Source organism: Shewanella colwelliana ATCC 39565 (assembly GCF_000518705.1).
GTDB classification, from domain to species: domain Bacteria; phylum Pseudomonadota; class Gammaproteobacteria; order Enterobacterales; family Shewanellaceae; genus Shewanella; species Shewanella colwelliana.
The window spans coordinates 267,298-323,923 of the sequence record NZ_JAEC01000004.1 but is presented as its reverse complement, the minus strand read 5'-3'; the positions used below and the strand labels follow the sequence as shown (position 1 = coordinate 323,923).

General features: G+C 45.7%; 64 protein-coding genes and 1 riboswitch (2 of these 65 running past the window's edge). Of the genes, 42 read left to right on the top strand and 22 right to left on the bottom strand.

Going from position 1 to position 56,626, the window contains the following annotated elements; genetic code table 11:
- From L876_RS0101500 to L876_RS0101350, 31 genes are all read left to right on the top strand, one after another.
- Positions 1–768, top strand: partial view of an 8-amino-7-oxononanoate synthase gene (locus L876_RS0101500; RefSeq protein ID WP_028762166.1) — the 3' portion only. 384 nt of this gene lie to the left of the window's left edge; 768 of the gene's 1,152 nt are visible here — the last part of the coding sequence; the start codon falls outside the window, past its left edge; its stop codon occupies positions 766–768.
- Between the two features lie 78 nt (positions 769–846).
- Positions 847–1,644, top strand: coding sequence for a methyltransferase domain-containing protein (locus L876_RS0101495; RefSeq protein ID WP_028762165.1), 798 nt, complete (start codon positions 847–849; stop codon positions 1,642–1,644).
- The gene (gene bioD, locus L876_RS0101490; protein WP_028762164.1) at positions 1,629–2,300 is read left to right on the top strand and encodes a dethiobiotin synthase; all 672 of its coding nucleotides are present in this window, start codon (positions 1,629–1,631) and stop codon (positions 2,298–2,300) included. The genes L876_RS0101495 and bioD overlap by 16 nt, the downstream gene beginning before the upstream one ends.
- 248 nt (positions 2,301–2,548) lie before the next feature.
- Positions 2,549–3,412 (top strand): protease HtpX, encoded by an 864-nt coding sequence (gene htpX, locus L876_RS0101485; protein ID WP_028762163.1) that lies wholly within the window; start codon positions 2,549–2,551, stop codon positions 3,410–3,412.
- 371 nt (positions 3,413–3,783) lie between these two features.
- Complete coding sequence (cctA, locus tag L876_RS0101480) at positions 3,784–4,134, top strand: tetraheme c-type cytochrome CctA (RefSeq protein WP_028762162.1); 351 nt, start codon at positions 3,784–3,786, stop codon at positions 4,132–4,134.
- Between the two features lie 258 nt (positions 4,135–4,392).
- A complete protein-coding gene (locus L876_RS0101475) occupies positions 4,393–4,950 on the top strand; it encodes a hypothetical protein (protein ID WP_051412835.1) in 558 nt (185 codons plus the stop codon).
- A gap of 165 nt (positions 4,951–5,115) precedes the next feature.
- Positions 5,116–5,742, top strand: a complete 627-nt coding sequence (locus L876_RS0101470; protein WP_028762160.1) for a LuxR C-terminal-related transcriptional regulator — start codon at positions 5,116–5,118, stop codon at positions 5,740–5,742.
- Entirely contained in the window at positions 5,739–6,206 is a 468-nt protein-coding gene (locus L876_RS0101465) for a curli production assembly/transport protein CsgE (RefSeq protein ID WP_028762159.1), read from the top strand. Before L876_RS0101470 ends, L876_RS0101465 begins: the two co-directional genes overlap by 4 nt.
- Before the next feature lie 16 nt (positions 6,207–6,222).
- Positions 6,223–6,636 carry a curli assembly protein CsgF gene (locus L876_RS0101460; protein WP_051412846.1) on the top strand — a complete coding sequence of 138 codons (414 nt, stop codon included), beginning with the start codon at positions 6,223–6,225 and terminating at the stop codon, positions 6,634–6,636.
- Positions 6,637–6,638: 2 nt separating this feature from the next.
- Positions 6,639–7,490 carry a CsgG/HfaB family protein gene (locus L876_RS0101455; protein ID WP_028762157.1) on the top strand — a complete coding sequence of 284 codons (852 nt, stop codon included), beginning with the start codon at positions 6,639–6,641 and terminating at the stop codon, positions 7,488–7,490.
- Between the two features lie 172 nt (positions 7,491–7,662).
- Complete coding sequence (locus tag L876_RS0101450; protein ID WP_028762156.1) at positions 7,663–8,235, top strand: hypothetical protein; 573 nt, start codon at positions 7,663–7,665, stop codon at positions 8,233–8,235.
- Positions 8,236–8,440: 205 nt separating this feature from the next.
- Complete coding sequence (hinT, locus tag L876_RS0101445; protein WP_028762155.1) at positions 8,441–8,794, top strand: purine nucleoside phosphoramidase; 354 nt, start codon at positions 8,441–8,443, stop codon at positions 8,792–8,794.
- 31 nt (positions 8,795–8,825) lie between these two features.
- Positions 8,826–9,326, top strand: a complete 501-nt coding sequence (locus L876_RS0101440; RefSeq protein ID WP_028762154.1) for a PaaI family thioesterase — start codon at positions 8,826–8,828, stop codon at positions 9,324–9,326.
- Entirely contained in the window at positions 9,319–9,783 is a 465-nt protein-coding gene (locus tag L876_RS0101435; protein WP_028762153.1) for a PaaI family thioesterase, read from the top strand. The genes L876_RS0101440 and L876_RS0101435 overlap by 8 nt, the downstream gene beginning before the upstream one ends.
- Positions 9,784–9,827: 44 nt before the next feature.
- Entirely contained in the window at positions 9,828–10,217 is a 390-nt protein-coding gene (locus tag L876_RS0101430) for a YcfL family putative periplasmic lipoprotein (RefSeq protein WP_028762152.1), read from the top strand.
- A gap of 117 nt (positions 10,218–10,334) precedes the next feature.
- A riboswitch (TPP riboswitch) is annotated at positions 10,335–10,455 on the top strand.
- A 71-nt stretch (positions 10,456–10,526) separates the two neighbouring features.
- Entirely contained in the window at positions 10,527–12,674 is a 2,148-nt protein-coding gene (locus L876_RS0101425) for a TonB-dependent receptor (RefSeq protein WP_028762151.1), read from the top strand.
- A 57-nt stretch (positions 12,675–12,731) separates the two neighbouring features.
- The gene (locus L876_RS0101420) at positions 12,732–12,992 is read left to right on the top strand and encodes a YkoF family thiamine/hydroxymethylpyrimidine-binding protein (protein WP_028762150.1); all 261 of its coding nucleotides are present in this window, start codon (positions 12,732–12,734) and stop codon (positions 12,990–12,992) included.
- A 37-nt stretch (positions 12,993–13,029) separates the two neighbouring features.
- Positions 13,030–13,686 (top strand): nicotinamide riboside transporter PnuC, encoded by a 657-nt coding sequence (gene pnuC, locus L876_RS0101415; protein WP_028762149.1) that lies wholly within the window; start codon positions 13,030–13,032, stop codon positions 13,684–13,686.
- Positions 13,687–13,698: 12 nt separating this feature from the next.
- The gene (locus tag L876_RS0101410; RefSeq protein WP_028762148.1) at positions 13,699–14,763 is read left to right on the top strand and encodes a phosphotransferase; all 1,065 of its coding nucleotides are present in this window, start codon (positions 13,699–13,701) and stop codon (positions 14,761–14,763) included.
- Between the two features lie 163 nt (positions 14,764–14,926).
- The gene (locus L876_RS0101405) at positions 14,927–15,520 is read left to right on the top strand and encodes an HvfX family Cu-binding RiPP maturation protein (protein ID WP_028762147.1); all 594 of its coding nucleotides are present in this window, start codon (positions 14,927–14,929) and stop codon (positions 15,518–15,520) included.
- A gap of 112 nt (positions 15,521–15,632) precedes the next feature.
- A complete protein-coding gene (locus L876_RS0101400; protein ID WP_028762146.1) occupies positions 15,633–16,181 on the top strand; it encodes an NAD(P)H nitroreductase in 549 nt (182 codons plus the stop codon).
- 323 nt (positions 16,182–16,504) lie between these two features.
- A complete protein-coding gene (locus tag L876_RS0101395) occupies positions 16,505–17,020 on the top strand; it encodes a GNAT family N-acetyltransferase (protein WP_028762145.1) in 516 nt (171 codons plus the stop codon).
- 91 nt (positions 17,021–17,111) lie between these two features.
- Positions 17,112–17,711, top strand: coding sequence for a GNAT family N-acetyltransferase (locus tag L876_RS0101390; RefSeq protein ID WP_028762144.1), 600 nt, complete (start codon positions 17,112–17,114; stop codon positions 17,709–17,711).
- 68 nt (positions 17,712–17,779) lie between these two features.
- Positions 17,780–18,244 (top strand): GNAT family N-acetyltransferase, encoded by a 465-nt coding sequence (locus L876_RS0101385; protein ID WP_028762143.1) that lies wholly within the window; start codon positions 17,780–17,782, stop codon positions 18,242–18,244.
- Between the two features lie 48 nt (positions 18,245–18,292).
- Positions 18,293–18,706 (top strand): hypothetical protein, encoded by a 414-nt coding sequence (locus tag L876_RS0101380; RefSeq protein ID WP_028762142.1) that lies wholly within the window; start codon positions 18,293–18,295, stop codon positions 18,704–18,706.
- 162 nt (positions 18,707–18,868) lie between these two features.
- A complete protein-coding gene (locus tag L876_RS0101375) occupies positions 18,869–19,261 on the top strand; it encodes a hypothetical protein (protein ID WP_028762141.1) in 393 nt (130 codons plus the stop codon).
- Positions 19,262–19,532: 271 nt separating this feature from the next.
- Complete coding sequence (locus L876_RS0101370) at positions 19,533–20,219, top strand: ABC transporter ATP-binding protein (protein WP_028762140.1); 687 nt, start codon at positions 19,533–19,535, stop codon at positions 20,217–20,219.
- Positions 20,185–21,210, top strand: a complete 1,026-nt coding sequence (locus L876_RS0101365; RefSeq protein ID WP_345939957.1) for an HlyD family secretion protein — start codon at positions 20,185–20,187, stop codon at positions 21,208–21,210. Before L876_RS0101370 ends, L876_RS0101365 begins: the two co-directional genes overlap by 35 nt.
- The gene (locus L876_RS0101360) at positions 21,200–22,381 is read left to right on the top strand and encodes an efflux RND transporter periplasmic adaptor subunit (protein WP_028762138.1); all 1,182 of its coding nucleotides are present in this window, start codon (positions 21,200–21,202) and stop codon (positions 22,379–22,381) included. Before L876_RS0101365 ends, L876_RS0101360 begins: the two co-directional genes overlap by 11 nt.
- Positions 22,378–23,595, top strand: a complete 1,218-nt coding sequence (locus tag L876_RS0101355; RefSeq protein WP_081730610.1) for an efflux RND transporter periplasmic adaptor subunit — start codon at positions 22,378–22,380, stop codon at positions 23,593–23,595. The genes L876_RS0101360 and L876_RS0101355 overlap by 4 nt, the downstream gene beginning before the upstream one ends.
- Entirely contained in the window at positions 23,592–24,848 is a 1,257-nt protein-coding gene (locus L876_RS0101350; RefSeq protein ID WP_037427714.1) for an ABC transporter permease, read from the top strand. Before L876_RS0101355 ends, L876_RS0101350 begins: the two co-directional genes overlap by 4 nt.
- A 16-nt stretch (positions 24,849–24,864) precedes the next feature.
- Here L876_RS0101350 and L876_RS0101345 read toward each other — a convergent pair whose 3' ends face one another.
- The 13 genes from L876_RS0101345 to hyaA form a co-directional block, all read right to left on the bottom strand.
- Positions 24,865–25,116 (bottom strand): hypothetical protein, encoded by a 252-nt coding sequence (locus L876_RS0101345; protein ID WP_028762135.1) that lies wholly within the window; start codon positions 25,114–25,116, stop codon positions 24,865–24,867.
- 421 nt (positions 25,117–25,537) lie between these two features.
- Positions 25,538–25,702, bottom strand: coding sequence for a hypothetical protein (locus L876_RS22870; protein ID WP_169731086.1), 165 nt, complete (start codon positions 25,700–25,702; stop codon positions 25,538–25,540).
- Positions 25,703–25,732: 30 nt separating this feature from the next.
- Positions 25,733–26,080 carry a hydrogenase/urease nickel incorporation protein HypA gene (gene hypA, locus L876_RS0101335; protein ID WP_028762134.1) on the bottom strand — a complete coding sequence of 116 codons (348 nt, stop codon included), beginning with the start codon at positions 26,078–26,080 and terminating at the stop codon, positions 25,733–25,735.
- On the bottom strand, positions 26,080–27,105 hold the full coding sequence (gene hypE, locus L876_RS0101330) for a hydrogenase expression/formation protein HypE (protein WP_028762133.1): 1,026 nt from the start codon (positions 27,103–27,105) through the stop codon (positions 26,080–26,082). The genes hypA and hypE overlap by 1 nt, the downstream gene beginning before the upstream one ends.
- 2 nt (positions 27,106–27,107) lie before the next feature.
- On the bottom strand, positions 27,108–28,223 hold the full coding sequence (hypD, locus tag L876_RS0101325; RefSeq protein WP_028762132.1) for a hydrogenase formation protein HypD: 1,116 nt from the start codon (positions 28,221–28,223) through the stop codon (positions 27,108–27,110).
- Between the two features lie 2 nt (positions 28,224–28,225).
- Complete coding sequence (locus L876_RS0101320; RefSeq protein ID WP_028762131.1) at positions 28,226–28,471, bottom strand: HypC/HybG/HupF family hydrogenase formation chaperone; 246 nt, start codon at positions 28,469–28,471, stop codon at positions 28,226–28,228.
- Positions 28,471–29,241: a hydrogenase nickel incorporation protein HypB gene (gene hypB / locus L876_RS0101315; RefSeq protein ID WP_028762130.1), complete on the bottom strand. Its 771-nt coding sequence runs from the start codon at positions 29,239–29,241 to the stop codon at positions 28,471–28,473. Before hypB ends, L876_RS0101320 begins: the two co-directional genes overlap by 1 nt.
- 188 nt (positions 29,242–29,429) lie before the next feature.
- On the bottom strand, positions 29,430–31,745 hold the full coding sequence (gene hypF, locus L876_RS20855; protein ID WP_248674433.1) for a carbamoyltransferase HypF: 2,316 nt from the start codon (positions 31,743–31,745) through the stop codon (positions 29,430–29,432).
- Between the two features lie 2 nt (positions 31,746–31,747).
- Positions 31,748–33,505, bottom strand: a complete 1,758-nt coding sequence (locus L876_RS0101305; protein WP_028762129.1) for a Kae1-like domain-containing protein — start codon at positions 33,503–33,505, stop codon at positions 31,748–31,750.
- Positions 33,486–34,049 (bottom strand): HyaD/HybD family hydrogenase maturation endopeptidase, encoded by a 564-nt coding sequence (locus tag L876_RS0101300; RefSeq protein WP_028762128.1) that lies wholly within the window; start codon positions 34,047–34,049, stop codon positions 33,486–33,488. Before L876_RS0101300 ends, L876_RS0101305 begins: the two co-directional genes overlap by 20 nt.
- A gap of 10 nt (positions 34,050–34,059) precedes the next feature.
- Positions 34,060–34,731, bottom strand: a complete 672-nt coding sequence (cybH, locus tag L876_RS0101295; protein WP_037427712.1) for a Ni/Fe-hydrogenase, b-type cytochrome subunit — start codon at positions 34,729–34,731, stop codon at positions 34,060–34,062.
- 10 nt (positions 34,732–34,741) lie between these two features.
- Positions 34,742–36,448, bottom strand: a complete 1,707-nt coding sequence (hyaB, locus tag L876_RS0101290) for a nickel-dependent hydrogenase large subunit (protein WP_028762126.1) — start codon at positions 36,446–36,448, stop codon at positions 34,742–34,744.
- 4 nt (positions 36,449–36,452) lie between these two features.
- Positions 36,453–37,589 carry a nickel-dependent hydrogenase small subunit gene (gene hyaA, locus L876_RS0101285; protein WP_028762125.1) on the bottom strand — a complete coding sequence of 379 codons (1,137 nt, stop codon included), beginning with the start codon at positions 37,587–37,589 and terminating at the stop codon, positions 36,453–36,455.
- A gap of 342 nt (positions 37,590–37,931) precedes the next feature.
- Between hyaA and L876_RS0101280 the strand changes: the two genes are divergently transcribed.
- From L876_RS0101280 to L876_RS0101250, 7 genes are all read left to right on the top strand, one after another.
- Positions 37,932–38,348: a CBS domain-containing protein gene (locus L876_RS0101280; RefSeq protein WP_028762124.1), complete on the top strand. Its 417-nt coding sequence runs from the start codon at positions 37,932–37,934 to the stop codon at positions 38,346–38,348.
- Between the two features lie 134 nt (positions 38,349–38,482).
- Complete coding sequence (gene hrpA, locus L876_RS0101275) at positions 38,483–42,358, top strand: ATP-dependent RNA helicase HrpA (protein ID WP_028762123.1); 3,876 nt, start codon at positions 38,483–38,485, stop codon at positions 42,356–42,358.
- 416 nt (positions 42,359–42,774) lie between these two features.
- The gene (locus tag L876_RS0101270) at positions 42,775–42,933 is read left to right on the top strand and encodes a periplasmic nitrate reductase, NapE protein (protein WP_028762122.1); all 159 of its coding nucleotides are present in this window, start codon (positions 42,775–42,777) and stop codon (positions 42,931–42,933) included.
- 41 nt (positions 42,934–42,974) lie between these two features.
- A complete protein-coding gene (locus L876_RS0101265) occupies positions 42,975–43,232 on the top strand; it encodes a chaperone NapD (protein WP_028762121.1) in 258 nt (85 codons plus the stop codon).
- 2 nt (positions 43,233–43,234) lie between these two features.
- Entirely contained in the window at positions 43,235–45,724 is a 2,490-nt protein-coding gene (gene napA, locus L876_RS0101260) for a nitrate reductase catalytic subunit NapA (RefSeq protein ID WP_028762120.1), read from the top strand.
- A gap of 11 nt (positions 45,725–45,735) precedes the next feature.
- Complete coding sequence (locus L876_RS0101255) at positions 45,736–46,224, top strand: nitrate reductase cytochrome c-type subunit (RefSeq protein WP_028762119.1); 489 nt, start codon at positions 45,736–45,738, stop codon at positions 46,222–46,224.
- 8 nt (positions 46,225–46,232) lie between these two features.
- Positions 46,233–46,832, top strand: coding sequence for a cytochrome c3 family protein (locus L876_RS0101250; protein ID WP_028762118.1), 600 nt, complete (start codon positions 46,233–46,235; stop codon positions 46,830–46,832).
- 76 nt (positions 46,833–46,908) lie between these two features.
- Here the strand turns inward: L876_RS0101250 and L876_RS0101245 are convergent, their stop codons facing one another.
- The gene (locus L876_RS0101245) at positions 46,909–48,198 is read right to left on the bottom strand and encodes an alpha/beta fold hydrolase (protein ID WP_028762117.1); all 1,290 of its coding nucleotides are present in this window, start codon (positions 48,196–48,198) and stop codon (positions 46,909–46,911) included.
- Between the two features lie 161 nt (positions 48,199–48,359).
- Between L876_RS0101245 and L876_RS0101240 the strand changes: the two genes are divergently transcribed.
- The 3 genes from L876_RS0101240 (at position 48,360) to L876_RS0101230 (ending at position 51,320) form a co-directional block, all read left to right on the top strand.
- Positions 48,360–49,004: an MBL fold metallo-hydrolase gene (locus L876_RS0101240; protein WP_028762116.1), complete on the top strand. Its 645-nt coding sequence runs from the start codon at positions 48,360–48,362 to the stop codon at positions 49,002–49,004.
- A 298-nt stretch (positions 49,005–49,302) separates the two neighbouring features.
- Positions 49,303–49,797, top strand: coding sequence for a DUF1097 domain-containing protein (locus L876_RS0101235; RefSeq protein WP_028762115.1), 495 nt, complete (start codon positions 49,303–49,305; stop codon positions 49,795–49,797).
- Positions 49,798–49,871: 74 nt separating this feature from the next.
- Complete coding sequence (locus tag L876_RS0101230) at positions 49,872–51,320, top strand: methyl-accepting chemotaxis protein (protein ID WP_028762114.1); 1,449 nt, start codon at positions 49,872–49,874, stop codon at positions 51,318–51,320.
- 81 nt (positions 51,321–51,401) lie between these two features.
- Here the strand turns inward: L876_RS0101230 and xthA are convergent, their stop codons facing one another.
- From xthA to L876_RS0101215, 3 genes are read right to left on the bottom strand one after another with little or no spacing between them, the layout of a single operon-like run.
- Positions 51,402–52,208, bottom strand: coding sequence for an exodeoxyribonuclease III (gene xthA / locus L876_RS0101225; protein WP_028762113.1), 807 nt, complete (start codon positions 52,206–52,208; stop codon positions 51,402–51,404).
- A 23-nt stretch (positions 52,209–52,231) separates the two neighbouring features.
- On the bottom strand, positions 52,232–52,531 hold the full coding sequence (locus L876_RS0101220) for a YciI family protein (protein ID WP_028762112.1): 300 nt from the start codon (positions 52,529–52,531) through the stop codon (positions 52,232–52,234).
- On the bottom strand, positions 52,531–53,076 hold the full coding sequence (locus L876_RS0101215) for a septation protein A (protein ID WP_028762111.1): 546 nt from the start codon (positions 53,074–53,076) through the stop codon (positions 52,531–52,533). The genes L876_RS0101220 and L876_RS0101215 overlap by 1 nt, the downstream gene beginning before the upstream one ends.
- 302 nt (positions 53,077–53,378) lie before the next feature.
- Here L876_RS0101215 and L876_RS0101210 point away from each other — a divergent pair, with 302 nt between their 5' ends.
- On the top strand, positions 53,379–54,563 hold the full coding sequence (locus tag L876_RS0101210; protein ID WP_028762110.1) for an HD-GYP domain-containing protein: 1,185 nt from the start codon (positions 53,379–53,381) through the stop codon (positions 54,561–54,563).
- Between the two features lie 35 nt (positions 54,564–54,598).
- Here the strand turns inward: L876_RS0101210 and L876_RS0101205 are convergent, their stop codons facing one another.
- The 5 genes from L876_RS0101205 to L876_RS0101185 form a co-directional block, all read right to left on the bottom strand.
- A complete protein-coding gene (locus L876_RS0101205) occupies positions 54,599–55,114 on the bottom strand; it encodes a CIA30 family protein (RefSeq protein WP_037427706.1) in 516 nt (171 codons plus the stop codon).
- A 62-nt stretch (positions 55,115–55,176) separates the two neighbouring features.
- Positions 55,177–55,782, bottom strand: coding sequence for an HAD family hydrolase (locus L876_RS0101200; protein ID WP_028762108.1), 606 nt, complete (start codon positions 55,780–55,782; stop codon positions 55,177–55,179).
- 20 nt (positions 55,783–55,802) lie between these two features.
- Entirely contained in the window at positions 55,803–56,054 is a 252-nt protein-coding gene (locus tag L876_RS0101195) for a DUF3081 family protein (RefSeq protein WP_028762107.1), read from the bottom strand.
- An 11-nt stretch (positions 56,055–56,065) separates the two neighbouring features.
- Positions 56,066–56,371, bottom strand: coding sequence for a DUF6482 family protein (locus L876_RS20850; RefSeq protein WP_051412834.1), 306 nt, complete (start codon positions 56,369–56,371; stop codon positions 56,066–56,068).
- 52 nt (positions 56,372–56,423) lie between these two features.
- Positions 56,424–56,626 carry the 3' portion of a hypothetical protein gene (locus L876_RS0101185; protein ID WP_028762106.1) on the bottom strand. 154 nt of this gene lie beyond the right edge of the window, so 203 of the gene's 357 nt are visible here — the last part of the coding sequence; its start codon lies off the right edge, out of view; it ends in the stop codon at positions 56,424–56,426.

Here is a 56,626-nt window from a genome sequence, read left to right as displayed (position 1 = left end):
GTAGTTGCGGATAAGCTGATCCATGCGTCGTTAATTGATGGTCTGCGTGAAAGTGGTGCTACCTTAAGGCGATTTTCACACAATGATCTACTAGCTGCGCAGCGGCTAATTAAGGCTCATCAGCCATTGGCGCTGGTCACTGAAAGTGTGTTCAGTATGGATGGTGACGTTGCGCCACTCTCACAGCTCTATAAAACCTGTACGCAGCAGGGGAGCTGGCTGATAGTCGATGATGCGCACGGTTTTGGTGTTTTAAGTGCACAACAGCAAGCCAATGCCCATAATTGCGACATTCAAGTGGTGACTTTCGGTAAAGCCCTTGGTGGCCAGGGTGCGGCGATATTAGGTTCTCGTGCTTGTATCGATTTTCTCGTTGCCAATGCGCGCGATTATATCTATTCGACGGCTTTGTCGCCGAGTGCGGCTTACGCTGTCAATTGTGCGGTGTCATTGGCGATTGAAACTGGTGAGCTGCAGCAGAAGTTAACTGATAATATTGCGTATTTTAAAGCGCTATGTCTGCAATCAGGCGTGGCGATAACTGATTCTAACACGCCGATCCAACCGATTATCGTTGGCAAGCTGGAGTCGTTACAGCGGGTGTTCGAATACCTTAAGCAAGCTGGGATCTGGGTTGGCGCGATTCGTCCGCCCACAGTACCTAAAGGCAGTGCTCGTTTGCGCATCACCCTTAACGTTAACCATAGCCATTCGCAGATCGACATGTTAGTCAGTTGTTTAGCTAGCGCCCTTAGTTCAGAGCGCTGATTCAATTTTGTGCAGCCTCTCCAGGTCTTTGTCCAAAACCTAGTATTGAGAATTACATATTTATAGGAACCTGAAGTAGTGAAAACAGGGTCACAAGCATCGTTTTATGGTAAACAGTCGACTATTGCGCAATGTTTCTCTCTCGCGGCGAGTGACTATCAACGCCATGATGTGGTGCAGCGCAGTACAGCAAAACACTTGTTTAACTCAATTAATGCCAGTGGTCGTTTGCTCGACTTGGGCTGTGGGCCTGGGACTGATTTTTCAGCACTATCGGGTGTCAGTGATGTTGTAGCGGTCGATATTGCACCGGGCATGCTTAATCAGTTAGGAATCACGCAACCAGAGCAAATACCACTATGTGCCGATGCACAGGCGCTGCCTTTAAAAAATGATAGCGTGGCGCTGGTGTATTCAAACTTGGCGTTGCAGTGGTGTGAAGACCTACAAAGTGCCGTGGCTGAAATAGAGAGAGTGCTGCAGCCTAATGGCGAGTGCCATTTAGCTATTGTTGGTCATGGCAGTCTCGATGAGCTAAAACAGTTAGGTTTACGGGTAAATGATTTTAATCATTTAGATAGGATTAATGCCTGCTTTGATGCCCAGCAATGGCAACAGTTAACTATTGTTTGTCAAGAGTTTACGGTTTATTTTGACGAGTTAAAGCCTTTGCTTTATTCGATAAAAGGGGTGGGCGCATCGGTAAGGGCAACGACAGATAATGCATCACAGCAGGCGCGACTTCGAGGTCGGCAAGATTGGCAACAGCTTACTTCGCGCGCTGAAGCGATTCGTCAGCCACAGGGCTTACCATTGACCTATCAGATCATGATTGTACGCGGAAAATTAATAGGTGAACCATGCGCTATTTTGTAACCGGAACCGATACCGATTGTGGCAAAACTTTTGTGAGTTCGGCGCTGCTGCATGCGGCGCAAGCAAGAGGCTCGACGTTGGGATTAAAGCCAATTGCCTCGGGTTGCGAGGTGACGCCAGAGGGGCTGAGAAATACCGATGCTTTATCATTAATAGCTCAGTCCAGCGTGAAGTTGGATTACTCACAAGTAAATCCATTTTCGTTTGAACCCGCTATCGCGCCTCACATTGCGGCTAAACACCTTGGCATAGGTTTGAGTGTCGATGCAATTTGCCAGCATTTAGAGACGTTACCTCTTAGCAGTGCCGATCTGATGCTGGTAGAAGGTGCGGGGGGCTGGCGTCTGCCATTGGGGGGGGGCGAGTTTTTATCTCAGGCGGTTAAGCAATTATCTATGCCAGTGATTTTAGTGGTGGGTGTAAAGTTGGGCTGTTTAAATCATGCGGTGTTAACCCAAGAGGCGATATTGGCCGATGGTTTAACCTTGGCAGGTTGGGTAGCTAATGTTACAGATCCCAACATGGCTTATCTACAAGAAAACCTGACAACATTAACCGAGTTAATGGCATCACCCTGCCTAGGTGTTGTTCCTTATCTGCCGAGTCGAAACGTGGCAACGGCTGCTGGCTATTGTGATATCGATGCGTTGTCTTAGTCGTTCTTCGTCTATTTGTTTGTTAATTAACTAAGTTTAATGGCCTATCTTATTAACTTACGGCTTATTTAAGATTGGCTTAAGCATCGACTTCTAGACTGCGTGACTTGGATTAATTCCGTGATTTGCACTGAAATTAATCAGTGATGGATTTATTTTTACGTTTACCCCTTGAGATTTGAATTTTCGGACATATTATGTCGTTATAGGGTTAAATTGGCACAATAGTGTGTCTTATAGGAGCTTACATGAAGCGTATTTTTTTATTGATTGCGACGAATATGGCGATTTTGCTAGTTGCGTCAATCGTGATGTCAATTTTAGGGGTTAATACCTCAACGATGGGCGGCTTGTTAGTCTTTGCAGCTATCTTTGGTTTCGGTGGTGCATTTATCAGTTTGGCTATCTCTAAGTGGATGGCTAAAAAGACCATGGGATGCGAAGTGATCACCACTCCACGTGATGACACAGAGCGTTGGTTGTTAGAAACAGTTGCACGCCAGGCTGAGCAAGCTGGCATTAAAATGCCAGAAGTTGCTATTTACCAATCGCCAGAGCTTAATGCGTTTGCAACGGGACCGAGTAAAGACAATTCGTTGGTAGCCGTAAGTAGTGGTTTGTTATACGGCATGACTCAAGATGAGATTGAAGGGGTGCTTGCCCACGAAGTGAGTCATGTTGCTAACGGTGACATGGTGACCTTGACCCTAATTCAAGGTGTGGTAAACACTTTTGTTATCTTCGCAGCGCGTGTTGTTGCCGGGATCATCAATAACTTTGTCGCCAGTAACGACGAAGAGGGTGAAGGCCTAGGAATGTTCGCCTATATGGCAGTGGTTTTTGTCCTGGATATGTTGTTTGGTATTTTGGCATCGATGATTGTGGCTTACTTCTCTCGTATTCGTGAATTCAAGGCTGACGAGGGCGGCGCTAAGCTTGCTGGCAAACAAAAAATGATTGCAGCGTTAGATCGTTTACGCCAAGGCCCAGAAACAGGGGCTATGCCTGCGCAAATGGCAGCGTTTGGTATCAATGGCAAGAAGTCGATGGCAGAACTCATGATGAGTCACCCGCCACTTGAAAAACGTATTGCGGCGCTAAAAGCAAAATAATCAATCACAATATTGGTTATCAAACGGGAGCTTCGGCTCCCGTTTGTCGTTTTAAAACACTAAGGTTTTCTGCCTATGGTTAGATTGCTGAATTAATGCAGGGGGGGATGATGACCGCAGACAATAGATGTTCAATTGCATGGTAGGGCTGTGACAAAACTCACGTATAACCTTGGTTTAGTGGTGTAAGTCATAGATATTTGATTAAGCGCACGTTTTGTCGATAACGGAATTGTTACGATTGCGCCGACATAAAAGTTGCCAATCAGCCAATCCTTAGCTATTTTAAGCCTAGTTGTGCAAATTGGATGACGGCTAGATGGGACCATATAAAACTAACCCACAATGCCAAATATAAAGAGGATATTATCGTGAGCAAGAAAATTTTAAGTGCGTTATTTGGTGCTGGTCTAGCGGCGTTAGCCTTGTCTCCAGTAGCGATGGCTGAGCCACAAGAACTTGCTGAAATGCATGCTGAGATGGATGGTTGTGAAGCATGTCATGCTGACGGCGAACCTTCAGCAGACGGTGCTCATGAGTTTGAGCAGTGCCAAAGCTGTCATGGTACGCTAGCTGAAATGGATGCGGTGCATCAGCCACATGATGGCAACCTTATGTGTGCAGATTGCCATGCGCCACATGACTCTAATGTTGGTGATAAACCAGCTTGTGACAGTTGCCATGATGATGGCCGTACTGCAGAGTCAGTATTAAATAAGTAATCTCAATAAGAGATTGAAAATACCAGCCAAGTGGCTGGTATTTTTTTGCCTGCAATAGAAGGATGGGCATCTGTCATCTTGCACACTTTAACTTTCAAACTGTCAGCTCCTTAGTTCATGCAACAGACCTGTAGATCTGCTTTTTTATAGTAGTAAAGTATTAGACCTTTCGGTTGAATAGGCTATTAGTCTAGGGTGACTTAATACTCTTTGGGGACGAAGGATGCTTGTGATGAGGTGATAATCTTTGCAGATTAAATGGAAGAGAAACCGCACATGGGAAGTCTGCGTAAAAATTACGAGCGCTATAGAAGTTTACTAGGGATGCTGGTGCTGGTTTTGATTAGCCTTGTTTCGTTTACGTCACTTGCCAGCGTTGACTTGAGCGAGATTGACGAATTATCGGCATTCAATAATAAAGCCGCCATCAACCAGTCTGGTGATGCACTGGATGCTGATATCCATCAGATAGGTGTGACCAATTTAGCGTTAAATACGCAGAGCGGTACTGACATCTTTGTTGATATTCGCCAACAAGGCGGTGGTAATCGGAGTTTAATGGGGCAAGATGGCATCGCTATTGAGGCGAGTTTGTTGCAGGTAGGATTTAATAATTTAGTCGTCGCTTCTCAGTATGGTACAGCTTTGTCATTAGATGTTGAGCAACAGGGCAATGATAATCGCGCCATTATCTATCAAACGGGTTACGAAAATGCGGTAACGATTAACCAATATGGTTCAGGGCATGGTGTGGTTGTTGCTCAGTGGGGAAATTCGCAGAATACTGTGGTGACTCAAGGGCATGTTAATCAATAGTATTATCAGCATTTTATAGTGAAAAAAGCGATTAAACAGCTAATTTGTTCTAATCTTTTTTATCAGGTCGGATCTTAGGAATGGTTTTTATTTAGATTTTAGTTGTTATGATAGTCGCGAAACTAATGGAAATACGCTACGACGTAGCGACATGGAGTGAGCAGGATGTTCAAAGTAATTAACTGGGTAGTGGTTTCACGATCGCAATTATTAACCGACTTATTGGATACGCGATGGCCTCAAGAGTTTTTAGTTAAGCTAGCCAAAGTGTCTCCAGAGCAAGTTGAAGCGACCATGAATGAGTCAAGTTACTCATTGGTGGTGATTGATCTTTCCAGTGTTGATGTACAACGCGCCTATCAAATTCAAAAGCAGATAGAGAAGAGACACTCAGCCAGAGTCGTCTTGTTACATTATCCCCAACAGATCGATGCTCGATTTCTTATTTCACCCATTACAGCCGCCGTTTTTCTCAGTGATGCTTCGCTTGAAGAGGTGGGTAAATCTTTAAGCAATGTATTACGTGGTCAAACGATTATACCGCAGCAGTTACTGTCGTCAGCTACCGATGATGATTATGCTGACGGTGCTGATAACTTGACCGTAAGAGAGCGAGAGGTGCTGCAGGCGCTATTAAGTGGTAGCACCAATATTGATATTGCTAATCAATTGTTTGTCAGCGAAAGTACTATTAAGACTCATCTCTATCGCGTGTTTAGAAAAATTGGCGTATCCAGTCGCGGACAAGCCATTGCATGGGCACAGACCCATCTGCATGAGGTGCAGCAGTGAACCATCGATTTGGCGGGCTAATTTTTCTGCTGTGCAGTGTCACTGCGCAAGCTGCAGATACTGGTATTAACAAAGCCCACCAAGTCCAACAGCAAAGTATCAGCGATGCGCTCCCTAAACAGGAGAGTGATTTGATTGATGGGCTGATACTCAATCGCGCGATGACCAGGGTGGGTCATCGTTTTTATCGTGAATTTGTAGCGGCTTACAGAGATATTGGCGGTATGACGCAACACTCAGGTTTAAGCGTTGTTGAGCGAGCCACTGCCCGCAGTGGCAGTAAGGTGCTCATCCTACATAATCGTAAGCCGGTCTATATTACTGTGATATCGCCAGCAAGTCGCGATCTTGATAAGCAAGCGGTGGGAGCGGCTAAGCGAGTGAATCAGGTTTTGATGCAAAATCAAAAACAATCCAGTTGGGCTCAATGGTTAGATCCCGATTTGGCTCCGGATGAGTTTTAATAAGGACATTATTCATATGCATTACAAACAACTGAGCTGGTCAGCCGCTGCAATGGCGCTAATCAGCCTAGATTTGGCAGCTACTCAACTTATTTATACGCCAGTTAACCCTAATTTCGGTGGGAGTTATTTAAATGGCTCCTACCTGTTAGCTAACGCGTCAGCTCAGAATGATCATAAAGGGGGCTCAGGCTATACCCCTCCTACAGCGCTCGAACGAATGGCCAGTTCACTAGAATCGCGTTTAATGAGCCAACTATTTAATGATGCGGCTAATGGTGGTGAAGGCTATCTGAAAACCACTGACTTTGAGATCCAAGTGGTTAATGAAGATGGTATGTTGCTGGTGCATATCACCGATTTAGTCACAGGTGAAACAACAGTGATTGAAGTGGGTGGTTTAGTCGATAGTGGTACGGTAGGCGGTTAATGATGAAAAACTTTGTAATTGCGGGTGTTTTACTTTGCCTTACGGCGTGTTCCTCTGTTCCCGAACAATTTGACAATATCGAAGCCTCGAGCAGCTTAATGCCTAAAGGCGAAACCTATTACGATCTTGTCAATTTGCCGTCACCACAAGGTGCTATGGTTGCAGCAGTTTATGATTTTAGGGATCAAACTGGGCAATATAAACCGATTCCATCGAGTAACTTTTCAACCGCAGTGCCGCAAAGTGGTACAGCCTTTTTAGCACAGGCACTCAATGATTCAAGTTGGTTCGTCCCTGTTGAGCGAGAAGGGTTACAAAACCTGCTGACAGAACGAAAAATTGTAAGGGCGGGGCTTAAAGGTGATGCTAACCAACTACCTCAACTTAATTCTGCCCAAATTCTGATGGAAGGCGGTATTGTTGCTTATGATACCAACATCAAAACAGGTGGTGCAGGTGCCCGTTATCTCGGTATTGGTGCTTCAAGCCAGTTTAGGGTGGATACGGTGACGGTTAACTTACGTGCGGTTGATATTAGAACGGGGCGATTGTTAAGTAGTGTGACCACGACAAAATCAATTCTTTCTAAAGAGATCTCTGCAGGCGTGTTTAAGTTTATTGATGCACAAGAGCTATTGGAGTCGGAATTAGGTTATACCTCAAATGAGCCTGTGAGTTTATGTGTTGCCTCCGCTATTGAAAGTGCTGTGGTACATATGATTGCCGATGGTATTTGGAAAGGCGCGTGGAGCCTTGCCGATAGGCATAGTGGTTTGAATAATCCTGTGCTGCAAAAGTATTGGTTGGAGGCTCACTCACCTCTACGTGTAAGTGAAAAAATTAAGCAGGGCTAATCGGCGATGTTAGGTGCAAGATTTCAGTGCGGACTTGGAATTTTGACATGGATTTTAAAGAGGTTGAGATTGGTAGATTTTAGACTAAGCTCATACTTTTAAATAGTTTTGTTGTAATTAAATGTATCCTTTGTTATAAAGTCGCCAATTTATTGACTCTCGAAAACACCTCATGATTAGAAAGATCGCTTTATTCATTCTGGCTATTCCCTTCACGGTTAATGCGTCCGCACCATTTGGTTTAACTTGGGGGGCGCCTTTACAAGGCTATGGTGAGATCGTGGAGAATGCTTCGGAGCAAGTGGTCACCACACACACGCTTCCAAAGGGCCCTTCCATTGCTCGTTATTATGAGTTGTATGGAACGCAAGCTGCAGGCCTTTTGAAGATCATGATGCAAAGTGGCTATTATTCACAGCACAGCAGTCAGTTTGACGACGACTTCAATTTTATCAAAGCCTCTTTAATTAATATCGGTTATCACACGACTGAAAGTAAAAGTAGTGAACTTAGCTCTTATAAATGTGTGTTTCAGGGGCACTGCATAGGTAAACGCTGGTATGGCAGGCTTGATGACAACACGAGTGCATTCGTGGTGCAACAGGCACCCAATCGCAACTTACAAGGCTCTATCCAAGTTATTTTTAAATCACCTGAACAAATCGCGTTGGAGCTGGCGCGTGCAGATGCTTTAGCTGAAAGAGCAGAGAGTCAACGAGCCAATGATGAATTGGCCTTTGACTAAAGAATAGAGTTTGAGTGGCGAGGCCTATATGCAACGTATATGGCCTTACTGTTCATTGCATTTAGGTGTGTGAAACTTCGCTCCTATAGCGATTGATAATTTAAGCGCTTGGTTATTGGTCTGTTATTTACTGATGAATAGATTTATCACAACCACTGATTTGTGAGTATACTGTCAGGAATATTTTCTCTGAGAGGATGCTTCGATGGCCGAAGAAACAATTTTTAGTAAAATCATTCGACGTGAAATCCCTGCTGAAATTCTATATCAAGATGAGCTGGTTACCGCATTTAGGGACATTGACCCTAAGGCACCAACTCATATTCTGATTATTCCAAATCATCTCATCCCCACCATTAATGATGTTAAGTCTTCCGATGAGAAAGCGCTGGGGCGGATGATCACCGTTGCGGCCAAACTCGCAGATGAAGCGGGTATTGCGGAAGATGGTTATCGGTTAGTGATCAACTGTAACAAGCATGGCGGCCAAGAGGTTTTCCATATTCATATGCATCTGCTCGGTGGTGACTTTTTGGGACCATTAGTCACTAAACGTTGAATGCATTTAGGTGAATAAGAGGCCTTAGTTAATGAAAGTAAGTCCAGGTTTTTTCCCGCTGACAGGCTTAGCGACACGCTTTGTTGACCAACTGGTTCAATGTCGCCGTCTGCAGCTTAAAGTGTTAGAAGGCAGTGAGCATCATGTATTGATTGAGCTGCCTTATAGCACTGAATTGATTGGCTATCCTGATACTGGAGTGATCCACGGTGGTGTGATCACTACGCTCATGGACACGGCTAGCGGCAGTGCGGTGGTCTGCAGTATTTTCGATAAGTTTAACTCTCTAGAGCTGTCACCAACGCTTGATTTACGAGTTGATTATATGAAACCAGCACAGCCGCATAAGTCGGTTTTTGGTTTTGCTGAGTGTTACAAGCTGTCATCAAGTATCGCGTTTACCCGCGCTATCGCCTACCAAGACTCTATTGATGATCCAATAGCCCATGCCGTTGGCTCATTTATGCGTATTAGTCCTGATATGGTGGGGGATGAATTTAGACGTGCTTTAATGGGAGATGAGTATGAGTGATATTCAGCACGCATCAAGCGCCGAGTTGAACGTTAAAGAAATAGTAAAAAAAGCCACTGAATTAAATGACTTTAGTCATCTTTTAGCCCATGTTCCTTATGCTAAGTTTATCGGTATGGAGGTGGTGCGCTTTGGTGATGAGTTGGTATTCCAACTACCAGCTAAAGATGAAAATATTGGTAATCCGACTTTGCCAGCGATTCATGGTGGCGTGATAGCAGGTTTTATGGAAATGTCGGCCATTGTGCAGTTAATGGTCTTTATGCAGACCAGTAAAGTACCTAAGATTGTTGATTTCTCAATTGATTACTTGAGAGCTGGCTATCATAGAGATACCTTTGCAGAGTGTAAGATCACCCGTCAAGGTCGCCGTGTGGCCAACGTTAATATTAACTGTTGGCAGACTAATAGAAAGTCGCTTATTGCAACCGCTAGAGCTCACTTTTTAATTGAATAGAAAGTAAAAAATGGCTCATACCTAGGGTATTGAAGGAGAGATAAATGAATAAGATTATTGTCATAGCGCTACTGGCATTCGCTCTTAATGCCTGCGCGCCTCATACTGCTGGGATAATGGCCAGTTCTACGGGTGAACAACGTATCGATAACACTCGTTTTAATAGTGAGGTGTCGGTTGAACGTGTCATGGTGGTTGGTCAAGGCGATCCGTTGAAAGCCGCTGGCACTATTAGTAGTAAGGTCGCGACGGATCTACGCCTGCAGTATAAGTTTACTTGGTACGATATTAACGGCCTTACCATCGAAGATGAGGGGGTTTCTTGGAAGTCGTTAAAGTTGCACGGTAAACAGCAGATGCAGGTTAGTGCGGTAGCGCCTAATAGTAGTGCGGTGCGCTGTGAACTGTATGTGAGAAAGGCCTTTTCAAACTAGTTTATTTATTAGTGTGGCTAAGATTGTTTAAAACGTCAGCAATGCTGGCGTTTTTTTATGATTTATACCTAATTACCCGTTAAAAATGTCAACAATTTGTATGACTCATGTATAATCGCCCGGGCCAAGGGGTGTGAGTCTGTATCTCCAAGAGATACGACTAACTGAGATGTCTAGTGACAAACCCTTAGAACCTGATCCGGCTAATACCGGCGTAGGAATGGGCCACACTTACGGATTAATATAATCTCACTGTGCTTTCTTTCTCGCTTTTTTAAGTGCCGGATCTCAATATAAATTTGAGGTCCTATGTTTACAATCAAATCCTTAACACCGGTCGCACTTGCGGTCACCGCAGCGCTAACATCACAACACGCATGGTCTAATGAACTCAACACTGATAAAAGCAGTGATGAGATGGAAGTGATCGTCGTTACATCCGATTTTCGCCAGTCAAGTCTGGACAAAATGCCCTCGAGTATTACCGTTATCGATCAGCAACAGATTGAAGATGAAGGCGCACAACACTTTGAAGATCTCCTCAATTCGGTGGCCAACTTTAACTGGTCAGGTGGTAGCTCTCGCGCCAAATATTTTCAAATCCGCGGCGTAGGTGAGCAAGAAGAGTATCAAGGAGCGCCTAACTCTTCGGTTGGCTACATCATCGATGATATCGACATGTCCGGGCTTGGAATGATTGCATCGATGTACGACCTGCAGCAAGTGGAAGTGCTTAGAGGTCCTCAGGGAACTCGCTATGGTGCTAATGCCCTGGCAGGTCTTATCTATCTAAAGAGTAATGATCCCACTGATGTATTTGAACATGGCGCTGAAGTGTCGCTGGGCGATGATCAGCTGACTACATTTAGTGGTTTTAGCTCAGGACCATTAACGGACTCTGGCAAGTTACTTTACCGAGTGTCACTGCAACAACATCAACAAAATGGTTATCGCGATAACCTTTATCTAGACCGTGATGATACCAATAGTCGTGACGAGTTTAGTGGTCGGGTTAAGCTACGCTGGTATGCGACCGACGATCTTGCTATTGATTTGTCTGTACTGCACGCCGATTTCAATAATGGTTATGATGCGTGGACATTGGATAACAATGGTTTTGACACCTTAACCGATGCGCCAGGGGTGGATAAGCAGCGCACTACCGGTGGTTCTTTAAAGTTCACCTATTCTGGTGCAGAGGCGTTTGAGTTAGTGTCATTAAGCTCCTTTGCCCAAAGTGATACCCACCATGGCTACGACGGTGATTGGGCTAATCCTGATTACTGGGCGGCTAGAGTCTGTGAGGGGGCTCCTTGCCAATATGATTATACTTGGGACAAGGTTGGTGACAGACAAACTATGTCGCAAGAGTTTCGTTTAAGCTCGACTGAAGCTGGACGACTGTTTAATAACAGTACCGATTGGCTTGTGGGCGTATACGGCATGAAACTTGACGAAGACAATGATACCAATGAGTTCTATAACGGTTGGGGAGATGCGTTAACGGCCGAGTACAGTGCTACGAATCTGGCGCTGTTTGGTCAGTTAGATTCTGATTTAGGCCGAGGATATGCTTTATCAGTTGGTATGCGTGTAGAGCGCCGTGACAGTGAATATAGTGATAGCGACGGAGATGGTTTTGAACCGTCAGAAACTATGTGGGGCGGTCATATTGCATTGAGTAAAGCCTTGTCAGATAACCATGAAAGCTATTTCCGTCTTGCACGAGGCTATAAGGCTGGCGGCTTTAATATGTCACTGCCTGTTGAGTTAAGCGATAAGAAAGAGTTTGAGGCTGAAACCCTATATAACTATGAACTAGGGATTAAGTCGGTGTGGCTTGAGGGCAATGCGAGCACTAACTTTTCGCTGTTTTATATGGATAGACGCGATCAGCAAGTGTCAGCTTCACAGCAAAATCCCCTTGAGCCGCAAAAATTCATTCTTTATACCGAAAATGCCGGTAGCTCACATAACTATGGTGCAGAGCTTGAAGGTAACTGGTATGCCACCGATAATCTGAAGGTTTACGGCACATTAGGCTGGTTAGAAACTGCCTACGGTGATTATGAATATCAAGATAAGTACGGTGGAACGGTCGATCTTACGGGTCGTGAACTCGCTCATTCACCTAACTTTACCTATAGTGCAGGGACAACATATCGCACCGATAGCGGCTGGTTTGCTAATCTAACGGCCAGTGGTAAGAGTGAATTTTATTACTCTGATAGTAATGACTCTAAATCAGACCCCTATACTATTTTTAATGCGCGTATTGGTTATGAAACCGATGTATGGTCGGCATACCTTTGGGGACGTAACCTGTTTGATGAGCAATATGGCGTACGTGGCTTCTACTTTGGTAACGAGCCAGACATCGATTGGGCAGATAAGCAGTACATACGTTTTGGCGACCCACGTCAGCTAGGTGTCACCGTTAACGTGAAATTTATGTAACCCATTTTTGGTTTTTACAGGTTGCCAGCATCGGCTGGCGACCCTTTAGGAGTTGTAATGAAACTAACCGCCGAAATAAGTATGTATCCATTTAAAGAGAACTATATTGAACCAATACAGTGGTTTATTGATAGGGTGGATAGCTATAAGAGCGTTGAGCGTAAAACGAATGCCATGGCGACGCAAATTTGTGGTGAGTATAGCGAGGTGATGGCGATGCTCGCCGTTGAGATGCAAGCGGCTCATGAGAAATGGGGTAAAGCGGTATTTGTCGTCAAGTTTATTGGCGGTGAGTTGGACTTAACCCATACTCAATAATCTCTTATTTTTCCGTTGCTAAAGCAGAGTTTTTAATATGGTAGATTTTTGGTCGGCATTTGTTTCATCCCTGTCCAGCGCGATGGCACAAGCCAATGCGCTGACCTTGTGGGAAGCTATTGCGGTGGTATTAGCGATGGCGTACCTGTTGTTGGCGATGCGTGGCAGTATATGGTGTTGGTCGGCGGCGTTTTTTAGTACTGCTATCTACACGGTATTGTTTTGGGAAGTGTCGTTGTTGATGGAGTCGGTACTTAATATCTACTATATGGCCATGGCCGTATATGGCTATTGGATGTGGAGCCGTGGACGGGGAGATGATAAAGGGGTGGTCGTGGTAAGTTGGTCGTTATCTCGGCATTCATTGTTAATCGGTATCACCACGTTGGCGTCTCTCATGGTTGGCTACTTGATGGCAAACTACACTCAGGCTGCTTTTCCTTATCTCGATGCGGCAACCACCTGTTTTGCAGTAATGACGACCTACTTGGTCGCAAAAAAAGTGTTGGAAAACTGGCTTTATTGGGTCGTTATCGATGTCGTTTCCATCTATCTTTATCTCAATAAAGGACTGATGCTGACGTCACTGCTGTTTATTCTTTATGTGGGTATGGCGATAGGCGGTTATTTCTTGTGGCGAACGACGATGAGAAATGAGCAACAAAGCGCTAATGGACAATACTCTTATGAGTAGTCGAGGGGCAGATTGAGCGATTCATTGTCTGCCCTGCAGTTGTTCGATCAACTGGATGAAGAGGTGCGCCTTGCATTAAAAAATGTGGGGTGCTTACTCGACAACAACACGATGATTACTGCCTTGTCTCGTGGATTAAGTAACCATAACTACTTGATTGCCACTGAAACTGGGAAATGGGTATTGCGGCTAAATAGCGCTGCCAGTAATGGCATCTGCGACAGAAATGCAGAATTAGCGAATTGGCGGCTCGCGCAAAGTGCCGATGTTGCACCTAAGCTGCTGTTTAATAGTACCAATAATCAATGTTACCTCAGCGAATATATCGAACACAGTACTGATTGGAGTGTGTTGATGTGTGCCAATCGTGCACATCCGCTTATCGATTGTTTTGAGCCTTGGCCAGAAGCGGAACAATACCTGCTTAATTTACTTAATACCTTATCAAGTCTGCCACTGCCCATAAATCAGATGTCGCTGCCACAGCAGTGGCATGAGTATCGCCAGGCATTAACTCAACACAGCAGGCAACAGGCATGTCATCTCAATATAGTTCAGAGGCAGTTGTGGCAAACCCGTTTTAAGGTGTTGATGGCGCAGAGTGATAAGATAGAGCAGCTATTAGTTTTGCTCCAAGCTTGTATGCTTGGGCCACAATATAGTCATCGTGATCTGAACCCGCATAACCTGCTATTTAAAAAGAAACTCTGGTGCATCGACTATGAATACGCCTGCAGTTCACATCCGTTAGTGGACCTAGCGAGCGTATTGGCAACCCATAGACTGTCAACGTCCCAAAGACATACACTGATCAGCCGTTATCTTGAGCATAATCCAAACCTCACTTCAGATGCGTTAAAGGCAGTCCCTGCGGCCATTGAGATCTATTGGTATTTTGGTTGTTGTTGGGCATTGCTGATGGCTATCTCGCATCACTCAGATATGGATTCAAACACCTCAAGTGAGAACAATGACGATGATACACTCACGCGCACTGACAATTTCGAGTCATTTACCCACCACTCTTTCGACGCTTACCTCAACTGCTTCGATGATTTTATCGCTCTAATCGATTAACTTCGCCACTCGACGACTTCAGCTAACAATACCTAACATTTTTGTTGCAGCGACTTGTCAGTGCTTTGTTAATTAGCCGAAACAGATTTAATTGCGAGTCATCGAAATATAACATTGCTCTGCATGGTCTATTCTCTCAATAAACAGATTAAGGGAGTATTTCATGCAAATCAGCGCAATATACCGACAGTTTCTGACGGCTGTTAAACACAGTGATGGCCTAGCGGCCTTAGGAATAAGACTCTATCTGGCACCCGTGCTCATGCAGGCAGGTTACAATAAACTGTCGCACTTTAGTGACACCGCAGCGTGGTTTGGTAATCCAGACTGGGGATTGGGGTTGCCCATGCCTGAGGTCATGGTTGCATTGGCTGCTGGGTCTGAGTTTTTTGGGGGCATATTACTAATCCTTGGTTTAGCTACCCGGCTGATCTCTATTCCGCTCATGTTTACTATGCTCGTTGCGGCGTTTGCAGTGCATTGGGAAAATGGCTGGTTGGCGATTGCCGATGCGAGTTCATGGCTGGCTAACGAGCAAGTGTTGGCGTCTGCTGATAAATTAGCGGCGGCCAAATCTCTGTTACAAACACACGGTAACTATGATTGGCTCACTTCATCAGGTAATTTTGTGGTGCTAAACAACGGCATTGAATTTGCTGTGACCTACCTATTAATGCTATTTGCTCTAGTGATTATTGGCGGTGGGCGCTACACCAGTGTCGACTATTTGATTGCTAAGCGTAATCAGTTAACCTAAGTAATATAAGTAGATAGCTTGCTGATGTAAATCCTACTGTTTTAGTAGGATTTTTTTTAGTGATTTGTTATTCTGCTGGCTTAATGATTGATTAACAAAGCAGGAACGCCTTGTGGATGCTATTGAACTTCTTTTAACTCGACAGTCATCGCCGCGTCTAGTGGCGCCAGCCCCAAATGCTGAGCAGTTGAACACCATTTTAAGTGCAGCGATAAGAGTGCCTGATCATGCAGGTCTTAATCCGTGGGAATTCATCGTGGCTTCAGGAGATGGGTTGGCAAAGTTAGGGCAGTTGTTTGTAAACGCCAGTGCTGCTGAAGGCAGCGATGAAAGTACCCAAGCAAAAATGGCTAATATGCCGCAACGTGCCCCTATGGTGATCACTGTGGTGGCTAAAGTTGTTGAGCATGCCAAAGTGCCTGCGTTAGAGCAACACCTTGCGGTTGGCTGTGCCTGTATGGCGATGCAACAGGCAGCCTTTGCTCTTGGGCTGGGAGGCATATGGCGCACCGGAGGCTTGGCTTTTAATCGTGTTTTACATAAAGATCTAGGCTTAAGAGACAACGACCAGATCATCGGCTTTTTATACCTTGGTACGCCAGCGGTCACCGCGCCTATCAAGCCAACGAAACTGGTAACCGATGTGGTGCGCTATCTATAACTATCGGGTGGTTGACCTATCGACTTTGGTCGGGTTTACTCCTGTTGAAAACCTGTCAAAGTAGAGCTGAACCAGCATTGACCCATGCATAGGTTTTCACCCTAAGTGATTTGATTGCCCGCCTAATTAGGTGGGCATTTTTTTGTGATGATTTAGCGCAGAGTGCCGTTTTAATTCCTATTGTATTGTTTTAATTGCTATTGTATTAACAATGCTTCACATGTGTGAGCCACTAGAGGTGGCTATTAGCGCTTTCATCATCATTGGCTTACCCGTATAGTTTTGTGGAGCCCAAGGGGTTATCAAGGGATAAGGAGCTAACTTTGCTTGTTTTTCAAACAGAGCGTCTGACGGTAAGACGGCTCACAGTGGCCGATGCACCATTTATGTTGGCCATATTGAACTCCGAAGGATTTCTCAACAATATTGGCGATCGCGGCATAACCACTGTGCCGCAAGCTGAAGCTTATCTTATTGAAGGATCTCTCGACAGTTATCAGCAGAATGAATTTGGTATGTATGCGGTCACTCTTACGTCAACGGGTGAGGCTATCGGTTTAGCGGGTTTAGTGAAACGAGAACAACTCTCTGATATCGATATTGGTTATGCCTTGTTGCCGCAATATTGGCACCGTGGCTATGCCTTGGAAGCTGCTGCGGGGGTTGTAGAGCACGCTAGAGCGTTAGGGTTTAGCGAGCTGCTTGGTATTGTCAGTCCTGGTAATCAGGCATCGATTCAATTACTGGAGAAATTGGGCTTCAAATTTGACAAAGTGTTGCAGTGGGATCAAGGTGATGACGTATTGCTATATCATAAAGCACTTGAAATTATTGATTAAAATTTGCTAGGTTAATGCTTCGTCCTCGAGGTTGCCCTTTTCATCAAATGATCACATACGATTGTTATAACGTAATTGACGCAGAGGTATTATGAGTAATGCAAAGGTGCCAAACGCGCTGGTTGGTGAACGGGTTATTTTAGAGCCAATGATGCGAGAACACATAGCAGCGTTATCGGTGGCGGTGTGTGATGGTGAACTTTGGCGGCTGTGGTACACCAATGTTCCGCATCCCGATGAGATGAAAACCTATGTTGAGGCCGCGATTGCAGCTGAAGCACGCGGCGAAGCTTTGGCTTATATTGTGCGAGACAAATTTACCGGTGAAGTTGTTGGTGCTACACGTATTATGGCATGGGATCAGCCTAATCGGCGCTTAGAGATTGGTCACACTTGGTATGCTAAAAGCGCGCAGCAAACGGGAATAAATACTGAGGCTAAATATCTTCTGTTGAGTTATGCATTTGAAACCTTAGATGTAATGGCTGTAGAGTTTAGAACCCATTGGCATAATCAACGTTCCCGTGAAGCGATAACGCGTATCGGTGCGAAACAAGATGGCGTATTACGTAATCACCGCCTGCTTAAAGATGGAACGGTTAGGGATACCGTAGTTTATTCAATTATCGATAGTGAGTGGCCTGACGTTAAGCAGCAGTTAAGATCAAGAATCGCGCAATACGCCAGATAAGTATCAGGCACTTAAGTTGTTGCTGCGTGTTGGCAGAGTGAAATAGAGATTTATATCAAGGAGGATAGATGTCGGGTGAAATTAAGAGTGCGACGATAACAGAGCTGGATGCTGTGGCATTATTATTTGATGAGTATCGACAGTTTTACCAGCAAGAAGCTGACTTAGATTTAGCTAGGCAGTTTATTAACGCCCGTATAAAACATAACGATTCGGTGATTTATGTTGCATTAGATACCCAAGGGCATGGTCTTGGTTTTTGTCAGCTTTATCCGACCTTTAGTTCAATCTCTGCATGTTCGATATTAATTCTGAGCGATTTATATGTGACGCAGCATGCCCGATGTGTGGGCCTTGGACGTCGACTGATGAATTGTGTGCTGGAGTATGCTTACGCCAATAGAATTACCTCAATTACCTTAGAAACTCACAAGAATAATCAGCAAGCTCAGGCGCTATACGAGTCGCTAGGCTTTGTTCTGGATAAGGAGTTTTTAAGATATTCACTTGATGTTGAGCGCGTTCTAAAGTAGAAATGGAGCAATAACAACTCAGTTCATACTTGGTCAAGGAATGTCTCAATGCGCGTAAAGTTTTTAATGCCAGCTTTGATATTGGTCTCTTTTGGTAGCATAGCTCAGGAGGTTGAATTAACGCCTTCGCCAGCGGAAATCGAATTTAACAAGGAAGTATTGGCATGTGCAGCCTATTATCAAATTGCTTCAGATGCCATCTCTAACATGAATGCGCCACAGATGCAGGCGGTGGGTGATCGCCTTAAGCAGTCAGGCCTCGATGCGGTGACATTGGCAAAAAAATATCAAAGTGAGTCAGAGGTGAATGCAATATTGGCGCAGCAAGTTGCCGCGCAGCAGGCCAGCTTACCCAGTAATAAAAATTTAGGTGGGTTAATGGGCCGTTATAAAACTCAATGTCAAAGCCTGTTGGCCAATCCACAAAAACGATTAGATTATTGGGTAATGGCTACCATGTAATACCTATCAGTATAAAAAAGTGATTGTTCAGATCGTTATGCTGCGTGGTATCAGTTAATAAAAGCGTGCGTTAAAGCACGCTTTGCTGTTTTTGATGAAACGATTTCCCCCTTAACTTGGTCTATCTCCATGGGCTTCCATTTGCGTATTGCCGGAGAAAAAATGAACATCTATTTTGTCATCGCAGCGACATTTGCACTCTTGACCTGTGTTGGGCATTTTACCATAGGTATTAAATCCTTCTTGACCCCCATGCTCGATGCCAATTTTGACCCGATTGCGCAGAAAATCATGCAGTGTGTGTTTCATTACGTGTCAGTGTTTTTAGTGATGTCGACATTAGTCTTGTATGCGTGTGGCTTAGAGATGGTTTCTATTATGCAAGGCTATGGCCTAGTGTTGTTTATCGCATTAAACTATCTACTGTTTGCGGTTTGGCAGATCTACATTGGTTTCTTTTCTGATATTGAGTCGCCGTTTAAATCTCTGTTTCAATGGATCTTCTTTGCTGCGATAAGTTTTTTTACCCTGCTAGGGGTGTTCCAATCTCTATGATCTTTGGCTGCAATGCAAAGTTATATAAATTCAATTGCATAATGCTATCGCATTAGGGCAAACTATTGACCGTGTTGTGACAAGGATCGTTTATCACCACTACTTAGATACTTTTTTCGCGTGTAATCGTTAACGATCCCTGAAGGGGTAATGCCAACAAAACTCGTCAATTAGACTTGGTCATTAAGGCTGTGAAACAGAAGTTATAAATGTTTGGGATGAACTTAAGTATGAGGGCTAAGGAGTTGCCAATGGTTTCGAGAATAACCTTATGATCACCGTAAAAGCGTTAACTAAATCCTATCAAATGGGTGAATCGCAAGTACTCGCGCTGCGTGGCGTAGAATTTAACATTAAGGCCAATGAATTTGTTGCCATCATGGGGCCACCAGGGTCGGGTAAGTCAACATTGATGAATATCATTGGTTGTTTAGACAAGCCCAGCAGTGGTAGCTATCAACTCAATGAGCAAGAGGTGGCCAGTTTAGATGACGATCAACTCTCGGCTGTACGCAACAAAGAGATTGGCTTTGTATTTCAAAGTTTTCACCTACTTCCCCGTATGAGTGCACTACAAAACGTATTGTTACCATTGCGCTTTAGCGAACATCAGCAAGACAGCGATGCCTATGCTCAATCATTATTAGCCAGAGTCGGTTTAGGCGAGCGCCAAGACCATCGTCCTAACCAGTTGTCGGGTGGCCAACGACAGCGGGTGGCGATTGCTCGGGCATTAGTGAATCGGCCTGCCATATTGTTAGCCGACGAACCCACAGGTGCGCTGGACAGTAAAACCTCGGTGGAGATCATGGCGCTGTTTACTGAACTGCATCAAGCGGGCCAAACCATTATTTTGGTGACCCACGAAGAGGAGGTCGCCGCCTATGCGCAGAGAATCATCCGTATGCGTGATGGTGAGATTATTGAGATTGAAAATCGAGGCCAAGATGCAGCCTAAACATTTTGCCGTTGCGCTGAGTCTGTTGTTGATGTCTTGTCTGAGTCTATTCACTTATAGTGAGCCAGCCTATGCTGAGCCATCGCTGCTACTAACAGGTAAGATTGCTTCCGTCGAGTCACAGACCTTCACTGTTCCCAAAGCGGGTGATGCGTGGCGGTACCAGATCCAATGGCTGTTGCCTGAGGGGACGCTAGCGACGGCGGGCCAAAGCGTGGTGATCTTCGATAAAAGTCAGATCGCTAATCAAATAGAGCAGTTAGAAGCCAGCTTACTCAGGGTGACGGCGCAAGAACAGAGCACCGCCATTGAGCTAAAAGCCGCAGTATTACAAGCGCAGTTCAATCTCAAACAGCGTCGTCTAGAGGTTGAAAAAGCGCAGCTTGATGCCGATGTGCCCGCTGAATATATTGCCGCAAAAGAGTACGCCGAAAACCAATTTAAATTGCTGCAAGCTAAATCAGAGCAAACTAAAGCGCGACAGGCATTAGCCGAAGTGTTGGAAAAGCAGTTGGCGAGCCGACAACAGTTGGCTATCGATAAACAAAAAGCCAAGTTGGAGCTGAGTCAGGCACTTCGAGGGTTAGAGCAACTTGAGCTAAAGGCTCAAATTTCAGGCCCTGTGCTTTATGAGCGAGATCCTTGGTCAGAGAAAAAGTATGGCGTTGGTGACACGGTTCAAATTGGTCGACAGATAGCCACCATTCCAGCACTCGACCGGTTAGAGGTGGCTGCTTGGGTTAATGAAATTGACGTGGACAGGGTAAAGCTTAAACAAGCAGTAACATTACGGTTAGACTCACAGCCGGATATTACTTTTTTAGGCAGTATTAATAGTATTGGCAAGCAAGCTATTACTCAGCCTGCGTGGGGACGGAGTAAATGGTTTAAGGTGGGCATAGATTTTAATCTTGCCAGTACCAATCTTGCATTGGTGCCAGGGATGAGTGTGTTAGTCACAGCGCAGGAGTCGACGCACGATGAAGGTTAAGTTAGTGGTAAATCGTTTCGTGCCCTTATTGTGCAGTGCACTGCTTTTAGCGGGATGCAGTCAAGGTGCGGTAACAGTTGTTGAGCAGGGCGTGTTACTTCAAAAGGTAGAAGTGACTGGTGAGTTAGTGTCAGCCGACACTATCTCAATGATGCCACCCGCCATAAGAAGAGTGTGGCAATACCAAGTCAAACAGCTGGCGCCCGAGGGTAAAGCTGTTGCAAAGGGGGAGGTCGTAGCACGACTTGATACCTCTGAATTAAGTCAGCGACTCTCTGTCAGTGAAGCCAGTCTGGCCGCCACGGAGCAAGATATAGAAACCTCAAAATTGCGTAATGCCAAACGTATGGAGGAGCTACGACTCGATTTAGCCGAAGCGAAAATGAACTTTGAAAAAGCGGAGCGTAAGTTCAAGTTATCTGATGAGACGGTTGCCCTCATTGAAAAAGAGAAATACCAGCGTGATACAGAGATAGCCAAAGACCGGGTCGTGTTAATTGAACAAAAAATTGCGCTTGAGTCTCAAGGTGCAGAGCAGCGTCAAGCCATGCTTCTCGGGGATAAGCAAAAGTTTTCGGCTGAAGTGTCTGCATTGAAAACAGGTATCGCGTCGATGACGCTGAAAGCACCACGTGCTGGCATGGTTGTGTATGGCAACGATCCACAAGGGAATAAAATCAAAGAGGGCCAATCAGTTTTTGCGGGTGACTCAGTATTATCGATTCCTGATTTGTCTCATATGCAGGTCAATATGACTATTCCTGAGGTTGAGGCGAAACGTGTTCAGTTAGGTCAAGTGATCAATATTCGTCTTGATGCCAACCCTGAGCGCGTTTTTAAGGGGAAAATAGTCGAATTGGGCGCTGTGTTTCGCAACAAGAATCAAGATGTTCCTTTGGTGGTCTTTGACGCCGTAGCCAGTATTGATGAACCCGACAGTGAGCTGATGCGGCCGGGCATGGCGGCCAAAATATCTATCGATATTGCTCAAGGTGAAGCTGCGACGTTACTTGCCACTGAAGCGGTGCATTTCGACGCAGGGCAAGCCTATGTATTTCGCCCATCCCTATTTGGCACCCGCAAACAGGTCATAACCTTAGCGGATATTGGCAGTGAGCGGGTGTCGATAAGCCAAGGATTAAGCATCGGTGATGAGGTGTTACTGCCATGAATATGACTGTGAAATACGTTAAAGCTGTGGCGTTACTTATCATGGTGATGACGCTGTTTGGCTGCTCGCCACAACCCAGTGATGGGGTGCTAACCATGGTGGTTGAGCAACGTGATTTTAATGTGCAAATACCGGCCACTGGCGAGTTAGAAGCGAGCCAGTCGACAGCGGTTACAGTTCCATCAGGCTTACGCGGTCCGCAGTCTTTGGCTTGGATACTCGACAATTTTAGTTGGGTTAAAGCAGGCGATGTGGTGGCCAGAATGGACCCCACCAGAGAAAGTTATCGACTGGAAAGAGAGCGTTTTGACTTTAGCAAGTTGGATCTTGATAGCAAGATTCAACAGGAAAAAGACAAAACCGTCAGTCAAGAATTGCAAGCTGGCACAGAAATAACGGGTAAAGAGAAAGCACTGGCGGAACAGTTTTTCAGTGAAGATGAACGTGTTTACACCAAAATCGAGATCATTGAGCAGATGCGTAACCAAGATTACCTAGGTGCTAAGATGGACTATTTTGACTGGGGGTTGGCTCAGCACGATGCGCAGGCACAAGCCGAACAAGATTTGATCACCCTTAAACAACAGGGCCACCAAGCAAAAATTCGACGATTTGAGAATAACTTAAATCAGATGGAGATCACTGCGCCCCATGACGGCTTATTTGTTTACCAAGCTGGCTGGGATGGGGCATCGCCCGTTGTCGGCGATATGATGTGGTCCGGCTTTACCATAGGTACCTTACCCGATACCTCAGTGATGCAAGCCAAATTGTTTGTGCTTGAGTCAGAAGCGGCTGGCTTGACCTTAGGTCAGCCAGCCAGTATTACCTTGGATGCATACCCCAACAAAAGCTTTAATGGCAAAGTGGTGCAGTTGGATGCGCTAGCTAAGCCAAAAGAGAAAGATAGCCCTGTTAATTACTTCCAGTTTACCGTGAGTTTAGATGAAACCGTAGCCGCTATTATGCAGCCGGGTCGTCAACTGTCAGCGACAGTGCATGCCTTGTCTGTTGAACAGGTTATTACAGTTCCTAACCAGGCACTGTTTCAAAAGGAGGGGGCGTATTGGGTCTACCTTAAGACTGCTAAAGGCTTTACTAAGCAAGTTGTGACCACAGGCCAACGTAGTATCGATATGACCGTCATCACGGATGGTCTCTCAGCCGGAGATGTGATTGCCTTGACCACGCCACCTAAAAGGAGTCGGGTATGAGATCTCAACAAAGGATGACTCGGACTTTACAAGGTATCGCGCAAGCATTTGATGAGATGCGTCACCATAAATTGCGAACATCACTTACGCTGCTTGGTATGGTGTTTGGTGTCGGGGCGGTGATAGCGATGCTTAGTGTTGGCGAGGGTGCTGAGCGAGAAGCACTCAAAATGATCGAGTCCATGGGGGTGCGTAATCTAGTGGTGAATGCCCGCGTGGCCGATGGTGATGCACTCAAATCTGTGCGAGAACACAGCGTGGGGCTGAGCCTGAGAGATGTGCAAAGCGCCGAGCGTACATTGCCGTTTGTGGAAGATTGGAGCGCGCAGAAACAGGTTAAAACCTTTAGCTTATTTAGTCGTCAAGGCCGCAGCGATGCTATGGTATATGGGGTCACACCCAGCTATTTTCGTTTAAGCGCGTTTAATGTGGCTAAGGGACGTGCGTTAACGCCTGATGATGAAAGCCACTATCGTCAGGTTGCGGTGCTCGGTGGTGAAGCCGCGCGCAGCTTATTCCCAAGAGGAGAAGCCGTTGGCGGCTTAGTTAAAGTCAATCATCAATGGTTTACTGTAGTTGGTGTATTGTCGGAAGGGGAAACGGGTCAGTCTAAGATAGCTGGCGTAAAGCTGGGCGGCGAACGTAATCAGGTATTTATTCCTTTAGCCACAGCGCTAAAGAAGATGAACTTTAAGGCCCTAGAAGATGAACTTGATGCCATAAAATTAGCCATCAAAGAAAACATCAATCCGTCATTGGCAGCCAAGAGTTTGGGACACCTGTTTGAGCGTCGTCATGGTGGAGAGAAGGATTATGAGATTGTCGTGCCTGCGGATCTGTTGGCGCAACATCAGAAAACTCAAAAAATATTCAATATTGTTATGGCGTGTGTCGCTGGGATCTCATTGCTGGTTGGCGGTATTGGCATTATGAATATTATGTTGGCGACGATCATGGAGCGCACTTCAGAAATTGGGCTACTTCGAGCACTTGGTGCGAGACGTAAGGATATTGCTCGTCAGTTTTTGATTGAGAGTATTGCTATCTCCGCAACAGGTGGGGTGATAGGTATTGTGGTGGGTTTGCTGCTTGCATTGGTTATCTCTGCCGCTGCTGGCTGGCCGGTGGCTTGGTCAGGTTTTGCTATTATTTTGTCGCTCGCGGTATGCATGACAATCGGTATCGGTTTTGGTCTGTACCCCGCACAAAAGGCGGCTAGATTAGATCCGATTGTAGCACTACAGCGAGATTAGCATTTGGTTGCTTCCGCTATTCGGCACTCGGCTTGGCGGCTAAGTAGCAGTTCTCACTTTCTATGCAGTCTGATTGGCCCATCGACGTTACGAGCTGTGCCCGCACAGTTTGTGTCGATGGTGTTGTCGGTGCGCTCTGTTCAAACCACTGACTTTTGAAATCCGTCAACCAAGTATTGCCTGTAGTGTCTTCAACAAAGCTGGAAACATCGACAAAGGTTAACCAAAACGCGTAGGCAACGATTGAGTAAATAGTAAAACGGAACATGTTTCTCACCTCTAAGTTTACTAATTTAGACAGGCGCTATATGCCTGTAGTGACGCACTATACGCCCTAAAATTCAAGAAAGAAACTGTCAATGTTTTGCCGCTAGTCATGCATAAAACTAACGGTTTTGATGATTGATTTTATTGGTTTTTTATTTAGTTGACGTCGATGGCGTCAAAGATGCCTATGCCGTCATAATCCAGGCTGATAGCAGTTTTATTGACACATGTTAGTGCGAGTTGGTGGTGAGGGGATCGCTTTATAGGTGTCGAATTGAGGATGATGCCACTGACTTATTATGCATAAAAAGTAAGTGTATGATAGTCACGCCAGTCCTCAGGTCGAGTGTTATCTCAACTTGAGGACTAAACGTGTGGCACACATGATTTAACGTCAGAATTATACCTAAGGTACTGGGTGGTTAATGACGTTTTTTCCAAATCATAATACCAGCCACTAAGATAACAACGGCGACAATTGGCAGTAGATCATTGAGGTGATGAAATAATCCGATGCCATGATGTCCGGGGTGAGCCCAAGCGGCTGCAGGTAGTAGGCTAGCAAGTAATGCGATGGCTTTGTTCATTGTTTTCTCCATTATTGTTTATTAGGTCGATCAATCGGTTTCCAATTCCAGTTGCATCAGTAACATCTCTTCTCCCTCTAGGATCTTAGTGTTGAAGCTGTTGCAATTAGGGCAGACGATGCTGCGTTCTTCTAGCTGATTTATGCTGCCACATTGCGCGCACTCAATCACCAGGGGTTGATGCTTGATGGTAAGTTGCGCCTCATGGGCGGGTCCTTCTAATTTAAATGTGTCAAATGCGGTTTGTAAAAGTGCCGGCTCGACACCACTTAGCACACCCACTTTAATCACGACTTTAGTGATTTTGTTGGCATTATTCGCCTCAGCATGCTGCTCGCATTGCTCTAGGAGTGCTGTGACTATCGAGTATTCATGCATTAGCAGATCCTTGGTAGCAGTTCACCGTGGGGCAAATCCAGATAACGACTACTGCCCCATGGGGTTTTTAGCACCACCTTACCAGTATGAGTATCGTCTACCTGGCCGATGATGGCTGCCTGCTCACAGTTGCCATAACGCTTGATAATTTCAAGTGCTCCTTGGGCAACATCAAGGGGTAAGGCCATGATAAAAGTGCCTTCGTTAGCCAAATCGTGGGGTTCGAATCCATAGAGTTCACACAGTCCCTTAACTTCATCGGACACCGGAATTTTAGACTCTTCAACGGTGATGCCGATATTCGAGGCACTAGCCCATTCATTAAGTACCGCTGCTAATCCACCACGGGTGGCATCTCGCATGGCGTGAATATCTATATTGCAGGCGATAAGCTGCTCGACGACAGGCCATAGATTAGCGCAATCACTGACTAACTCAGACTCAAGGTTTAGCCCCTCTCTTGCCATTAATATGGCTGCACCGTGGCGACCGATATCACCCGACACTAAGATAGCGTCGCCCACTTGCAAGTTTTTCACTGAAATATTGGGGCACAGAATACGCCCAACACCTGAGGTATTGATAAACAGTCCGTCGGCACACCCTTTAGGCACCACTTTGGTGTCACCACATACGACACGAGTGCTGCTTTTATGTAGTTCATCAGCCATGGTCTCGACTATCTGTTTGAGTTGGGTCATTGGGAAACCCTCCTCAATGATAAAACTACAGCTGAGGTATTGCGGTTCTGCGCCCATCATAGCGAGATCGTTAACGGTTCCCGCCACTGCTAGTTTGCCGATATTTCCCCCCGCAAAAAATAGCGGTGCAACCGTGAATGAGTCGGTAGTGAATGCGGTGGTGCCCTCAAGATGGAGCACTGCAGCGTCCTCTTCGCTGGCCAATATTGGGTTGTTAAAGGCTTTAAAGAAGATCTCTTTGATCAGCTTGTTCATCTCTTTGCCACCACCACCGTGACTGAGTTGTACCGCTTTTTCGGGTTTATTATCGAAAGCGTGTGACATATTTAGACTCCGTTATAGCGGTAATAGGCATTGCAGGCGCCTTCTGAGCTCACCATGCAGCTGCCCAGCGGGGTTTCAGGGGTACATCCTCGGCCAAATACTTTACAATCTTTGGGTTTGGCAATGCCCCGTAAAATATCGCCACACTGGCAAGCTTTGTGATCATCAATATCATCGACTTGTAGCAGATCTTTGAATTGTACTTCGGCATCACGGTGAGCATATTGCGGCTTTAGCATTAAGGCCGACAGTTGCAGCGGACCGAGTCCTCGCCAACGAAAATGAGGGCGGACCATCATGTATTGGTTGATTTTCTTTTGTGCGGCTAAATTACCCTCTTCACTCACGGCCCGGCTGTACTGAATATCGAGTTCTGCAACGCCTGCTACTTTCTGTTTAACAATGCGAAGAATCGACTCCATTACGTCAACAGGCTCAAAGCCGGAAACCACCACTGGGGTGCCGTACTGCTCTACAGCCGAGCGGTAAATTTTTGCCCCACTGATCACACTGACGTGGGCGGGACCGATAAAGGCGTTTACTTTGGCTTGTGGATCGGCCATTACGGCATCAATCGCGGGCGGCACCAGTACATGGTTGATATGGAATAACAGGTTATTTATCTTTTGCTGTTCAGCTTGTTCAATCAGCACGGCAGTCATAGGCGTTGAGGTTTCAAAGCCGATGGCAAAGAAAATCACCGTTTTATCAGGATTATCTTTAGCAATCGTTAAGGTATCGAGAGGATCGTAGATAGGCCTTATGTCGCAACCTTTGGCACGAAACTGCGCCAAGCTACCTTTGGAACCAGGTACGCGGATCATATCCCCGAGGGTGACCAAGATGGTGTCAGGCATGGAGGCTAATATGGCGGCATGGTCGATACGCTCTTTAGGCATCACACATACAGGGCAGCCTGGGCCATGAACAAACTCTATGTTAGCCGGTAGCAGCTGATTCAAGCCATATTTCATAATCGTATGGGTGTGGCCGCCACAGACCTCCATGATATGAATGGTCTCAGGGTGATCTTGTGCCAGCGTTTGTATGGCTTGGGCCAACTTATGAATGGTCTCAGGGTCTCTAAACCCTTGATACAGTTGCTTTAGCTCTATCATGGTTAGCTATGCTCCTGGTGGCCAATCTTGTCGACTATCTCTTGGTAGAGGGCTAGGCTCTGCTCAGCATCGGCTTTATCGATTTTATTCATCACAAAGCCAATATGGATTAATACGTAATCACCAATCGCTAAGGGTTCACCCATTAAATGGCTGCTGACTTTGCGCTTAACGCCCATGGTTTCAACCGTAACGGCTTGTTCTTCGTTATGTAGTTCAACCACTTGGGAGGGAATAGAGAGGCACATTAGTTTGCTCTCCTATGCTCATTTAGCCAGTTTGCGACGGCAAACATACTGTCACTGTCTTTAATTGATACCGTCAATACGCTTGCTTCAGGGTTGAGCTTTTTGACCTGTGCCTGTGCTTCTTCGATGCTGAAATCGAAGTGGGGCAGTAAATCCGCTTTGGTAATTAATACCAGATCGGCTTTGCGAAACATGACTGGGTACTTTTCCACTTTGTCATCACCCTCAGGCACTGACACTAATACCACGTTAAGGTGGGTGCCGACATCGTAGGACGCTGGACAGACTAAGTTGCCAACATTTTCTACAAAACAGATATCTAATGGCGCAAGGTCAACATGATGCAGGGCGCTATGCACCATAAAGGCATCCAAGTGGCAGGCAGAGCCTGTCTGAATCTGGTATGCCTCAATACCTTTGGCTTTGAGTCTATCTGCATCACGAGAGGTTTCTAAATCGCCTTCAATCACGGCATATTTAAGACTTGTGTATTCTTTAAGGTGTTCAAGCAAGGTGGTTTTACCGCTGCCAGGACTACTCATTAGATTGAAGGCGGTGATATTGTTCGCTTCAAAGTGGGCGCGGTTATGGGCCGCTTCGTGATCATTTTTATCTAGTATTTTGTTGATAACAGATAGCGTTTTAATGTCATTGAGTTGAGGATTACTGTGTAACTCATCATGGTGGTGCCCATGGTGATGGTCATGGCTGTGCTCGTGTTGGTGAGCACTGTCGTGACGAGTGATTGAGCAGCCGCAGTCTTTACACATGTTGAACTCCATTTTTTCAATGCTGTTATATCATTTTGGCTTAGCCAGTAATTTAGTTCATTGATACTGGTCAGTTTTCAGCAAAAATTCTAATAATCTGTTAATAAACTTTGTTTATCTGTCTTGTTTTTCCAGCGTTTATTGGTGTATGCCATACCAGAGCTGACCTAATGCAATACCGCCATCGTTCACCGGAACCCTTTGGTGTCCAGCCAATTTAGGCCGTGTTCGTCTAGTCGTTGCCGTGTAAGGCTGAGCAAATAACGATTTTGGTATACACCACCACACAGTGCGATAGGTAGCTGCGGATGGCGTTTGGCCAAACTCACTGCCGCGTCGGCCAGACAGTCCATGAACCCTTTGGCTATTAGCGCTTTGGTTGTTTCGTTGTCACCTCTAGATAGCTGCACATCCATCATTTGTTGCCACAACTGATCCGTTTGCCACTGGCCATCAATTAAAGGTAGATTGAAAACCAATCCGGCGTTGGCCACTTGTTGTTCGGTGAGACCATTGGCGAGCGACTCAATGATCATGCCTGCTTGCCCTTCAAATTGGGTGGTTTCTATCACGCCTAGTAAGCAGGCAAGGGCATCGAATAGCCTGCCGACTGAACTGGTTTGCTGGGTCGCCACCCCTTTTTGCCACAGTTTGTGCAGGTTGATGATACTGGCCTGCGGCATGGCTGCAATATTGGTTAAGGGGAGCTGAAGCACTTGTTCTAAAGTGTACTGCTCAAATAGCATGGCGAGCATGATCCGGCGAGGATCTTTAATGGCTTGTTCTGCACCAATAAGGGTTATCGGTTTTAGATGGGCGATGCGCTGGTAGCCTTGAATATCTGCAATCATGGCTTCACCGCCCCAAAGTTCACGTCCTTCGCCTAAACCTGTCCCATCGAAACTAAAACCTAATACCTTGCCTGTGTGCTGATTGGCTGCCATGACACTCAAAATGTGGGCGTAATGGTGTTGCACTTGAGTTGGCTGGCAGTGACCATTTAGTTGGCTAAATTGCTCTGCCCATTGGCTTGAGGCGTAATCTGGGTGGCAGTCTCGGATGATTTGCTCAGGATTAAATGCATATAGGCGTTTAAAGGTGGCTAGCGTATCAATGAAATATTGTTCTGCTTCGAGACTGAACAGATCGCCAATGTGAGGACTTAATACTAAGTTGTGACCAAAACCAAAGGCAATACTGTTTTTTTGCTGTGCGCCGACAGCTAAGGTGCTTTGAGGCACGGGCCTGTTACAATGCATTGTGAGCGGGGCATAACCTCTTGCTAGGCGTATAATCTGTACTGTGTCATCAATAACCTGTACCACACTGTCGTCACAACCATTTAGGATGATGCGATCATGATCTAAGATGCAGTCAACAACCCCTTGCAGACGCGCACAGATATCTTGGCTATCGGTAATAATCGGCTCGCCACTGCGATTGGCGCTTGTAGCGACCAATGGCCGCTTGAGTGCTTGCAACAGCAAATGGTGCAGCGGTGTATAAGGTAAGAACAGACCGATTCTGTCAATCGTGGGCGCCACCGAAGGACTCAGCTGTGTTTCTCCAGTAGGTGTTTGATGTTTATCGAGTAATACTATGGGGCGCTCTTGGCTTGTTAACACTTGCCAGGCTAAGTCGCTGCCTCGTGCTAACGACTTTGCCGTCTCAATATCGGCGCACATTACCGCAAAGGGCTTTGCTGGGCGTTGTTTACGCAGTCGTAGTGCCGTAACGGCTGCATGATTGGTTGCATCGCAGACGAGATGAAAACCTCCTAGGCCCTTTATTGCCACTATTTCCCCCGCTTTGATCCGCTCAACGGTTTGCTGCAGTGCCGCATCTTTATGGGCGATCGCAGCACCTTGATTGTCTGTTAGCGTAAGCTGTGGGCCGCAATGAGGACAGCTTACAGGTTGCGCGTGATAACGTCGGTCGAGCGGATCTTGATAGGCGCGTTCACATTCTGGGCACATAGTGAAATGGGCCATAGAGGTGTTCGGTCTGTCGTAGGGTAAGGCATTGATTAGGGTGTATCGTGGTCCACAGTTAGTGCAATTGGTAAACGGATAGCGGTAATGACGATTGGTGGGGTCATTAAGTTCGCTTAGGCAGTCGGGACAACTGCTTTTATCTGCCGAAATTGCCACTTGCGCGCTGCAGTCTGATTCACTATGAATAATCTCAAAACCACTGCAGTTGGCAAGGGAGTCAACCTCAACTTGCTCAAAGGTATCAATGCGTGCAAGCGGCGGTGGCGTATGCGTCAATGTGTCAACAAATTGGGTTATGTTAGTGCTATTGCCCTGCAGCTCAATAGTGACACCTTGACTGTTATTGAAGGTAAAGCCACTAAGGTTAAGCTCGGTGGCTAAACGGTAGACAAAAGGGCGAAAGCCAACGCCCTGAACAATACCAGTGATCACTAGCTTTATTCGACACGGGTCCGTTAGTGGCTTGGCTTGGGACCTTGAGGGTTGCGTCGTTGCTGCGGATCGGACCATTGTTACTTCCTACGTTTTTTTAGCGTTAGCGCACCAATGGCGTAATTGTTGCCATCAATATCTAACTGCTGATTAAATCTAATTGGGAAGTTTTTGCCAACCCGCAATGCCACGCGTTGGCATAGTAGTGGGTTTTGCCATTCGCTGCCGGCAAGAGCGACCTGCTTAACACTGATATTGAGATCTAAGTGCTCAATCCAGTTGGCAAAATAGTCTGCTAGTGAGTCGTGCATGCCAAATGCGAGCTTATGACTATCCCGGTCATCAGCCAATCTAAAACTCATCAAGGTGCCTAAGGTTTTACACCAGTTTAAGCTGCGATGTGCTTCGCCGCGGGTAAGTGGGTAGTCAATACGTGGTGAATTAGCGCCTCGGTGGCCCAGAGCACACGCGATGAGTGCATCGGCTAAATCATTAACCGCCATTGTTCGACTTTTTAACCCCAATAACACCGCCGCAATGGCCCATAGGCTTTGCAGGTTAGTGGTAGGTTGAGGCAGTTTTAGATCGAGTAAGCGCAGGTAATCTTCTGGGTAGCGTTGTTTAAATTTCTCTAATACCTGCCTTTGTGGGCTTTGTTCTAGCTGGTGGTATATTTCGTAGCCAGTGTCAGGAAGTGATGGCAGCGCGAAAAATAACTCGCTGTTTTTCTTAGCATCTAGTGTGAGGATCTGCCCTGCGTAGTGTTCACTTAGAAAGATGATAGCGCAGTTTTTACTCAAATCATGTTCGAGGCAGACGCTATTTAACGCACAAATGGCACGTTCTTCGTCACTTAAGGTGATGCAATGAGTGTCGTCTACATGAGTGTGATTAGTGTTGTAGTACTCGGCATGATAACGCCCCGGTTTATGGCTAGCGTAATAAAAACCGTCGGCGGCGTCGTTAATGAGTACATTATCGTGTAAGGCATCGACTTTTGCGGCAATGTTAACCGCAGAGCGATGCTGACTTTCGACCTCAACCCACCCTGAATCGATAAAGGCTAATGCCGATTGCTGCGTCGCATCATCGATAAACAGCCAATCAATCCCTTTTTGACGTAGCTGTTCGGCAATAATCAGTAATAGGCGGTTGTAGGCAAAGCAAAGATCATACAGTGGTGCATCCAATTTGGGGTGTTCTTGAATTGGTCTTACCGTGATCAATGGTTTTTCAATACTCGATAATGCCAGGATTTGCCTATCGTTGAGGTGGAATTGGGCATTAAGCGTATTTGGATTGCAGACTAACAGGCGAGGCCGATGAGTTGTTGCCGGTGCGGTTAAAGAGAGGTGGATCGGGTTATCGTCACCAAGCGTCAATTGGCCATGTGTCAGCAGTGTGTCGGTCATGGCTCTAATATCGTTAACGGTTAAGCCACGGTAGTCTGTATTGATCCGCTGTTCACCATGGCAACAGCTGCAGGGTAGAGATAATTGTCCGAAATCGGCTGATTGATTGTCACCAATGATTGGCGCGCATTGCTGGCAGAATTCTTGCTCAATGGCACCATCTTCGAGTATTTTTTTCTCCCCTTGAGGTGTATCAACTAGTGCGATGCGGGAGTCTGTGAGCCATACCGAGATTAAAAAGTCTTGAGCAATCGCATCGGCAAGGATCTCAAGTTGTGATTGTTTACCTTCGGCTTCGATGAAATAGCAGCCCTGTTGGTAACCAATATTGATATTAAGCTCTGCATAATTTAGGTATTGGTTACATAAATGCGCGTAAAGAGGCACCTGTCGTGAACAGGTAAATTCAAATTTGATTATTTTCATTAGTAGTTACACCGCGCTTGTAAGAGTCGGGAATAAGATCTTCGATAGCAATGTTTTTAACGCGTGTTATCTCAAAATCAAGAGAGGATAAGTGATTTAGTATCGTGGTTTCCATCAGCGGGACGGCCGCTGCAACACGACTAGTGAGCCCTAATGTCATGGGCTCTAAAACGGTTGGTGTACACCCTAACACATAGGTTTTGGGTCTATCACCGACCATCTCCATCATGGTCAATGTTTGTAACATCTCCACTTCATGGGCACTGCCTTGCCAGTCGATTTCACTGGGGGCTTTGTCGAAATCGAAGAAGTACACTTCACCAGGGGATACCCCATTGGCATTGACGGTGTCGACGACAATGAGATAGTCATATTGGCAGATAATAGGAATGAGACCCTGTGCCAATGTACCACCATCCATCACATCGAGCTGATGTGATGGATGGCTAAAGGTATAATTTTCTTGTAGGTAATTGACAAAATGTACGCCGATACCTTCATCGGCGTACAGGACATTACCAATACCGAGTAACAGTATTTTCATGGCGCCCTTATTAATGTTTCTTTGGATGATAGTCATATCCAGAAACGATAGAGTCTACTGAATTGTGCTTAAATCTAATGCCTGTCCACACTGCCATATAGACGTGTATCACCACAAAGATTATAAACACCCAAGTAAAGTAATGGTGCCAAATACGCACAGGCGCTAAACCACCCATGATGCCTGTGACCCAAGCAGCAAATCCACCTAGCATACCACCTAAACCAAGATGATATACATTGGCATAAAGCACTAAACCAGTGATGCAGATTAGCGCCGCAATAACGGATATTGCTAAGTAGGTGACAAACTGAAGCGGACCATAAACCCCTTTTTTATCTAGGTGTCCCATCCACAAGTAGGATTTTAGTTGCACAATCCAACTGTTGACACTGGTGACATCCTTAAAGGAGCGTCTTTCAATATCACTCTTACCAAAGAAAAACAGGTAAGCACGAACCAGTGTAATGGCGCAGAGCGCAAAGCCAAAGATAAGGTGGGCAAACCGCACCCAACCTTGGACCAGAACATCAGAGTTACTGGGAGCCACTAAAAATGGCCAAGCAATATAGAAGCCCGTTATGACTAGAACCAATATTGAAAGTGCTCGCAACCAGTGAAAAATCCTGATCGCGGCACTGAATATAAAGGCTCTCTCATAGGGTACATTGTGTGTATCCATGAGTTGCTCCTTAACTATTTCCGTTTGGATCGATGCGGAACTCACCTAACTCTTGGCCTTTGTAATCCATCACATGTACAGAACATGCCATACAAGGGTCAAATGAGTGGATGATACGGATCACTTCTAACGGTTTGGTTGGATCTTCAAGCTTTAATCCCACTAGCGAGGCTTCGTAAGGTCCTACTTTGCCTTCGGCATCGACTGGGCCCGCGTTCCATGTGGTCGGTACTACCGCTTGATAGTTCTCTACTAAGCCATTTTTAATGCGGATCCAATGGCTGAGCATACCGCGTGGTGCTTCTATCATGGCATGTCCAACATACTCACGATTAGGATCCATCTCTGGTTTCACATAGGTACTGTCATCAACTTGAATGTTTTGGATTAGTGCATCGAAAGTTTTCAGTCCCTCTTCCGCCACAATCACAGTTTGTAACATACGAGCTGCGGTGCGTCCCAAAGTGGTGAACAGCGCCGCAACAGGTAAACCTGTAACTTCTAATAAGCCGTTGACGGCGTCGACGACAACCTTGTTACCGCGGGCGTAGCTCACTAGCAGACTAGAAAGTGGACCCACTTCAACAGGTTCACCTTGATAACGAGGTGATTTAACCCAAGTGTACTTGCCATCACCGTCGAGGGTGGGCAGCTTGCCGTAAACCGTGTCGCGCTCAACAAACCCTGTATAATTAGGCACTGTAGTGCCATCGTATGGGTGTTGTGGGCCATCGGCTGTGTACCAAGCGTGGCTAACATCCTCTTTAATCAGTTCAGGATTAAGGTCTGACACGTTGGCTAAGTCGCCATTCATGATCACACCTTGGTCGAACATATACTGACCATCGGCGAGCACAAAGTCATTAGTCGCCAAGAAGTTCTTAACGTTAACACCGCCCAGTACGCTGGGTTCTCCACCAAATGCTTCAGCAGCCATGACGATGTCGGCTTTATAGGCGCGATGAATAAAGTCAGTCACAATGGCGTGTTTTTGCTTCCACTCTTGTAGACGAGCAGGGCTTAGCATGTCACGCACCGAAGTCACTCCACCAACCACTAATGACTGTGGATGAGGCTGTTTACCACCGAAAATGGCCAACATCTCAGCCGCAACACGCTGAACCTCGAGTGCTTTAAGGTAGTGAGATAGGGCAATCAGGTTTTGCTCTGGGGTAAACTTATAGGTGCCATTGCCCCAATAAGCGTTAGCAAATGGGCCAAGTTTACCGGTTTCAACAAAGCCTTTTACGCGCTCTTGTACGGCGCGAAGCTCACCTTCACCTGCAGCAATAGGCTTGTCGGTATATTTCAGCGCCACTTGCGCCGCTGCAGCAGGGTCGGCACTCAACGCCGAGACCACATCAACCCAATCTAGGCCGTGAAGATGGTAGAAGTGCACAATATGATCATGCATATATAGCGACGTTTGCATTAACGAACGTAGATATTTGGCGTTAAGCGGGATCTTGACTCCTAATGCATTTTCAACGGCTTCTGTGCCGCAACGATAATGAGAGTAGGTACATACGCCACAGATACGTTGAACAATTAAGCCAACGTCCATGGGGGTACGACCTTTTAGGATCACCTCTATACCACGCCAGAGGGTCGATGAAGACCAGGCCTTTTGAACAACATTATTCTCGTCAACTTCGACCTCGACTCGCAAATGGCCTTCGATACGAGTGATAGGGTCGATAACTACACGTTTGCTCATTGAATTAGTCCTCTTTCGAATTGGCAAATACGCTGGCAACAGCGTGAGCGCCGATACCTACAGCTGTGGCACCCAAAATAACCGCGCCTACTGTGTCGGCGGTTGCATCGAGCCCATGAAGGAGCTGTCTGCCGAGGGGTTTTTCGAAATCTGCCATGTCATCCCAGAAGTTGGGTTCTGAGCAGCCCATACAGCCGTGACCTGCTAATACGGGCCAGCTGGTATGGTGGTTAAAGCGCTCTGTGGGGCAGTTGTTATAGGTGTATGGCCCTTTACAACCAACTTTATATAAACAGTAACCTTCTTTGGCACCGGTATCACCAAACTCTTCGACAAATTCGCCAGCGTCGAAGCGACCACGACGTTCGCAGTTGTCATGAACGCGCGCACCGTAAGCCCATTTAGGACGGTTAAACATATCCAGTGCGGGTAATTTTCCGAACATGATGAAATACATCAGGGTACCGACAATGTTTTTCTCACTTGGTGGGCAACCACCTAAATTAACGACCGTCTTATTGACGATTTGGTCAACACCTTTTGCACCTGTTGGGTTTGGTGCTGCGGCTTGCACACCACCAAATGAGGCACAAGTCCCGACAGAAATTATCGCGGCGGCGCCTTCGGCAGCATGCTTAATAATCTCGAGTCCAGTATGACCTTTACAGCCAACCGTTAGGAATGAACCGTTATTGGCCGTGGGGATTGCTCCTTCGACGGCTAAAAGGTAATTGCCTTTATAGGTCTCCAGAGCGTGTTCTAGGTTCTCTTCAGCTTGCCAACCTGCGGCGGCCATTAATGTTTCATGGTATTCAAGCGAGATGTGGTCGAAGATAAGAGAGTCTAGGTTAGGGGTATCGGCGCGAACGAGTGATTCAGAACATCCTGTACACTCAGCCATGTGTAACCAGATTAAGGGGGCTCTATCTGCCAGCTCTGCCGCTTCAGCGACTAAGGTGCTAAAGGGGAGTGGCAGTGCGAGCATTGCGGTTACAGCAGCGCTCCATTTCATAAAGTCTCGGCGGGTAACGCCATGTTCTTCCATTTTAGTTTGCAATGAATGAGCATGACGAGGTTCTAAGCTGCGTAACATTTCAAGACGCGCTTTTCCCTGTTCATATAAGGCGGCATGTGTGTCCATGGTTAACCCTTTGTTGTCATTTTGATGCGAAAATGTAGTGGCACTATTCAGTAATCAAGTTTAGGCCGCAATTTGCAGTTGATTATTGATGTATATCAACCTTTTGACTTCTTGTGATTTTGGCTAACCTTTACCCTTAATTCGTATGAGCTAGATCATGTTTAAATTGTAACTATGGACAAATTGTCGCAACTATTTATTTGTCTGTGATCGGGGTAGGATTTTGTCACTCGCTCCTAATCACATGTTTTTATTACTTATAAATAATATCGGCTAAATCTTCGGCTTTTTAGACCAACCTTATATACACTTAAGATGAATACCTTCAAAAGGAGTTAGGCTATGGAATCAATGAAAGTTGTGGATTATATGGACCGTCAACCTGTGTTATTACAAGCCGATATGACACTGGCCGCCGCTGTTGAGAAATTAGTAAAGCAGAAAAAAATTGGTGCGGCAGTGGTCGATGTACAAGGCCATTTAGTGGGTTTTTTGTCGCAACAAGATTGTTTAGCTGTCATGTTAAAAAGTACCTATCATTGTGATCTGGTGGCTAACGTGAGTGACTGCATGCGCAGTGATGTACTGACAGTGACAAAAGATTTGCCAATAATTACCCTCGCGGAGCAGATGCTGCAGCCTAAACCTAAAATCTATCCGGTGATTGATAATGGAAAAGTGGTAGGCACTATTGACCGACATGCGGTGTTGGGGGCAATTAATACGTCCATGCAAGAGTGTTATTTGAAGCCTGCATAAACGATTTTTAACAGATCCTTAGCCAATTGCATAATGTGGCGACATATTGGCCACTAAGAGCGATTTTCCATACCAAATCACCGCGTTAATTGGTAGGATCGCTCTTTTGTGTTTTTCGATAATGGATTTTGCATTTGAACTCGCCTAGCCATCCCCTCTCTAATGCCTTCTTAAAGCAATGTTATCAAGCCGATGCGGCGAGGATTAGGCGTCGTCTCTATCGTCTTAATAAACAAACCGATGCAGAAAAGAAAAGCCAAGAAGTCGCTAAGTTGGAGCAGCTTGCTATCGAGGCGGCTGCGAAAGTCGAGCAGCGGCGCAGTAATCGGCCGACGATTAACTACCCTGAAGAGTTACCTATCTCTCAAAAACGCGATGAGATCGCTCGCGCGATCGCTGGTAACCAAGTGGTTATTATTGCAGGTGAAACTGGCTCAGGTAAGACGACCCAGTTACCTAAAATCTGTTTGGAGCTGGGTCTAGGTACACGGGGGTTAATCGGGCACACGCAGCCAAGGCGACTCGCAGCGCGCAGTGTTGCGAGCCGGGTGGCTGAAGAGCTTAACAGTCCGCTAGGGGAAGTGGTCGGCTTTAAAGTCCGTTTTGCCGACGCCATTAAGCCCAGTTCATACATCAAATTGATGACCGATGGTATTTTATTGGCTGAGCTGACGTCCGATAAGCTGCTGGACCAATATGACACCATCATTATCGATGAAGCCCATGAACGTAGCCTCAACATCGATTTTATCCTCGGTTATCTAAAAAATGTACTAAGAAAACGCTCTGATCTTAAAGTGATCATTACCTCGGCAACAATCGACGTTGAGCGTTTTTCTAAGCATTTTGACAATGCTCCAGTGATTGAGGTTTCAGGTAGAACCTACCCCGTAGAGACACGTTACCGCCCGTTAGTGCAAGAGCAAGACGCCGATCTCGATTTGACCGATGGTATTTTTGCCGCCGTTGAAGAACTAATGGCCGAAGGCCAAGGTGACATTCTTATTTTTATGAATGGCGAACGCGAGATCCGTGATGTAGCCGATCAGCTTAATAAGCAACAATACCGTGACACTGAGATATTACCTCTCTATGCCAGACTCTCTTATGGCGAACAATCTAAGGTGTTCAAGAGCCATATTGGCCGCCGCATCGTTTTGGCGACCAACGTGGCCGAAACCTCATTAACAGTACCAGGGATTCGTTATGTTATTGACCCAGGTACGGCACGGATAAGCCGCTATAGCTACCGTACTAAGGTACAGCGTCTGCCAATTGAGCCCATTTCACAGGCGAGTGCTAACCAGCGTCAAGGACGTTGTGGCCGTGTCGCACCGGGGATCTGTATTCGTCTGTATGATGAACAAGATTTCAATAATCGTCCTGAGTTTACCGATCCCGAAATTCTGCGCACCAACTTGGCTTCGGTGATTTTGCAGATGCTAGCGATTGGTCTGGGTGATATTGAAGGTTTTCCGTTTATTCAGCCACCCGATTCTCGCTATATCCGTGATGGCTTCCTATTACTTGAAGAGTTGCAGTCGGTCAAAAAGCATAAAGGCCAACTGCAACTAACCCCACTTGGGCGTCAATTGGCATCCATTCCTGTTGATCCAAGGTTGGCAAGAATGGTTGTGCAGGCCAACGAATTTGGTTGTTTACATGAAGTGTTAGTGATCACCGCAGGCCTGTCGATTCAGGACCCACGTGAACGCCCCATGGATAAAAAACAGTCGGCTGATGAGGCGCATCGTCGCTTTAGTGATAAAGATTCGGACTTTATCTCATGGGTTAAGCTTTGGGACCATATCAAGACAGAGCAAAAAGCACTGTCGGCAAGCCAGTTTAGAAAGTTATGTAAGCAGGAGTTTTTGGCTTATCTGCGCGTGCGTGAGTGGCAAGATCTTTACGCGCAGTTACGTCAGGCAGTGCATGATTTAAAGTGGAAACTCAATGCTGAGCCCGCAGATTATGAGCTGTTGCATAAGGCGCTGCTGACTGGCTTGCTTAGCCACATTGGTTTTAAAGATAAAGATAATGAATACCTTGGGGCACGAAATCGCAAGTTTTTCGTCTTCCCTGGTTCGCCACTTGCTAAGAAAGGGCCTAAATGGATTATGGCCGCTGAGATGACCGAGACGTCGCGTTTGTTTGCAAGATGCTGTGCCAAAATCCAACCGGAATGGGTTGAGCCGCTAGCGGCCCACCTGGTTAAGAAAAACTATGTAGAACCCCATTTCGAGGCTAAACAGGGCAGTGTTATCGCCCTTGAAAACCAACAGCTCTATGGGTTAACGATTGTCAATCGACGACGGGCGCAGTATGGGCCTGTTAATCCAATTGAAGCGCGAGAGATCTTTATTCGGAGCGCGCTTGCTGAGGGTGAATTGCGCACCAATGAAGCCTTCTTTGTTAAAAATCGCAACTTACTGCAAGATATCGAAGCTCTGGAGCATAAATCTCGGCGACGAGATATTTTGGTTGATGAGCAGGCGCTCGTCGACTTCTATGAACCACGGATCCCTCAAGGGATCTACAACGCGCCAAAGCTGCTAAGCTGGTGGAAAAAAGAGAAGCGAAGTCATCCTGATTTACTCGATTTTGAGCGTGATCAGTTAATGAAACGCAGCGATGACCACGTATCAGCGCTCGATTTTCCCGACTATTGGCATCAGGGGAATCTTAAGCTCGGTCTAAGTTATCATTTTGAACCATCAGCCATTGACGATGGCGTGTCGGTACATATTCCCGTTGCACTGCTTAATCAGATAGACAGTGTGGGATTTGATTGGTTAGTGCCAGGTCTTCGGGAAGAGAAATGTATCGCGCTGATTAAGTCGCTGCCCAAGGCATTACGGCGTAACTTTGTGCCAGCCCCTGATTATGCTAAAGCGTGCTTACAGGCGATGAAAGCCACCGATATTGGTTTGCTCGATGCCATGTGTAAGCAGTTATTGCGCATGAGCGGCGTACGAATATCCCCAGAAGATTTCGATCTATCGCAGCTCACTGCGCATCTGTTGATTAACTTTAATGTTGAAGATGACAAGGGCAAAGTGATCAGCCAAGGTCGTGATCTGGAGACATTGAAGTCGCAATTGCAGGGGCAGGTGACTCAGGCCATTCGTAATGTCGCTGAAACGGGTATCGAAAAAGCAGACCTAACCGAATGGAATTTTGGCAGTTTGCCTAAGCAGTATGAAAAACGTAAAGGTAACTTTGAAGTCAAAGCATTTCCTGCGTTGGTGGATGATAGAACCAGTGTGTCGATCAAATTGTTTGATGATGAAAATGAGGCAAGTCGAGTGCATCGCAACGGCTTACAACGTCTATTGCTGATTAACATTCCGTCGCCGGTAAAACATCTGCAGAACAGTTTGCCGAACAAGGCAAAACTGGCGATGTATTTTAATCCATTTGGCCAGGTACATATTCTTATTGATGATATTTTGTCGGCGGCAGTGCAGCAACTGCTCGATGAAAAAGGCCTCGATGTTCGTAACGCAGAGCAATTTGACCAAGCTAAAGATTGGGTGCGTCAGGAGTTAAACCCCACAGCAGCCAAAATAGCCCTAAAAGTCGAAGAGATTTTAACCTTATACCAAAAGGTCAAGAAGCGCCTAAAAGGCAAAATTAGTTTAGATATCGCGTTTGCGATGAGTGATATACAAGCACAGTTGGATAAACTGGTGTTCAAGGGCTTTGTCGAGCAGTGTGGCTGGCAGCGTTTACCTGATTTAGTGCGCTACCTTAAAGCGATTGATAACCGTTTAGATAAGTTACCTGTGGATCCTAACCGCGACCGTCTGCATCTTCATAGTATCAATAACGTACAGAAGCTACTTGATGAGCAATTAGCAAAAGTCCCACGGACCATACCGATTCCTGAAGCGCTCATTGATGCGCGTTGGATGATAGAGGAGTATCGTGTCTCCTGTTTTGCTCAAGTCTTGGGAACGGCCTATCCGATCTCTGAAAAACGGATCATGCACCAAATCAGTGAAACCTAACCGTTAAATCTTATTAAAAGCACCTTAGTTAAGGTGCTTTTTTTTGGCCTTATAAAAACCATGTACTCCTAAGGGGATATTTTCAGGATTTAGATCACAGTTCTGCTTACAAATTGCACTATAACAGTCTATGTTTTAGAGGTTTATGAATAGCTAATGTATTCATTTTGCTGCTTTCTCAATCGAAAACGACGCTTACACAGGGTGATCTAGGTAGTATCAGCGATAAAAGGATGATCTGGATCAAGCGGGTGTAGCTTTTACCGATTTAGGGGTATACAGAATGTTAACAAATTATTGATACCATAGTGCGTAAGGAGATTGGCACTGTATAAGGCTGTCTTACTTAACAAAATTACGTTTGTGTAAGTGTTCTGCACCTAAGTGTAAAACCGACATGACCCGTTGGAGGATGCATGAGTTCCACATCAAATGAAGAAAAAAGCTTAGAGTTAAAAATATTTATCTTTCTAACCGTTTTTCTTGCTCCACTGCTGTCAGTGTTACTCGTGTCTGGGCTGGGATTTGCTATTTGGTTTGGCCAGATAGTGATGGGACCGCCAGGCGCAGGCTAAACCACTGCCATCTAATAAATAAAATAAAGAGTGATTTACAAATGAGCAAAGAACTTCACGTCACAAGCTTAGTGGTTCAGGTCAGGCCTGAACAAATGTCTAATGTTAGGCAGACCATTTTAACGATGGAGAACGCTGAGTTGTCAGTTAACGATGAGGTCAAGCTAGTCGTGGTGTTAGAGGGTGAGACTCAAAAAGGATTAATGGCAGATATCGAAGCGATTAACGGCATTGAGGGTGTACTGTCGGCGGCCATGGTTTATCACCAAAGTGAAGTGCTTGAAGAGGGTGAAAAATGAAGATGAATAGACGCGAATTTATGAAGGCTAATGCGGCATTAACTGCAGCTACCGCCGCTGGTTTGGCGCTACCGACTACGGCTAGCAACTTAATTACCAGTTCAGCAGAAACTAAACTTGAGTGGAACAAAGCACCATGCCGTTTTTGCGGTACTGGTTGTTCGGTCATTGTTGGTACCCGAGATGGCAAAGTCGTTGCCACCCACGGTGATGCAGAAAGTGAAGTTAACCGCGGTTTAAACTGCATTAAAGGTTACTTCTTATCTAAGATCATGTACGGCAAAGATAGGTTGCAAACACCTATGCTGCGTATGACTGACGGCAAGTACGACAAGCACGGCGATTTTACGCCTATCAGCTGGGATACTGCCTTCGATACCATGGCGCAAAAGTGGAAGGAAACCATTAAGAAAAAAGGTCCAACAGCCGTTGGTATGTTTGGCTCTGGCCAGTGGACCGTATGGGAAGGTTATGCGGCTTCGAAATTGATGAAGGCCGGTTTTGGTTCCAACAACATTGATCCTAACGCTCGTCACTGCATGGCATCGGCGGTAGGTGGCTTTATGCGTACCTTCGGTATCGATGAGCCCATGGGCTGTTACGATGACATGGAAGCGGCCGACGCATTTGTGCTGTGGGGCTCTAACATGGCAGAGATGCACCCGATCCTTTGGAGCCGAGTGACAGACCGCCGTTTAAGTGCGCCTCATGTCAATGTTGCTGTCTTGTCTACCTATGAACACAGATCCTTCGATCTGGCTGATCTGGGTATGATTTTTACACCAAATACCGATCTGGCGATGCTTAACTTTATCGCTAACTACATCATTCAAAATGACGCGGTAAATTGGGACTTTGTTAACAAGCACGTTAACTTCCGTAAGGGGGAAACCGATATCGGTTACGGCCTTCGTCCTACACACCCTCTACAGATGAAAGCTAAGAATGTTAAGACGGCGGGTAAATCTACGCCAATTGATTTTGAAGCATTTAAAGCATTTGTGGCTGACTATGATGTTAAGTCGGTCAGTAAACTTTCTGGTGTTCCTGAAGAAAAACTGATCGAATTGGCTAAGATGTATGCCGATCCGAACACTAAAGTGACGTCATTTTGGACCATGGGTGTCAATCAGCATACGCGTGGCGTGTGGTGTAATAACCTCATTTACAACATTCATCTTCTTACTGGCAAAATCTCGACGCCAGGTAACAGCCCGTTCTCATTAACGGGTCAGCCTTCTGCTTGTGGTACCGCACGTGAAGTGGGAACTTTCTCACACCGTTTACCTGCAGATATGGTTGTTGCAAATCCTAAGCATAGAGCGATTGCAGAGAAGATTTGGAAAATTCCAGATGGCATAATTCCGCCGAAACCTGGCTACCACGCTGTTGAGCAGAATCGCCGCCTAAAAGATGGTGATATCAACGCTTACTGGGTGCAGGTGAACAATAATATGCAGGCGGGTCCCAACATCAACGAAGAGGGACTACCTGGTTACCGTAACCCTGAAAACTTCATCGTTGTATCCGATGCTTATCCAACGGTGACCACACAAGCTGCTGACTTGATTTTACCTACTGCAATGTGGGTGGAAAAAGAGGGTGCTTACGGTAACGCTGAGCGCCGTACACAGTTCTGGCATCAAATGGTCAAAGCACCTGGTGAGTCTCGTTCTGATCTGTGGCAGTTGATGGAATTCTCAAAGCGTTTTACTACCGATGAAGTGTGGCCAAAAGATGTATTAGCGGCTAACCCTGAATTTAAAGGTAAGACACTATTTGAAGTGCTTTATCAAAATGGCAATGTAGATAAGTTCCCGCTTGAGCAAACCGATCCTAAGTTTATGAACGAAGAAGCTCAGCACTTTGGATATTATGTTCAAAAGGGCTTGTTTGAAGAGTATGCCACTTTTGGCCGTGGTCATGCCCATGATCTTGCGCCATTTGAAACCTATCATGAGGTTCACGGTCTGCGCTGGCCTGTGGTCAATGGTAAAGAGACTAAATGGCGTTTCCGGGAAGGTTCTGATCCTTACGTGAAACCAGGTAAAGGCTTTGAGTTCTACGGTAAGCCAGATGGCCGCGCAGTGATCTTCGCTCTACCCTATGAAGCGCCTCCAGAGTCTCCAGATGAAGAGTACGATATCTGGTTATCTACGGGTCGAGTGCTAGAGCATTGGCACTCAGGTTCTATGACCCAACGTGTACCTGAGCTTTATCGTGCTTTCCCTGATGCAGTCTGCTTTATGCATCCTGATGATGCGAAGAAGCGTGGCCTACGTCGTGGTGATGAAGTGAAAGTGATTTCACGTCGAGGTGAGATTAAGACGCGCGTTGAGACTCGTGGTCGTAATAAGCCTCCTGTTGGATTGGTGTTTGTACCTTGGTTTGATGCCAGCCAGCTCATTAATAAAGTTACCCTTGATGCGACAGATCCATTGTCTAAGCAAACAGACTTTAAGAAATGTGCGGTTAAAGTGGTTAAGGCGTAAGGAGAATCACCATGAAAACAGTAAAACTTGTGACATTAGCCGCGATGGTGAGTCTAACCGTTGGCGTGACATTCACAGCGCAATCAGCCAGTGTACCTGACGAAAAGATTGCCACTTTAAGAGAAACACCACTGAATGTTGAGCCAACACCGCCAGCGATGCAAAAGGTGAGAAACACCGATATAAAAGAGGTGCGTAACTACCCAATGCAGCCACCAGTGATTCCTCATAAGATTGATGGTTATCAAATCGATCTGAAGGTGAACAAGTGTATGTCATGTCATGCGCGTAAGCGTACGGGAGACTCTCAGGCGCCAATGGTGAGTGTGACCCACTATATGGATAGAGAAAATAATTTCTTGGCCGAGTTGTCGCCTAGACGTTATTTCTGTACTCAATGCCATGTGCCGCAGCTCGATGCTAAGTTGTTAGTTGAAAATGACTTTGTCGATATGGATCACTTGATCAATGCTGATACCAATACCAACAATAAGCACTAGGAGCTGACATGATAGCGAAACTACTATCTAGCCTGCAAAAGGTGTGGACAGTGTTAAGAAAGCCAAGCGTTCACTACAGCTTAGGGTTTCTGACGTTGGGTGGCTTTGTCGCTGGGGTAATTTTCTGGGGTGGGTTTAACACCGCGCTAGAGGCGACCAACCAAGAGGCCTTCTGTATCAGCTGCCATGAGATGGAAAATAATGTGTATGAGGAGCTAAAAACCACCATACACTTTACTAACCGAAGCGGCGTAAGAGCGACTTGTCCTGATTGTCACGTACCACATAACTGGACAGATAAAATCGCGCGTAAGATGCAAGCCTCGAAAGAGGTGTGGGGTAAAATATTTGGCACCATTAATACACGCGATAAGTTTGAAGCAAAGCGTCGAGAGTTAGCTGAGCATGAATGGACACGCTTAAAAGCGAATGATTCATTAGAGTGCCGTAACTGTCATAACTTTGATTACATGGACTTTACACGTCAATCTCCACGAGCGGCTAATATGCACTCCACATCATTAGCTAGCGGTGAAAAGACTTGTATCGACTGTCATAAAGGTATTGCTCACCACTTACCTGATATGAAAGGTGTCGAAGGTTTCTAGACGTTAATTTTTATCTCCACTAAAGCAAACGCCAGCAATCATCTCGCTGGCGTTTTTTTATGGTTTAGCAATGTAGCTATCTTAGCTGCTCGCCACGATTAAGGGCGATCAACTTGTCGAGAATATGCTCGCCATCCATGCGGATACCATTGTGCTCATATTCCGATGTTAACCAATAGGTTAAGTTACCCACCGATGCTGCAGTTTCGAGGCTATACTGCATCTCAACAAACATATCTTCGCTATAAATAGCCGCGGCCACTGGCACTTGGTTATCAATCAGCCTTTCTTGATCGTACAAGTTTGGCCAGTCTGTTTTTTCTGCTAGTAGGTGTGCGGCATGTTTAAGCGGTTTTAAGTTAGTAAACTGCTCAAAAAACCAGGGGTACACCATTTCGCCAGTGAATAAAAATGGCTTATCGGCCTCATAGTTAAATTCACTGTAGACACTGCGCACACGCTGTGCAGCCCAGTTCGACGCGTCTTTTTGACAATAGATGCTTTCGTGCAGCAGCGCGAAGATAGGGTTGGTGTTGTAATCTAATAGCTGACAAAAATGGGCCAAAAATAGAGGGTTGACTTGGGGACCCGCGGCGGTATCGATTAGAGCTTGTTCAAGTAAGTAATACACCGACTCTGGGCCCTGCTCCATGCCGATATTAATACCTAACAGTTGTAACATCTCAACAGTGAGCCGCTCGCCTGTGGCAATTCTGACATCATGGTGAGCAATATGCTCTGCTAATTGTTTTATTAGCGTTTGGGCGTCAGGAAAGCGGGTAAAGAAGTCTGCATTTTTGCTGAGTACACGGCGATAGGTCGCTTGATAGACTTGTTCGGCTGGACGACTTAATGAGGGAATACCACCTGTGATGTAGGCTTCACTTAACCCTTCAGGTGCATCGTTTAAATATTTAAGTACGCAAAACCCACCGAAGCTCTGCCCCAAAATACTCCACTTATCGCCATTGGCGATGGACTGACGAATGGCCTCTGCATCGCGAATGATATTATCAGCCCTAAAATGACTCAGGTAGGTAGCTTGCTGGGCAGAATCTAAATGGCTAAGCGAGGCGTGGCTGACAGGAGTCGAGAGTCCTGTGCCACGTTGGTCGAGCAGTAAAACCCTGAACTCTTTCAGGGCGCGTTTTATCCAGCCGTTATTGGCGGCCGGTCTGATCGCGCCAAATCCGGGTCCACCTTGAAAAAAGACTATAAAAGGTCGTGTACTGTCTTGTGGGCTTGTCCCTCTGAGTTCGCGGGCAAATACGGTGATCTGCTCACCATTGGGTTGGCTATAGTCTAGTGGGAGTGTGAAGGTGTGTTTGATGGCATGAATACCTGCCAGAATTTGCCGAGTGTGCATAATTACCCTGTATAAAATAGCATGGCCAGATAGGGGCAAATTGTATACAAAAAATATCGGTGCGGATAGCTTATCTCAGATCAATATTTTTGTAACAGATGTTAGTGAAAACACTCAGCTTAACGTAATCTATGGCTAGTCAGTAAAAGTGGAATGTAAAGATGAAGTATCAAATTGTGCCAGTCACGCCTTTTCAGCAAAACTGCAGTATTATTTGGTGTGAAAAAAGTAAGTTAGCTGCGGTTGTCGATCCCGGTGGCGATATTAATCGCATCGAGCAGCAACTCGAACATCATGGTTTGACACTGGAAAAGATTTTACTAACGCATGGTCATATTGATCATGTGGGTGGGGCTAAGGCATTGAGTGAATCGACAGGTGTGTCGATAATTGGCCCCCATAAAGATGATGAGTATTGGCTGTCGTCCCTGCCGGATCAGAGTAAACACTTTGGTTTTTTACCTGTAGAGGGATTTACGCCACATCAGTATCTTAATGCGGGTGATACCGTCTCGGTAGGTGAGCAAAGCCTACGGGTACTGCATTGTCCTGGACATACGCCTGGTCACATTGTCTTTTTTAGTGCTCAAGACAAGCTTGCCTGGGTAGGCGATGTTCTTTTTAAAGGCTCCATTGGTCGTACAGATTTTCCGATGTCCAACCATAATGACTTGATTGAATCTATCACCACAGTGCTTTGGCCATTGGGTCGTGATGTGACCTTTATTCCGGGTCACGGGCCTATTTCCAATTTTGGTGTTGAACGCGATCAAAACCCCTTCGTGGCTGATCAACTCTTTGGCTAAGCGCGATTAGCGTCTATTGCATATACGATGAATGCTTCGCCCCGCCATTAAGTGAAGGTACAGGGCGAAGCAATCGTATTTTGCCAGCGATAGCGCAAAAACAGCATCAATAATCTCGCCTTTTGTCACGATCTCTAGTGACAACCTCAAAATAATTTGTGTTTTTTTACTACAAATCACTCATATTTTGCAATTTAGTAACATCAGATCTGGTTTATTTGGCCTAGATCCTATTTTTGTTTATCAATTTGAAGTAATTTAACCAAAAATAATATTCCAATGTAATGAGGGGTCATACATGGAAAACCGTTGGCAGGTCGCTTTGTCGGCCGGCATTCTCGCTGCTATTTGGGCTGGGGTTGCCGATACATTTCACTTAGTCACTTGGATTGGCTTTCTTGCGTGCAGTACCTATTTCGCTCAACCTAAAGCAGGTTTTCAAGGCGTGTTGATGAGTTGGCTGACCAATTTGTCTGGCGTGTTTTGGGCTTGGGTGGTGATTTCTGGCAGTAGTTTTTTCGAGACACAACTGGTTGGCTATTTGCTAACGGGCATTGTCACCGCACTTATGTGTTTGCAAGCTAGCTATCACAAACTATCCTTTATTCCAGGGGCCTTTATTGGTTGCTGTATCACCTTCGCGATGGGGGGCGATATTATCAATATTATTCCGCCTTTATTGCTAGGGGCCTTATTAGGTTATAGCATGACACTATTAACTGAACAGCTGGTCTGTTTTACGCAAAAAACACTGCCTGCTATTAAGTTACGTATAGTTAAAGCATCCCAGTAGCGCAGTTAACAAGCCACCTGGTGGCACGTGTCAACGCGAATAGTCAAGCCAGATAAAATAATAAGTGAGTTTCCATGAAAGAGATTCAATTTAGAAAGATTGATGCCTTGATGATTAAACTAAGCCTAAATGGAAAGTTTTGGCTAGTTTGTTCTATGGTCGGTGTTATTACATTAGTCGTCGCCCTGTTTAATCTCAATCAAGTGTCTGAGCATGCCGGTCAAAGTTCGATGGCACGGGCACAAGCCGCCCTTGACAGCTATGCTAATGTTGCCGAGCAACAAAGTTTAACTGGGACTGCATTGTCTCAGTTTGCGCAGCGACATGGTTTGCAATTGGGGTCACGTGAAAACAGATCTCGCCAAGGTGATAATGTGACTGTTAGCGCTGCGGTTAATGGTCAGTATTTACAATCGACGGTGAACGTTGCGTCATGGGAGCAGGGGGCAAAAAGTAACGGTCAATGGATGTTCTGGGTAGCGCTGTTGTCACTCTATCCCTTATGTCAGTTAAGTTATTGGATTTCAACCTCATTGGGTGGCGGGTTATGGGATATGTATATCGCTATCAAACGCCTTGCTGACGGTGATCTCTCTTTCAGACTCAACTTTTTTGGTACCGATGACTTTAGTATGATCGCTCGTGAAATAGACCGCAGTGCGGATAATATGAGTGAGATGGTGACGGCTATTGGAAAAAATGCTGCCACCTTATCTCATGCATCGGACGAGTTTAATCAACAAGCGAAGCAGAATGATGAGTTAGCACATTTTCAGCATCAGTTTCTCGATACTGTCGCAGTGGCGATGGATCAGATGACTGCTGCGATTGAGGAGGTATCTCATAACGCGGCTAATACCTCTGAGCATACCAAACAAAATTCAACGGCAGCGGCAGACAGTAAAGTACGTATCGCCGAAGCGGTTAACCGTATTGCTCAATTAACCACTCAGATTGGCGCGGCCTCAAGTTCGGTGGACCAGTTATCGGGTAATGCGAATGAAATCGGGGCGGTGGTTACCACCATTAATGGTATCTCTGAACAGACCAACCTGCTGGCACTTAATGCTGCGATAGAAGCGGCGAGGGCAGGCGAGCAAGGTCGCGGCTTTGCTGTGGTTGCAGATGAAGTCAGAACGCTAGCGGGACGGACTCAGCAAGCGACGGTCGAGATCCAGTCTATGATTGAGGGACTACAAACTGGGTCGACACAACTGTCGAATATCACTCATCAGATTGTTGAACAAGCAGAGCTCGGGCGTGGTGCGATAGAAACCGTTGGTAGCGATGTGGATACCATGGCCGATTCCATTAATCATGTATTTGATATGAGTTCACAAATAGCGGCGTCTGCAGAGGAGCAAAGTGTGTCAGCAAGAGATATCGCCGCCCAGCTCAATGATATCCGTGATCAGTCGCAGACGATTAAGGATACAGCAGAGCGTTCGGTAGGTTTGGCCGCAGAGCTGAAAGTCTCCTCGACAGAACTAGAGTCAATTTTGACTCAATATCGACTTAGCTAATTAAAATATCGTCTGCAGAGAGTGTGATAGGTCGAATATAATAAAGGTTCAATAGCTTAAGCTATTGAACCTTTTTAATGGCTATTTGAACGTGCTCCAAATAGGCGCGTGATCCGATGGCTTTTCAATGCCTCGTAGATCATAGTCGACATCCGACTCGATTAAACGCGCGGCCAATGAAGGGGTCGCTAGGACCACGTCAATACGTAGTCCACGGTTATCGTCAAACCCTTTACTACGATAGTCAAACCATGAATAACGCTCGCTGCGGTCAGGATACAGCTGACGGAAAGTGTCGATTAAGCCCCAATCTAATAAGGTCTTTAGCCACTCTCGTTCCTCTGGTTGAAAACTGCATTTACCGGTTTTTAACCAACGCTTAGCGTTTGGTTCACCAATGCCTATATCAAGATCAACGGGCGAGATATTGATATCACCAATGATGGCGATATCTTCATCGCGAGTATGGTACTCGTTTAGGTACATCATCAGATCTTGATAAAATTTACGTTTTGCGGGGTACTTGGTCTCATGAGCAATATTTTCACCCTGAGGAAAGTAACCATTGAGCACGGTCAGTGGACGGCCATTTTCTTGCGTAAATGTGCCCATGATCATCCGTCGCTGTGCGTCATCAAGGTCCGTAGGAAAGCCTTTTTGTATCTTAGTGGGCGCCATTTTTGACAGCATTGCAACACCGTAATGGGCCTTTCCGCCGTGAAAGTGGACCTGATACCCCATCGCTTCAACATCGGCTAAAGGGAATGCTTCATCGTGTACCTTGGTTTCTTGCAGGCCGATAATGTCTGGTGAGTGGCTATCGATTAAGGCTTGCAACTGATGTAGTCGAGCTCTTAATCCATTGATATTAAAAGATACAATTTTCAAAACATCATTCCTTGGTGTTTAGATTATGGCAAAACACGTTTAAATGGCTTAACAATAACGCTTTCATAAACGCCAGCGGCAATATAAGGGTCTTGGTCAGCCCAAGCTTGCGCCGCGGTTAATGAGTCAAAATCCGCCACCACGAGCGAACCGGTAAAACCGGCGTCACCTGGGTTGTCACTGTCGACGGCAGGATGTGGGCCTGCGACCAATAAACGGCCTTCATCCGATAGGGTTTGCAAGCGAGCTAAATGATCTGGACGAGCAGCCATACGCTTTTCTAAACTATTTTCAACATCTTGAGACGAAATCATGTACCACATTATTTGAGTTCCTTTTTATGTTCTTCAGGCATGTGTTTGTAAAGATACATTACGGTGATCACAGTATTGGCTAAGGTGAGGGCGGTAAGCCCAAAGACTTTAAAATTCACCCAAGTTTCCTGCGAGAGACTGAATGCGACGTAGATATTGATTAGGCCACATGAGAGGAAAAACAGCACCCAGTACCAAGTCACTCGCGCCCATATTCTATCGGCAACCACAAGCTCTTTACCTAGCATCCCTTTTAAGATCGGCTTATTGATCCATTGGCTGACCGCCAGTGCGATGGCAAACATGGCATAGACGACAGTGACTTTCCATTTGATGAATGCATCGTCATGGAAAATAAGCGTTAGCGTACCGAAAAAGCTGACCATGGCAAATGTGATCAGGTGCATTTTTTCGATCTTTTTGTATAACAGATAGGTGATAATAAGTTGTAGCGCAGTCGCGGCGATAAGTGCCCCACTAGCGACATAAATATCAAAGAATTTATACACAGCGAAAAAGATGACTAAAGGCAAAAAGTCGAGCAGTTGTTTCATAGTAACTCTTAGGTAAATTAAAAATAAAACTGGGTGTGAGTGTAGCATGCTTAGAATACGCAGCAAAAGTTTAGGGTCCCAATCCACAAGCCACTGCATAAAAATAATTCGCTATTTACATCTCGCTAACGGTGGGACTTTCAATGTTGCAACAGTAGCTTATTCTCTTTGCGAACACATAGATATTTTTGATAAACGTCCTATAAAATGAATGCTTTAATTTACCTTAGAATAGGTTTGGTGATAGTTTATAGAGATTCGCAATAAGTTATCCTTTCGGTAACAGACATGGATCGTAAAATATGATTGTTGAGCGCGACATTTCACAATTGAGTGTTGGAATGTATATCGTCGATATCAGTTTTCCTAAAGACAGGTTTAGGTTGTCATCTCAAGGCTGGGTAGAAGATGAGCGGATCATTAATGCTCTGAAAGCGAAAGGTGTTGAAAGGCTGTTGATTGATAAGGCTAAATCACGTCAGGTAGGTAAGTCAGTCACGCGCCCAGAGAAACGCCAGTCACCCCCTCCCAACTCACGATTTTTCTCCAGTGAACTGGTTAAAGCCAAACAAGTATTTGAAGAGTCTAAGTCGATACAGCAAAAAATCTTCCATGATGCCAAAAACGGTGTGCCACTAAATTTGGCACCGGTAAAGGCGGTAACAGAGCAGTCTATTGACCTGATTTTTGATAATCCTGATGCATTGGCCTGTGTGCTTAATATCCGCCATAAAGATCAGTACCTGCTAGAGCACTCGGTTGCAGTGTCTGTGTTGATGAGTATTTTTGCTTTCTACTTGAAGATAGATAAAGAGATTGTGCATCATTTAGCCATTGGCGCATTTTTGCATGATGTGGGCAAAATCATGATCCCAGAGCATATTCTCAATAAGCCGGGAAAACTGACTGATGATGAGTTTGCGATAATGAAAACCCACGCCACGTACTCTATTCGTACTATTAAAAATACACCCAATATCAGTTCATTAAGCCTTGAAGTTGCACGTCTACATCATGAAAAACTCAATGGTAAGGGCTATCCAAATGGATTACCGGAACGGGAGATATCGACCTATGGTCGCATGATTGCGATTTGCGATATTTTTGATGCGTTGACCTCTACGCGCTGTTATAAGTCGGGGTATCCGCAAGTAAAAGCTTTTAGCATTCTAAGGGTGCTGGCTAAAAATAATGAGCTGGATGTGCAATTGGTTGATCACTTTATTAAATGTATGGGGGTTTATCCTGTTGGTTCTGTGGTGCAGTTAGAGTCAAACCGTTTAGCAATTGTTGAACGTCATAATACCGAAGATCCAATAAGGCCGACGGTGAGGCCTTTTTACGTGCTAAATCCGGATCACTTTGAGGCTTGTCATCATATTGACCTTGCTACCGCTGCTGACGATTTGATTGTAAAGTGCGTGAGAGCGGATGATTTCAATCTCAACATGGATGAAATTATCGAATTTCTTTCTCATCAAGGTTAACTGACTTGTCATCAAACACAGCCACTTAGGCTTAATTATTCGAGATACCAGTTTATTGCTTTGACGGTTAATTGAAACTCACCGGCCTGTTTGTCAGCGATGAGAAAACCGATAGTAACCAGATCGTTCCATTGGGGTTTTGGGTTTTGCGGGAATGTTCGTCCCCGAAAAGATTCGATAAAGTCGTTAGCACTAAAGGTCAGCTGTTGGGGGGTATCCGCCTGGGTCTCAAAATCAGCTTTGAAGGTTGTGCCGGCCTGATTTCTGAGCCTGAGTTGATAGGTGCGGCCATCACCTATGATGTCGATGTTAATTCTCCAACGGTTATTATATTCTGCAGGCAAGGTTTTGCTGATCTGTACGCTTCTGTTGACCGATGCAAATCCACCATTGTTTTCGAGGGACACGACACCACTAAAGCGCCCGCTATCGTGTTCAACCTTAAAATCGCTGTGTGAACGTCCACCCATGACACCGTCATTAACGATAGTCCAAGTGGCTTCCTTGTCACTAAAATCTACGAGTCGGGATTCAACCTTAGGTGTTGTCATGCTGGCCTCATTAGCAAAAGCATTTATTGATGTCATCGTTGCACACAGTGCTAGCAGCAGTATTAGGCGCATAGTGGTAAAAGAGGCATAGATTTAAGCATATGCATAGGGTCTGTGAAGCAATATGCTGCTTGGGCTTCGTAGGGCTTTTTCTGGCCAAAAGTCAGCAGCACCGACTGCATACCTGCGCGGTTAGCTGCTTGGACATCGTAAAGGTGGTCACCGATGTAGGCGAGTTTATCTGGCGCAATTCCCCAAGTGTGACTGATGTGTGTTAAGCTGCTCGGATTGGGTTTTGCGGGGCCATCGCCTCGTGTCAACACCAGTTCAATGGGGAGTTGGGTTTGTTCAATTTTACACTGGGCTGCCAGCTGACTGTTACGGGTTACTATGGCCATGGGAACTTGTTGAAGTAGCAAAAAGTCCAGTAACGCTAAGGTCCCATGCAGTGTCGTGCACTGCTGCGCATCGTCAAGCTCTGCCGCGACGACAATCTGCTCGGCCTGATGCCGCTGCGGGCCGCTTAACTGCTCCATAAAAGCCAGAATATCTTCATCTAGAGGGCAGTTGATGCTGGCCTTGAGTGCAGTAAAGTCCAGTGACGAACTGACTAAGGTGCCATCTAAGTCAAAAATGAAGCCTTCGAACATCTGTTTCATATGTTGCATCTTAAATCCTCAATCCTCGACTAATGTGCTAACTTATCGAGCTGCCTGATGAAACGCTTAAGCTTATCTCTACTGTCATATTCAAGCAGAAACTTGCCATGAAATAACAAGGTCAGCGTCACGCCCCCTGATTGCATGTAACAAGTATAGCCATCGAAATCTGCCCACACTTCAACATCGTTAAATTGATAACCTCTTGCGGTCTTTTCACCACAGTGGGTGACTCTACTGTATGCCAAAAGGGCTTTGGTAAATTTTATCTGAGTTTCCATAGTGGTTAGGTTTAGAACCGTATTTCAATGGATGACTTGTCGGCAATTTGAGGTTCTATGCCAATCATCTCATCATAGGCCGAACACAGTTCAAAGTGGGCATGAGTCAATCCCATCTGTTTGAGTTGGGTTTTGGCTTGGTCTAAAGAAAAATATAACAAGGGGCGTTTGTTTGGGGCGGTTAGCTGATAGAAATTGCCAAGCTCATCTTCACCGCCAACTAAATAGTGAGTCGCATCGGCTGTGTTAATAATTGTTGGTGCCAGTGTTTGTGCATCAAAACGTTCGATTAGCTCTTGCTGCGTCATCTTAATCATCCTCATCCCTTTTTGATTTGAGTCAGAGATACGCTAGCGCGCGACAGAAAGATCACTCAAATAGAAAACGTTTTAGGGCAACGATTTTAATCTCTTTGATGATTAACACAGCTATATTGATCGTGGCTGCCGCGAATAGTAGCCATGTTTGCTCAGGATTTAGGATGGCCATAATGACGAAGAACAATACGGTAACCCATTGTTGCCATTGGCGCTCTTTGATCACAATGCGATTGTTGGCCAAGTCTCGTTCAA

Excerpts from the sequence above, each read along its gene's own strand:
- L876_RS0101375 (WP_028762141.1), top strand. The coding sequence starts at position 18,869 with ATGAACATCTATTTTGTCATCGCAGCGACATTTGCACTCTTGACCTGT.
- L876_RS0101450 (WP_028762156.1), top strand. The coding sequence starts at position 7,663 with ATGATTAGAAAGATCGCTTTATTCATTCTGGCTATTCCCTTCACGGTT.
- L876_RS0101380 (WP_028762142.1), top strand. The coding sequence starts at position 18,293 with ATGCGCGTAAAGTTTTTAATGCCAGCTTTGATATTGGTCTCTTTTGGT.
- hypF (WP_248674433.1), bottom strand. The coding sequence starts at position 31,745 with ATGGTCCGATCCGCAGCAACGACGCAACCCTCAAGGTCCCAAGCCAAG.
- napA (WP_028762120.1), top strand. The coding sequence starts at position 43,235 with ATGAATAGACGCGAATTTATGAAGGCTAATGCGGCATTAACTGCAGCT.
- L876_RS0101255 (WP_028762119.1), top strand. The coding sequence starts at position 45,736 with ATGAAAACAGTAAAACTTGTGACATTAGCCGCGATGGTGAGTCTAACC.
- L876_RS0101210 (WP_028762110.1), top strand. The coding sequence starts at position 53,379 with ATGATTGTTGAGCGCGACATTTCACAATTGAGTGTTGGAATGTATATC.
- L876_RS0101460 (WP_051412846.1), top strand. The coding sequence starts at position 6,223 with ATGCATTACAAACAACTGAGCTGGTCAGCCGCTGCAATGGCGCTAATC.
- hyaB (WP_028762126.1), bottom strand. The coding sequence starts at position 36,448 with ATGAGCAAACGTGTAGTTATCGACCCTATCACTCGTATCGAAGGCCAT.
- L876_RS0101235 (WP_028762115.1), top strand. The coding sequence starts at position 49,303 with ATGGAAAACCGTTGGCAGGTCGCTTTGTCGGCCGGCATTCTCGCTGCT.
- L876_RS0101220 (WP_028762112.1), bottom strand. The coding sequence starts at position 52,531 with ATGTGGTACATGATTTCGTCTCAAGATGTTGAAAATAGTTTAGAAAAG.
- L876_RS0101230 (WP_028762114.1), top strand. The coding sequence starts at position 49,872 with ATGAAAGAGATTCAATTTAGAAAGATTGATGCCTTGATGATTAAACTA.
- hypB (WP_028762130.1), bottom strand. The coding sequence starts at position 29,241 with ATGTGTAAAGACTGCGGCTGCTCAATCACTCGTCACGACAGTGCTCAC.
- L876_RS0101280 (WP_028762124.1), top strand. The coding sequence starts at position 37,932 with ATGGAATCAATGAAAGTTGTGGATTATATGGACCGTCAACCTGTGTTA.
- L876_RS0101455 (WP_028762157.1), top strand. The coding sequence starts at position 6,639 with ATGAAAAACTTTGTAATTGCGGGTGTTTTACTTTGCCTTACGGCGTGT.
- bioD (WP_028762164.1), top strand. The coding sequence starts at position 1,629 with ATGCGCTATTTTGTAACCGGAACCGATACCGATTGTGGCAAAACTTTT.
- L876_RS0101195 (WP_028762107.1), bottom strand. The coding sequence starts at position 56,054 with ATGGAAACTCAGATAAAATTTACCAAAGCCCTTTTGGCATACAGTAGA.
- pnuC (WP_028762149.1), top strand. The coding sequence starts at position 13,030 with ATGGTAGATTTTTGGTCGGCATTTGTTTCATCCCTGTCCAGCGCGATG.
- L876_RS0101305 (WP_028762129.1), bottom strand. The coding sequence starts at position 33,505 with ATGAAAATAATCAAATTTGAATTTACCTGTTCACGACAGGTGCCTCTT.
- L876_RS0101385 (WP_028762143.1), top strand. The coding sequence starts at position 17,780 with ATGTCGGGTGAAATTAAGAGTGCGACGATAACAGAGCTGGATGCTGTG.
- hypA (WP_028762134.1), bottom strand. The coding sequence starts at position 26,080 with ATGCATGAATACTCGATAGTCACAGCACTCCTAGAGCAATGCGAGCAG.
- L876_RS0101360 (WP_028762138.1), top strand. The coding sequence starts at position 21,200 with ATGAAGGTTAAGTTAGTGGTAAATCGTTTCGTGCCCTTATTGTGCAGT.
- L876_RS0101475 (WP_051412835.1), top strand. The coding sequence starts at position 4,393 with ATGGAAGAGAAACCGCACATGGGAAGTCTGCGTAAAAATTACGAGCGC.
- L876_RS0101320 (WP_028762131.1), bottom strand. The coding sequence starts at position 28,471 with ATGTGCCTCTCTATTCCCTCCCAAGTGGTTGAACTACATAACGAAGAA.
- htpX (WP_028762163.1), top strand. The coding sequence starts at position 2,549 with ATGAAGCGTATTTTTTTATTGATTGCGACGAATATGGCGATTTTGCTA.
- L876_RS0101200 (WP_028762108.1), bottom strand. The coding sequence starts at position 55,782 with ATGCAACATATGAAACAGATGTTCGAAGGCTTCATTTTTGACTTAGAT.
- L876_RS0101420 (WP_028762150.1), top strand. The coding sequence starts at position 12,732 with ATGAAACTAACCGCCGAAATAAGTATGTATCCATTTAAAGAGAACTAT.
- L876_RS0101425 (WP_028762151.1), top strand. The coding sequence starts at position 10,527 with ATGTTTACAATCAAATCCTTAACACCGGTCGCACTTGCGGTCACCGCA.
- L876_RS0101355 (WP_081730610.1), top strand. The coding sequence starts at position 22,378 with ATGAATATGACTGTGAAATACGTTAAAGCTGTGGCGTTACTTATCATG.
- L876_RS0101345 (WP_028762135.1), bottom strand. The coding sequence starts at position 25,116 with ATGTTCCGTTTTACTATTTACTCAATCGTTGCCTACGCGTTTTGGTTA.
- L876_RS20850 (WP_051412834.1), bottom strand. The coding sequence starts at position 56,371 with ATGATTAAGATGACGCAGCAAGAGCTAATCGAACGTTTTGATGCACAA.
- L876_RS0101270 (WP_028762122.1), top strand. The coding sequence starts at position 42,775 with ATGAGTTCCACATCAAATGAAGAAAAAAGCTTAGAGTTAAAAATATTT.
- hyaA (WP_028762125.1), bottom strand. The coding sequence starts at position 37,589 with ATGGACACACATGCCGCCTTATATGAACAGGGAAAAGCGCGTCTTGAA.
- L876_RS0101215 (WP_028762111.1), bottom strand. The coding sequence starts at position 53,076 with ATGAAACAACTGCTCGACTTTTTGCCTTTAGTCATCTTTTTCGCTGTG.
- L876_RS0101250 (WP_028762118.1), top strand. The coding sequence starts at position 46,233 with ATGATAGCGAAACTACTATCTAGCCTGCAAAAGGTGTGGACAGTGTTA.
- L876_RS0101390 (WP_028762144.1), top strand. The coding sequence starts at position 17,112 with ATGAGTAATGCAAAGGTGCCAAACGCGCTGGTTGGTGAACGGGTTATT.
- L876_RS0101205 (WP_037427706.1), bottom strand. The coding sequence starts at position 55,114 with ATGACAACACCTAAGGTTGAATCCCGACTCGTAGATTTTAGTGACAAG.
- hypD (WP_028762132.1), bottom strand. The coding sequence starts at position 28,223 with ATGATAGAGCTAAAGCAACTGTATCAAGGGTTTAGAGACCCTGAGACC.
- L876_RS0101300 (WP_028762128.1), bottom strand. The coding sequence starts at position 34,049 with ATGAAAATACTGTTACTCGGTATTGGTAATGTCCTGTACGCCGATGAA.
- L876_RS0101370 (WP_028762140.1), top strand. The coding sequence starts at position 19,533 with ATGATCACCGTAAAAGCGTTAACTAAATCCTATCAAATGGGTGAATCG.
- L876_RS0101245 (WP_028762117.1), bottom strand. The coding sequence starts at position 48,198 with ATGCACACTCGGCAAATTCTGGCAGGTATTCATGCCATCAAACACACC.
- cybH (WP_037427712.1), bottom strand. The coding sequence starts at position 34,731 with ATGGATACACACAATGTACCCTATGAGAGAGCCTTTATATTCAGTGCC.
- L876_RS0101435 (WP_028762153.1), top strand. The coding sequence starts at position 9,319 with ATGAGTGATATTCAGCACGCATCAAGCGCCGAGTTGAACGTTAAAGAA.
- L876_RS0101405 (WP_028762147.1), top strand. The coding sequence starts at position 14,927 with ATGCAAATCAGCGCAATATACCGACAGTTTCTGACGGCTGTTAAACAC.
- hypE (WP_028762133.1), bottom strand. The coding sequence starts at position 27,105 with ATGTCACACGCTTTCGATAATAAACCCGAAAAAGCGGTACAACTCAGT.
- L876_RS0101265 (WP_028762121.1), top strand. The coding sequence starts at position 42,975 with ATGAGCAAAGAACTTCACGTCACAAGCTTAGTGGTTCAGGTCAGGCCT.
- L876_RS22870 (WP_169731086.1), bottom strand. The coding sequence starts at position 25,702 with ATGAACAAAGCCATCGCATTACTTGCTAGCCTACTACCTGCAGCCGCT.
- L876_RS0101440 (WP_028762154.1), top strand. The coding sequence starts at position 8,826 with ATGAAAGTAAGTCCAGGTTTTTTCCCGCTGACAGGCTTAGCGACACGC.
- L876_RS0101470 (WP_028762160.1), top strand. The coding sequence starts at position 5,116 with ATGTTCAAAGTAATTAACTGGGTAGTGGTTTCACGATCGCAATTATTA.
- L876_RS0101430 (WP_028762152.1), top strand. The coding sequence starts at position 9,828 with ATGAATAAGATTATTGTCATAGCGCTACTGGCATTCGCTCTTAATGCC.
- L876_RS0101350 (WP_037427714.1), top strand. The coding sequence starts at position 23,592 with ATGAGATCTCAACAAAGGATGACTCGGACTTTACAAGGTATCGCGCAA.
- hinT (WP_028762155.1), top strand. The coding sequence starts at position 8,441 with ATGGCCGAAGAAACAATTTTTAGTAAAATCATTCGACGTGAAATCCCT.
- L876_RS0101240 (WP_028762116.1), top strand. The coding sequence starts at position 48,360 with ATGAAGTATCAAATTGTGCCAGTCACGCCTTTTCAGCAAAACTGCAGT.